Raw genomic sequence first — 55,134 nt, forward strand, 5'->3', positions numbered from 1 at the left:
CGCCCATCTCGCTGAGCACCTTCCGGGCCTCCTCGACGTCGGAGACCGCGATCGTCGCCGCGACCTTGCGCAGCACCTCCAGCTCCGCCGGCGGCCCGCTCATCAGAAGGAAGCACCCGACCGCGGCCACCTGCACGCCGCCGCGCTCGAAGCGCAGGGCGGTGCCGCCGGCGAGGCGTTCGTAGAAGGGGACCGCGGCCTCCAGGTCGTCGACGCACACGCGCAGCGTGGCTCCCAGAATGTCCATGCCGGAAGCCTAGTGGCGTGCCCCCGGCGCCGGTGATCGCTTCACGCGATCCCCTCACTCCCCGTTACCCGACGGTCCGTTCGGGTACCCGCCGGCCATGGACCGCCTGGATCATCTTGAGCATCTGGACAAGCACCTGGTCGACGAACTGGCGCAGGTGGCACGGGAGACCGTGCGCGACGAACTGCGCGAGCAGACGCGCCGGCAGCGCCGCCGCGCCGCGCTCTACGCCGGATCGGGCGCCGCGGCGCTGTACGCCGGAGCGGCCCTCGCGCTGGCCCTGGGCCTCGGCCTCGCCACCGGACTGCCCGACTGGGCCGCCGCGCTGATCACCGCGGCCGTGCTCGGCGCGGTGGCCTGCGCCCTGCGCGCGGCGGCCCGCCCGTCCCGGGGCCACGGTGACGCGACCCCGGCTCACGGCTCCGCCACGGACGGCCGGGGCGTGCCGTACCCGCCGATGCCGTCGGCCCCGCCCGCGACGGGCCAGGCGCCGACCGGCCCGCACGACCAGCGGTAGCCGCCCGGGCCACCGGGCCGCGGTGCCGGGGCCGGGGGACGTTTGGGGGGACGGGCCAGGGGGACGCGGAAGGCTCCCGAGGTACGCGACACGCGATCGACAAGGCCGGAGGCCCACCGTGAGTCGACCCCGCATCGTGATCGTCGGCGCCGGGTTCGCCGGGTATCGTGCCGCCCGCACCCTGTCCCGGCTCACCCGGCATCAGGCCGACATCACCCTGCTCAACCCGACCGACTACTTCCTGTACCTGCCCCTGCTGCCCCAGGTCGCCGCCGGCATCCTGGAGCCCCGCCGGGTCACCGTCGCGCTCTCCGACACCCTGCCGCACGTCCGGCTGGTGCTCGGCGAGGCCGACGGCATCGACCTCGACGGGCGCACCGTGCACTACACCGGGCCGGAGGGAGAGGGCGGCACCCTCTCCTACGACCGGCTCGTGCTCGCCGCGGGCAGCGTCAACAAGCTGCTGCCCATCCCAGGCGTCGCCGAGCACGCCCACGGCTTCCGCAGCCTGCCCGAGGCGCTGTACCTGCGCGACCACGTCACCCGGCAGGTGGAACTGGCCGCCGCGGACGACGACCCCGCACGCTGCCGGGCGCGCTGCACCTTCGTCGTGGTCGGCGCCGGATACACCGGCACCGAGGTCGCCGCGCAGGGCCAGCTGTTCACCGAGGCCCAGGTGCGCAAGCGCCCGCTGCCCGCCGGGATGCGCCCGCACTGGATGCTGCTCGACGTCGCCGACCGCGTCCTGCCGGAACTGGACGAGCGGCTCGCGCGCACCGCGGACGAGGTGCTGCGGCGACGAGGCGTCGACGTGCGGATGGGCACCTCCGTCAAGGAGGCCACCCACGACGGGGTCCTGCTGACCGACGGGGAGTTCGTGCCCACCCGCTCCCTGGTCTGGTGCGTCGGCGTACGGCCCGACCCGCTCGCCGCCTCCCTCGAACTGCCCCTGGAACGCGGCCGGCTGCTCGTCGACCCGCACCTCCAGGTGCCCGGCCGCGCCGAGCTGTTCGCCGCCGGGGACGCGGCCGCCGTACCCGACCTGGAGAAGCCGGGCTCGTACACGCCGATGACGGCCCAGCACGCCTGGCGGCAGGGCAAGACCGTCGCCCACAACGTCGCCGCCTCCCTCGGCATGGGAGAGCGGCGCGCCTACCGCCACCGCGACCTGGGCTTCGTCGTCGACCTGGGCGGCGTCAAGGCGGCCGCCAACCCGCTCGGTGTGCACCTGTCCGGAGCGGTGGCGGGCGCCGTCACCCGCGGCTACCACCTCGCCGCCATGCCCGGCAACCGGGTGCGGGTCGCCGCCGACTGGGTGCTGGACGCCGTACTGCCGCGCCAAGCCGTGCAGTTGGGCCTCGTCCGGTCGTGGTCGGTGCCGCTGGACACCGCCTCGCCGGAGCTGGTCCGCCTGCCGGGCGGCCCGCACGGAGCGGACGCCCCGGACGGCGACGAAACGGCGAAGGCCGGGTCCGGGGCGTCCGACCCCGTGCAGGACCCCGACGCCGTCAAGCACCCCGAACCCCCGGGCCCGGTGAAGGGGCCCGACCACCGTGCGCAGCGCGACGAGAAGGCGCAGCACCGCCAGAAGCCCACCGCCTCGACCTCCCGGAAGGGGACCCATGAACACCGATGAACTCGTCGAGCTCGGCCAGCAGTTGCGCGTGGACAGCGTGCGGGCCTCCGCCGCCGCCGGCTCGGGGCACCCGACGTCGTCGATGTCCGCCGCCGACCTGGTGGCCGTCCTGTTCGCCAACCACCTGCGCTACGACATGGACCGGCCCGAGAACCCCGGAAACGACCGCTTCATCCTCTCCAAGGGCCACGCGTCGCCGCTGCTGTACTCCGCCTACAAGGCCGCCGGGGCCATCGAGGACGGCGAGCTGGTCACCTTCCGCAAACTCGGCAGCCGCCTCGAAGGGCACCCGACGCCCCGGCGCCTGCCGTATGTGGAGACCGCCACCGGTTCGCTCGGGCAGGGCCTGCCGATCGGCGTCGGCATCGCCCTGTCAGGACGGCGCCTGGAGCACACCGGCTACCGGGTCTGGGTGCTGTGCGGCGACAGCGAGCTCGCCGAGGGCTCCGTCTGGGAGGCCGCCGAGCACGCCGCCTTCGAGGGCCTGGACAACCTCACCGCGATCGTCGACGTGAACCGGCTCGGGCAGCGCGGCCCCACCCGGCACGGCCACGACCTCGACGCCTACGCCCGCCGCTTCCAGGGATTCGGCTGGCACACCATCGAGGTCGACGGGCACGACGTGGACGCCGTCGACCGCGCCTTCGGCGAGGCCCGCTCCACCACCGGCCAGCCCACGGTCGTCCTCGCCCGCACCCTCAAGGGCAAGGGCGTGGAATCCGTCCAGGACCGCGAGGGCCTGCACGGCAAGCCGCTGCCGGAGGCCGACGAGGCCATCGCCGAGCTCGGCGGCCGCCGCGACCGCACCTTCCACGTGCACGAACCGCACACGTCGCGCGCGCCGCGCCCCGTGCCCGCCACGGACACCGAACTGCCCCGCTGGGAACAGGGCGAGAAGGTCGCCACCCGTGACGCCTACGGCCAGGCCCTCGCCGCGCTCGGCTCCGGCCGCGGCGACGTCGTCGCCCTCGACGGCGAGGTCAGCGACTCCACCCGCGCCGAGGCCTTCGCCAAGGAACACCCCGACCGGTTCTTCGAGTGCTACATCGCCGAGCAGCAGCTCGTCGCCGCCGCCGTGGGCCTGGCGGCCCGCGGCTGGGTGCCGTACGCCTCGACCTTCGCGGCCTTCCTGGCCCGCGCCTACGACTTCGTGCGCATGGCCTCGGTCAGCGGCGCCTCCATCAACCTGGTCGGCTCCCACGCGGGCGTCGCCATCGGGCAGGACGGCCCGAGCCAGATGGGCCTGGAGGACCTGGCGATGATGCGGGCCGTGTACGACTCGAAGGTGCTGTACCCCTGCGACGCCAACCAGACCGCCAAGCTCGTCGCGACCATGGCGGAACTCGACGGCGTCCGCTACCTGCGCACCTCGCGCGGCGCGGCCCCCGTGCTGTACGGCCCCGACGAGGAGTTCCCGGTCGGCGGCAGCAAGGTGCTGCGCTCCGGCGAGCGGGACCGGCTGACCCTGGTCGCGGCCGGCGTCACCGTCCACGAGGCGCTCGCCGCCGCCGACACGCTGGCCCGCGACGGCATCGACGTCCGGGTCGTCGACCTGTACTCGGTCAAGCCCGTCGACCGCGAGACCCTGCGCCGGGCCGCCGAGGAGACCGGCTGCCTGGTCACCGTGGAGGACCACCACGAGGAGGGCGGCCTCGGCGACGCCGTCGTCGACGCCTTCTCCGACGGGCGCCCCGTGCCCCGGCTGGTGCGCCTGGCCGTGCGGATGATGCCGGGTTCGGCCTCGCCCGACGAGCAGCTGCACGCCGCGGGCATCGACGCCGCGTCCATCGCCTCGGCCGTCAAACTGCTCGTCGAGGAGGCGGTCGTACGGTGACCGACGCCGCCACGACGGTGCGCGCGGGCCGCCGCACCGTCGAGGTCAAACGCCTCGACAAGGTGCTCTTCCCCGGCGGCGGGGGAGCGAAGGAGTACACCAAGGGCGACCTGCTCGACTATCACCGGGCTGTCGCTCCCCACATGCTGCCCCACCTGCGCGGCCGCCCCCTGATGCTGGAGCGGCACCCCGACGGCATCGACGGCCCCACGTTCATGCAGAAGAACACGCCGGAGCACTACCCGGACTGGATCACCCGCGTCGAGGTGCCGAAGGAGGGCGGCACCGTCACGCACACCGTGTGCGACGACGTGGCGACCCTGGTGTTCCTCGTCGACCAGGCGTGTCTGACCCTGCACCGCTGGCTGTCCCGCACCGGCACGGCGGGCGGTCTCGACCACCCGGACCGGCTGGTCTTCGACCTCGACCCGCCGGGGGACGACTTCGAACAGGTCAGAGAGGCCGCGCGCCGGCTGCACGAGCTCCTGGACGAACTGGAACTCCCGTCGGCGCCCATGACGACCGGCTCGCGCGGGCTGCACGTCGTCGTCCCCCTCGACGGCCGGGACGACTTCGACACCGTCCGGGAGTTCGCGCACGAGGTCGCCGAGACGCTGGCGGCGGCCCACCCGGACCGGCTGACCACCGCCGCCCGCAAGAAGGACCGCGGCGACCGCCTCTACCTGGACGTCCAGCGCAACGCCTACGCCCAGACCGCCGTCGCCCCCTACACGGTCCGTGCCCGGCCCGGTGCCCCCGTCGCCACCCCGGTGACGTGGGACGCCGTCGACGACCCGGAGCTGCACGCCCGCCGGTGGAGCATCGCCGACGCCGTCGAGCACGCCCGGACGGACCCCTGGGCGGAACTCGGCCGGGCCCGGGCCCTCGGGCCGGCCCGCCGCCGTCTCGCGACCCTGCGTGACTGACCGGGCGCCCGCCGTCAAAGGAGGCAAGTCGGCGGTTTACGGGGCGCTTTCCGGGCCACACGGCGTAGGAGGCGCCCATGAATGATTCACAGAACACATCCAAGTCATCCAGACAACAGACGGACGGGTCGGGCAAGGGGCCTACCCCCATGGAGGTGCTGCGCGAGGCGCGGGCCCAGCTCGCCGAGCTCACCGGTATGGAAGCGGAGACCGTGACGTCCTTCGATCGCACGGAGGACGGCTGGACCCTCGAAGTGGAGGTCCTGGAGCTGTCCCGCGTCCCCGACACGATGAGCCTGATGGCGAGCTACCAGGTCGAACTGGACTCCGAGGGGCAGCTCACCGGATACCGGCGTCTGGGCCGGTACGAGCGGGGGCGTTCCGACGCCCGGCGCGGCGGCCGCTAGGCCGCGCCCCACACCCAGCACACCGTCCCCGAGACCACAAGGAGGAACGGTCGGCATGACCGTTGTCCCGGCACAGCAGACCGGCGGCGGAGGCGGCAGCAGCGGCCTCTATGACGTACTTGAGCTTGTACTGGACAGGGGACTCGTCATTGACGCGTTCATCCGGGTATCCCTTGTCGGAATCGAGATCCTGAAGATCGACGTACGGGTGGTCGTGGCCAGCGTCGACACCTACCTGCGCTTCGCCGAGGCGTGCAACCGGCTCGACCTGGAGTCCGGGCCCAACAAGAGCCCCGGCCTGCCGGAGATCGTCGGTGAGGTCACCGAGTCCGGCGCGCGGGGCAAGTCCAAGGGCGCCCTCTCCGGAGCGGCCGAGACCATCTCCGACGCCTTCAAGCAGGCACGGGAGGACGGCAGCGAGGAGCGCCCGCGGCGCGCCCGTAAGTCGACGGCCTCGCGCCGGAAGGAGGAGCAGGAGTGAGCACGTACGTGTACGGCATCACCGCGAGTTCGCACCCGGCCCTCCCCGAGGACATGGGCGGTGTAGGTGACCCGGCGCGGCCCGTGCGGGTCCTGAAGGAGGGCCGCCTCGCCGCCCTGGTGAGCGACGCCCCGGAGGGGCTGCGGCCCAAGCGCCGTGAGCTGCTCGCGCACTCCAACGTGCTCGCCGAGGCGGGCGCCGCGGGGTGTGTGCTGCCGATGCGGTTCGGCAGCGTCTCGCCCGACGACGACACGGTCGTCTCCGTGCTCGCCGAACGCGCCGACCACTACACGGAGCGTCTCGCGGCCCTGGAGGGCAAGGACGAGTACAACGTCAAGGCCAACCACGTGGAGGACGCGGTCCTGCACCGCGTCCTGTCGGAGAACCCCGAGCTGCGGGCCATGACGGAGGCCAACCGGTCGGCGGGCGGCGGCAGCTACGACGACCGGCTGCGGCTCGGCGAGATGGTGGCCGCGGCCGTCAAGGCGCAGGAGGCCCAGGACGCCACCGACGTGCGGCACACGCTGGAACCCGCCGCCGCCGACATCAGTGTGGGCCCCGACTCCTCGGGCTGGCTCGCCAACGTGTCCTTCCTGGTCGCCCGGGACGAGGCGGACGCGTTCCTGGCCGCCGTGGAGCAGCTGCGCAAGGGGCACCCGCATCTCGAGGTGCGGCTCAACGGGCCGCTGCCGCCGTACAGCTTCGTCGAGCCGGGGCCGGGCGACTCCGGCCTCGCGGAGGCCACCGGCGGCGGTGCGGCCGGCGAGGTCGCCAGGGAGTGAGTCATGGGACTGCTCGGAGAGATCCTGCTGCTGCCGTTCGCTCCGGCGCGCGGCAGCGGCTGGGTCATCAGGAAAGTGCTGGAGGAGGCCGAGCGCCTCTACTACGACCCCAGTGCCGTGCGCGCCGAACTAGCGCGGCTTGAGGAGCAGTTGACCTCGGGCGAGATCGATGAGGAGGAGTTCGACCGCCGCGAGGACGAACTGCTCGACCGGCTCGACACGGGACTGCGCGCAGGCTACGGGAACGGTGACAGGACGGCATGATGAACCGAGTTGGACTGGGCCTCGCGATAGGGGCCGGATACGTCCTCGGACGGACGAAGAAGGCGAAGATGGCCTTGGCGGTGGGAGGTTTTGTCGCCGGCAAGAAGCTGAACCTCACCCCGAAGGCGCTGGCCGAGCTGGTCACCACGCAGCTGGCGGGCAACCCGCAGTTCAAGGAGATCGGCGACCAGCTGCGGCAGGACCTGCGCGGGGTCGGCAAGGCCGCCTCCGGGGCCCTGGTCGAGCGGCAGATCGAAGCGCTCGCCGACCGGCTGCACGGCCGTACCGCCGAGGTGCGCGAGCAACTGGCGGGCGGCGGCTCCGAAGGCCGTGACGAGGAGCCGCGCGCCGACGAGGACGCCTACGACGAGGACGAGGAGCCGCGCGCCGACGAGGACGCCTACGACGAGGACGAGGAGCCGCGCGCCGACGACGACTCCGAGGACTCCGAGGACTCCGAGGACTCCGACGACGGGGAGCGCGAGGAGCGGGCCCCGGTGAAGAAGGCGGCCAAGAAGGCACCGGCCAAGAAGGCACCCGCCAAGAAGGCGGCGGCCAAGAAGAGCGCCCCCGCGAGGAAGGCGGCGGCGAAGAAGACCGGCTCCGCGCGGTCCGCGGCCCGCAGGACCACGGGCGGCTCGCGTCGGTCCCAGGGTGGTGACGGAGCATGACCGAGACACTCGGCTCCGCAGGCTCCGCGGCCGGCGGAGCGGCGAAGAAGCAGCCTCTGTCCGACCTCGCGCACAGCGAGGCCGCCGACCGGCTCAAGAGCGAGGTGCAGGACTACCTCGCCGCCCAGGCCCAGCGTCTGCTCGTCGGCACCGGCCGCAAGCTCGGCGAGGCCACCGGCAAGCTCAACGACATCGCCGACGGCAACAGTCCCGGCTTCGCCAAGCTGGCCCTGGACGGCGGGAAGAAGCTCGCCGAGGGCAAGGGCCCCGTGCGCAGCGCGCTGGAGGTCGGCGCGGGCCACGCCAAGGACAAGGTGGTCGGGGCGTTCAAGAACCTCGGCGGCAAGGGCGGCAAGGGCAAGGGCAAGAAGGCCGGCAACAAGCCCACCGTCATCATCGAGCACATCGACGTCGGTGTGCCGCTGCGGACCGCGTACGACCAGTGGACGCAGTACCAGGACTTCAGCACCTTCGCCAAGGGTGTGAAGAGCGCGAACCGCGCCGACGACACCACCTCCGACTGGCAGGGGAAGATCTGGTGGTCCAGCCGCAGCTGGAAGGCGCAGACCACCGAGCAGGTGCCGGACCAGAAGATCTCCTGGACCTCCGAGGGCGCGAAGGGCACCACCAAGGGTGTCGTCACCTTCCACCACCTCGACGAGAACCTCACCCGCGTCCTGCTGGTGATCGAGTACTACCCCTCCGGGTTCTTCGAGAAGACCGCCAACATCTGGCGCGCCCAGGGCCGCCGGGTCAGGCTCGACCTCAAGAACTACGTCCGCTTCATCACGTTCAAGGGCGAGGCGGAGGACGGCTGGCGCGGTGAGATCCGCGACGGCGAGGTCGTCCGCAGCCACGAGGACGCCGTCGAGGAGGAGGAGCGGGAGCGCGAGGACGACGAGGCCCGCGACGAGACCGAGGGCGAGGGCGACGAGCCGGACGCGTACGCCGAGGACTCCGAGGACGACGAGGAGCAGGCCGAGGAGGAGGAGCCGGAGGCCGAGTACGAGGACGAGCCCGAGGGCGACGAGTCCGAGGAGGGCGAGCCCGAGGACGCCTACGAGGACGAGGACGAACCGGAGGACGGCTACGAGGAGGAGCCGGAGGCCGAGTACGAGGACGAGCGCGAGGAAGAGCCCGCGGGCGGTAGGAGCCGACGATGACCACGCCGAGCAGGCTCCCGGACCCGTACGGCCAGGGAGGCGGAGCCAACCTCGCGGACATCCTCGAACGGGTGCTCGACAAGGGCGTAGTGATCGCGGGTGACATCCGGATCAACCTGCTCGACATCGAACTGCTCACGATCAAACTGCGGCTGATCGTCGCCTCCGTCGACAAGGCGAAGGAGATGGGCATCGACTGGTGGGAGGACGACCCCGCGCTGTCCTCCCGCGCCCGTCACGACGAACTGGCCCGTGAGAACGCCGAGTTGCGTGAGCGACTGGCCCAGCTGGAGCCGACGAGGCCCCAGCGGGAGGAGGCCCCATGAGCGGTCTGCGCTACGTCTACGCCGTCTGCCACCCCTACGAGTCCCCCCTGCAGCGCCAGCTGTCGGGGGTCTCGGGGGCTCCCCCGAAGCAGCTCACCCATCACGGGCTGGTCGCCGTCGTGAGCACCGTGCCGGAGCAGGAGTTCACGGAGGAGGCGCTGCGGGCCAACCTGGAGGACCTCGACTGGCTCACCGCGACGGCCCGCGCCCACCAGCAGGTGATCGACGCCCTCACGGCCGTCACCACCCCGCTGCCGCTGCGCCTGGCGACCGTCTTCCGCGACGACAGCGGCGTGCGCAGCATGATCGAGGCCCGCGAGGAGGAGCTGCGGCGGGTCCTCGACCGGCTGGCGGGCCGGGTGGAGTGGGGCGTGAAGGTGTACGTCGAGCGGCCGCCGGAGACCTCCGACGCGACCGAGGGGGCCGGCCGGCCCCCGGCGAGGGCGGTCTCGGGCCGCGACTACCTGCGCCGCCGCCGCGACCAGACGCGCGCGCACGACGACGTGTGGCAGCGTGCCTCGGAGTTCTCCGACCGGCTGCACGCGACGCTGTCGGCGTTCGCGGAGGACTCCCGGATGCACGCCCCGCAGAACGCCGCGCTGTCCGGCGCCACCGGCCAGAACGTGCTCAACGCCGCCTATCTGGTGCCGCGCGCGGACTCCGAGGAGTTCGTGGAACTGGTGGACCGGGAGAAGGACGACGTGCCCGGCATCCGGGTCGAACTCACCGGGCCGTGGGCGGCCTACTCCTTCGCCGGGGAGTTCTCGGAGGATCCGGGGGTGGAGTCGTGACCGTCGTCGAACGGCGGGAGATCGCCCTCGTGGACCTGCTCGACCGGCTGCTCGCCGGCGGTGTGGTCGTCAAGGGGGACATCACGCTGCGCATCGCCGACGTCGACCTCGTCCGCATCGACCTGAACGCGCTGATCAGCTCCGTCAACGAGCAGGTCCCGTCGCCTTGGGGGGACTCGCCGTGACCGAACGACGCAACCGGCTCGACCTGGAACCCGACACCGTCGAACGCGACCTGGTCAAACTCGTCCTGACTGTCGTGGAGTTGCTGCGCCAGCTCATGGAGCGCCAGGCGGTGCGCCGCTTCGACGAGGGCGGCCTCAGCGAGGAGCAGGAGGAGCGGATCGGCCTGACGCTGATGCTGCTGGAGGACCGCATGGCCGAGCTGCGGGACCGCTACGGCCTGCGGCCCGAGGACCTGAACCTGGACCTCGGTCCGCTGGGCCCCCTGCTGCCCCGGGAGTGAGCGGGGCCCGGCGCTGAACCGGCTCAGGCGTCCTTGCGGCACAGGATCTCCCCGTGCAGGACGCTGAACCAGCCGTCCTCCTGGCGCCCCCACTCCCGCCAGGCCTCCGCCACCTCCCGCAGCTCCGCCGCCGTCGCGTGCCCGCCCCCGGTGGCCCGGTCCGCGTAGGCGGAGGCCACCGTGCGGTCCGCCCACAGCCCGCTCCACCAGGCCCGCTCCCCGGGTGTGGCGAACGTCCAGGTGCTCGACGTGCAGGCGACGTCCGTGAGCCCGGCCGCCCGCGCCCAGGACTTCAGCCGGCGCCCGGCGTCGGGCTCGCCGCCGTTGGCGCGGGCGACCCGGCGGTACAGGTCCAGCCAGGCGTCCATGCCGGCGGACGCCGGGTACCAGGTCATCGCCGCGTAGTCGGAGTCCCGCACCGCGATGAAGCCGTTCGGCCGGGTGACGCGGCGCATCTCGCGCAGGGCCGCCACCGGGTCGCCGACGTGCTGGAGGACCTGGTGCGCGTGGACCACGCAGAACGTGTCGTCCGGGAAGGCCAGGGCGTGCACGTCCCCGACCGCGAACCCGACGTTCTCCAGGCCGCGTCCGGCGGCGGTGGCGCGCGCCTGCTCCAGGACGCCCGGTTCCCGGTCGACCCCGGTGACGTGCCCGTCCGGGACCAGGGCCGCCAGGTCGGCGGTGATCGTGCCAGGGCCGCAGCCGATGTCCAGGATCCGCATGTGCGGCTTCAGATGCCCGAGCAGATAGGCCGCCGAGTTGGCGGCGGTGCGCCAGGTGTGCGAGCGCAGGACGGACTCGTGATGTCCATGGGTGTAGACGGCGGTCTCCCGCGTCCGCGACGGGCTCTCGGGCATGGCTGGTCCCCTCGTGTCGGCGTACCGGCTCGACGGGACGGCGCACGGCCGCGCGGTCGGTACCCTCACACCGTACGCCGTCGTCCCGCATGGTGATATCCATGTATCACCATGCGGGACGACGGAGGGGTTCAGGAGCCCGGCAGCGGCCGGTACACCGTCAGTGCCTCGGGCAGCTTGTCCAGCGTCACCTCGCCGCCCACCTCGGTCACTTCACCGTCGTACGCCAGCAGGGTCCCCGGCTCGACGCCCGTCAGCCGCAGCCGGGCGACCTGCACGGCCGCGTGGACGGGCGAGCGGCTCAGGGGCCCGGCGACGGCGGCGGCGAGCAGCCGCAGCCCCGGCCGGCGTCCGCCGTGCACGATCCGGACGTCGAGGACGCCGTCCGCGAGGTCCAGCCGGCGCGCGGGCGCGAGCCCCACCCGGTGGTAGGTGCCGTTCCCGGCGAACAGCAGCCACAACGGGTGGACGCGGCCAGCGACCTCCGCCCGCAGCGGGTGCCGGTCCCGGCGCAGCACGCGGACCGCCGCGAGGACCCCGGCGGGCCAGTCGCCGATCTTGGACGCGAACCGGTCCCGTTCCCGCACCAGTTCCGGATACACGCCCAGGCTGCACGTGTTGAGGAACACCCCCTGCCTGCCCGGGCTGCGGAAGCGGGCCACGTCCACGCGCACCGCCTCGCCGCGCAGCACGGCCCGGCTCAGATCGGCCTCGTCCTCCACGCCCAGGTCCAGCGCGAAGTGGTTCAGGGTGCCGCCGGGCAGCACCGCCAGCGGCAGCCCGTGCCGCAGCGCCACCTCGGCCGCCGCGTTCACCGACCCGTCGCCGCCGCACACCCCGAGCACCCGGGCGTGCCCGGCGGCCCGCTCCAACTCGTCGCCCATGTGGTGCGGTTCGCACTCCACGACCTCGGCGCGCGGCAGCAGGTCCAGCAGGGCGCGCATCCGCTCCGGGGTGCCCGAGCCCTTGTTGACGACCATCACCAGGCCGTCCCCCTCCGGCAGCGCGGGCACGTCCGCGCGCGGCCGGGCCGGCGGGACCCGGGGCTCGCGGGTCGGCACCAGCCCCCGTACGGCGAACGCGGCGACCGTCCCGAAGGCCGCGCCCACCAGGACATCGCTCGGGAAGTGCACCCCCGTGTAGACCCGGGACAGCGCCACCGACCAGGCGACCGGCGCCACCACCAGACCCCACTTCGGCGACTCCAGGGCGACCCCGGTCGCGAACGCCGCCGCCGACGCCGCGTGGCCCGACGGGAACGACGTGGTGATCGGCTGCCGCTTCAGCTGCCGCACCCGCGGCACCGCGTCCAGCCCGGGCCGCGGCCGGCGCACCGACCGCTTGCCGAGCGTGTTGATGGTCAGCGACGCCAGGCCCAGCGAGGCCAGACCGCGCGCCGCCGCCCGGCGGCCCCGGGGCGAGCGGGAGGCGGCGATGGCGGCGGCCGCCGCGAACCAGAGCACCCCGTGGTTGGCGCTGCGGCTGAGTCTCGGCAGGACGGGTTCGGCGAACGGCCAGTTCCGCTCGGCCGCGAACTCGAACAGCCGCGAGTCGAGCGCGAGGAACCGGTCGCGCAGCGCGTGCCGGCCGGGCAGGGGGACGGTGAGGTCGACATCAGGACTCATACAGCCCTGGGTACCCTGAACCGGCCCCAAGCTGTCCGGCCCGCGCGGACCGACACACGAAGGAACCCGTCCATGCGCCTGCTGCTCGTCCGCCACGGCCAGACCACCGCCAACGTGGACTACCTGCTCGACACGGCACCCCCCGGAGCACCCCTGACGGCACTCGGCGAACGGCAGGCGGCCGCCCTGCCCGACGCGCTCGCCGGCGAGGACATCGAGGCGGTCTACGCCTCCACCCTGACCCGCACCCAGGCCACCGCCGCGCCGCTGGCCGCCGCCCGGGGCCTGGAGGTCCGGGTGCGCGACGGCATCCGCGAGGTGTCCGCCGGCGACCTGGAACTGCTGCCCGGGCACTCCGAACGGGCCGAGCCCTACATGCGGACCGTGTTCGCGTGGGCCGCAGGGGAGACGTCGCTGCGGATGCCGGGCGGCGAGAGCGGAGACGAGGCGCTCGGACGCTACGACGCGGTGGTCGCCGAGGCCGCGGGCAGCGGCGCCCGGACGGTCGCCATGGTCAGCCACGGCGCCGCCATCCGCATGTGGACCGCGGCCCGCGCCGCCAACGTCGACGTCGGCTTCGCCGCGGCCCACCCGTTGGAGAACACCGGTGTCGTGATCCTGGAGGGCAGCCCCGGCGAGGGCTGGAAGGCGCTGTCCTGGACGGGCGCGGTCGTGGCCCCGGCGGGCGAGGGCGGACCCACGGGCCGGCCTGTCGACGGGCGGCGTTCGTAGGGGCCCGGCACCGGACCATGCGATAAGCGTTTGCCCGGGCTCCCGGCCGCCCCGCAGAATGCGGCCTCATGGGACATCTGGAAGCCGCGCACCTCGAATACCACCTCCCCGACGGGAGGGCGCTGCTCGGCGATGTCTCGTTCCGGGTGGGCGAGGGCGCCGCCGTGGCGCTGGTCGGGCCGAACGGCGCCGGCAAGACCACCCTGCTCCGGCTGATCTCCGGCGAGCTGAAACCGCACGGGGGCACCGTCACCGTCAGTGGCGGGCTCGGCGTGATGCGCCAGTTCGTCGGGTCCGTACGCGACGAGACGACCGTACGCGACCTGCTGGTCTCGGTGGCGCCGCCCCGCATCAGGGAGGCCGCCCGGGCCGTCGACGAGGCCGAGCACGCGATCATGACGGTCGACGACGAGGCCGCCCAGCTGAGGTACGCCCAGGCGCTCGCCGACTGGGCGGAGGCGCGCGGCTACGAGGCCGAGACCCTGTGGGACATGTGCACCACGGCCGCGCTCGGCGTGCCCTACGAGAAGGCGCAGTGGCGGCAGGTGCGGACGCTGTCCGGCGGCGAGCAGAAGCGCCTGGTGCTGGAGGCGCTGCTGCGCGGCACCGACGAGGTCCTGCTGCTGGACGAGCCGGACAACTACCTCGACGTGCCCGGCAAGCGCTGGCTGGAGGAGCGGCTGAAGGAGACCCGCAAGACGGTCCTCTTCGTCTCCCACGACCGCGAACTCCTGTCCCGCGCCGCCGAGAAGATCGTCTCGGTGGAGCCCTCCCCGGCCGGCGCGGACGCCTGGGTGCACGGCGGCGGCTTCGCGACCTACCACGAGGCCCGCCGCCGGCGCTTCGCCCGCTTCGAGGAGCTGCGCAGACGGTGGGACGAGAAGCACGCCCAGCTGAAGAAGCTGGTACTGACCCTCCGTCAGGCCGCCGAGAACAGCACCGACATGGCGTCCCGGTACCGGGCCGCCCAGACCCGGCTGCGCAAGTTCGAGGAGGCCGGGCCGCCGCCCGAGCCGCCCCGCGAACAGGACATCCGGATGCGGCTCAAGGGCGGCCGCACCGGCGTGCGGGCCGTCACCTGCGAGGACCTGGAACTGACCGGCCTGATGAAGCCGTTCTCGCTGGAGGTCTTCTACGGCGAACGCGTCGCCGTCCTCGGCTCCAACGGCTCCGGGAAGTCCCACTTCCTGCGCCTGCTCGCCGGGGAGGACGTCGCCCACACCGGCCACTGGAAGCTCGGCGCGCGGGTGGTGCCCGGGCACTTCGCGCAGACCCACGCGCACCCCGAGCTGACGGGCCACACCCTGCTCGACATCCTGTGGACCGAGCACGCCCAGGACCGGGGCGCCGCCATGTCCCGGCTGCGCCGCTACGAGCTCACCCAGCAGGCCGAGCAGACCTTCGACCGGCTCTCCGGCGGCCAGCAGGCCCGCTTCCAGATCCTGCTGCTGGAGCTGGAGGGCGTGACAGCCCTGCTGCTCGACGAGCCCACCGACAACCTCGACCTGGAGTCCGCCGAGGCGCTCCAGGAGGGGCTGGAGGCGTTCGAGGGCACCGTGCTGGCGGTCACCCACGACCGCTGGTTCGCCCGCTCCTTCGACCGCTATCTGGTCTTCGGCAGCGACGGACGCCTCCGTGAGACACCGGAACCGGTGTGGGACGAGCGCCGGGTGGAGCGGGCGCGCTAGCCGGACACGGGTCAGACCCAGCGGAGCAGGGCGCCCGGCCCGCCGGCCGGGGCCTCGTCCCGCGCGGCGCCGTCGGCCGGCGCGACCGGCACCGCGGCGGCACCCGTGGCGGCCACGGACCGGATCAGCGCGTCGTCGGCGCGGGCCGACCAGGAGTGCTGCTCGCCGAGGATCTTCAGATCCGTACGGCGCACCGCCGACCGGTCGGGGACCTCGCCGATCCACACCTCGCGGTGCGCGTCCGGTCCGCCCGGACGGATCAGCAGCGCTTCGATCCGGTGCTCGCGGGCGGCCTCGACCAGCGCGGGCACCCCTTCCACCGCTCCGGCACGGCCCTCGCCGTCGGGGGCGCGGGCCGCCAGGAAGCGGTCCATCTCGGTCTCCGCCCGGCCGCGCACCCGCTTCTCGCGGATCCGTGCCACGTCCTCGTGCGGCAGCCTGCTGCCGGAGCCGTGCGGGGTCCCGACGACCGCGTCCCGCAGCCGCTGCGGCATCCGCTCGTGCACGGCCCGCCACTCCCGGTCGTCACCGACCAGCATCACCGGATCGGCCTGTGCCGCGTCGGACGGCGTTCGTGCGGCGTGTCCTCCGTATGCCGGGACGTGCCGACGTACACGGAGGCCCGGGGGCCGGGGTGTTCGTACAGTGGATGCAGAAAGGCGAGGTCCATGACTGTCTCCCGTGCGCCTCTCGGAGCCGCGTGCTCGGCGGGCGGGTACCCGGACGGCATGGTTGGACACGACGAGCGGGGCACCACGATGACCGGAGTCGACCCCGGCCGGCTGGACGATCAGCAGCTCATGAAGGAGCTGGAGAACATCCACCGGACGCGCCACGACACGCTGCTGTACGGCTCGAACGACGCGCTGCGGGCCCACAACGAACGCATGGCACAGCTGGAGGGCGAGTACCTGCGGCGCAATCCCGGCCGCCTCGTGGCGGCCGGGCGGACCCGGGACGGTGCCCGGGTCCGCGACGTCTGCGGCACCCCGCCGCACGGGCCCGGCGCCACCGAGGGCGGCTGAGCACACGGACGCGCCGGACCGGGACCCGTGGTCCCGCGCCCGACGCGTCCGCCGCCAGTGCGCCCGCCCGTCAGGCGGCCTGCTCGGACTCGGCGGCGAACACCTCCAGGTACGTCTGGCAGAACGCCTTCAGGTCGTCCGGCTTCCGGCTCGTGACCAGCTTGCTCGGCGCGTGGTCGCAGACCCGCACCTGCTCGTCGACCCAGGTCCCGCCCGCGTTGCGGATGTCCGTCCGCAGACTCGGCCACGACGTCAGCACCCGGCCGCGCACGACGTCCGCCTCCACCAGCGTCCACGGGGCGTGACAGATGGCCGCCACCGGCAGGCCCCGGTCGAAGAAGTCCCGGACGAAGGCGACGGCCTTCTGGTCCATCCGCAGGAGGTCGGGGTTGGCGACCCCACCGGGCAGGACGAGCCCGCCGAAGTCCCCGGCCGAGGTCTCCCCGACGACCTCCTGCACGGGGAACGTGTCCGCCTTGTCGAGATGGTGGAACGCCTGGATCTCCCCGGACTCCGTCGACACGAGCACCGGTTCGTGACCGGCGTCCTCCGCGGCCTGCCAGGGCTCGGTCAGCTCGACCTGCTCGACGCCCTCGGGTGCGGTCAGAAAAGCGATGCGCATGGATGTCTCCCTCTTCCTGTTGGTTCACTCGCTCGGCGCGGCCCTGCCGATGCTGGCCGGCGCCGACTGCGGGTCGCGGCCCCCGGCCGGATCCCGGGGCTCGGCACGCCGACCGGGACAGCGTGGTCCCGACCGTCCGCGACCACCACGTCACAGGTGTCCCGCGCCCGCGTCGGCCGGGCCGCGTCGGTGAGCGGGGCGTCCGGGCGGACGGCGGCGACACCCGCGGTCATGACGTCCTTCACCAGCGCGGTCCTGACCGCCCCTCCCTTGATATGGCCGCACAACGGCAGCGCGGCGGTGTCACACGACCCGCCGCGGTACCCGGCCGCACGTCCGGATCTCAGTGCCGCTCGCCGCGTCAGCCGCCCGTCAGCGCTTCGGCGAGTTGCTGCACGTTGGCGTACCGCTCGGAGCGCGGCAGGCGTCCCACGGGTTCGATCAGGACGTCGGGCGCGTGGAAGCGCCGCAGCTCACCAACCAGCTCCTGCGGGCCGGCCGGGAAGGCATGGCGGCTCAGGAAGCGCGCCAGTTCCAGCCGGACCGTCTCCAGGGACGCCGCCGACGACCCCGGGGCCACCGGGCCACCCGCGACCAGCGGATCGTCCTCGGCGGACGGCTCCGGGTCGTACCACTCCTCGGCCCGGGTGGGGTGCCCGGACCGCAGCAGCCCCTGTAGTACGTGCTTCATCTCGTCGTCACGGTGAACGCTCAGCCGGTCGCTGCCTCGCTGCATGACTCCCTCCAGATCCTCGGGACTGCGCACCGCGTACCCGTCCACCGGAGGTCGACACGGGGGTTTGCGGACCGGAACCGGGGTGAGCCGGACGTCTCACCCCCCGAGACGCCCCCCGCGCGACGGTCTGGAGGACCCCGAGCCGCTCCTGTCGGAGGGCCGGAGCCTGCCCACGGAGCGGGCGGCCACCCCCGGAGGCTGACCGCCCAGGCGATCGGCCGACCGTGCGCGCCCCCGCCCGGCCCCGGCCCCGCCTCAGTCCCCCTTGTGCTCCCGTTCCCGCCCCGGCAGGAACTCCTGCAGCTTGGCCTTGAAGCCCTGCTTGACCATCGAGCCGCGGTCCGCGTCGCCCTTGAGGATCGCCGACGCCGTCGCCTCCATCTGCTCCCACGTGGCGTGCGGGGGGATGGGCGGTACGGCGGGGTCCGTCACGAACTCCACGACCGCGGGCCCGTCGGCGGCCAGCGCGGCACGCCAGGCCGGCTCGACGTCCTCCGGCTTCTCCACGCGGATGCCCGTCAGACCGAGGGAGCGCGCGAAGTCGGCGTACCGGACGTCCGGCAGCTCCTGCGACGGAAGGAAGGACGGGGCGCCTCCCATGGCGCGCATCTCCCAGGTCACCTGGTTCAGGTCCCGGTTGTTGTAGACGGCCACCACCAGCCGCGGGTCCTCCCACAGCTCCCGGTACTTCGCGGCCGTGATCAGCTCCGCCAGCCCATTCATCTGCATCGCCCCGTCCCCGACGAGCGCGATCGCCGGGCGGTCCGGGTGGGCGAACTTGGCGCCGATCGCGTACGGCACACCGCAGCCCATCGTCGCCAGCGTCCCCGACAGCGAACCCCGCATCCCCGGACGGAACGTCAGGTGCCGGGCGTACCAGTTGGACGTCGAGCCCGAGTCCGAGGTGACGATCGCGTCGGGGGGCAGCAGCGGGTCCAGCGCGCGGGTGACGTACTCCGGGTTGACCGGGTCGGCCGACAGCGCGGCCCGCCGCTCCATCACCTCGTGCCAGCGCGACACGTTGTCGCACACCGTCTCGAACCACTCCCGGCCCCGTTCCTCCGACCGGATCAGCGGGATCAGCCGCTCCATCGTGGCCTTGGCGTCGCCGATCAGGTTCGCCTCGTACGGGTAGCGCATCCCGACCATGCGCGGGTCGATGTCGATCTGCACGCCCCGCGCCTTGCCGAAGTCCGGCAGGAACTGCGAGTACGGGAAGGACGAACCGATCGTCAGCAGCGTGTCGCAGTCCCGCATGAGCTCGTACGACGGACGGGTGCCCAGCAGGCCGATCGAGCCGGTGACGTACGGTAGTTCGTCGCTCAGGACGTCCTTGCCGAGCAGCGCCTTCGCGACGCCCGCGCCGAGCAGTTCGGCCACCCGCTCCACCTCGGCCCGGGCGCCCGCCGCGCCCTGGCCGACCAGGATGGCCACCTTGTCGCCGGAGTTGAGGATCTCGGCCGCCTGCCGGACGGAGTCCTCGGACGGGACAGTCGTCCAGGCGCCGGAGTCCAGGCTGGACGGCACCATCTTGAACTCGTGCGTCGGAGCGGAGTATTCGAGCTCCTGGACGTCCCCGGGGATGATGACGGCGGTGGGGGAGCGTCGCGCGTACGCCGTGCGGATCGCCCGGTCCAGGACGTTCGGCAGCTGCTCGGGGACCGTCACCGTCTCCACGAAGTCCGAGGCGACGTCCTTGAACAGCGTGTGCAGGTCGACCTCCTGCTGGTACGACCCGCCCATCGCCGTGCGATGCGTCTGGCCGACGATGGCCACGACCGGCACATGGTCCAGCTTGGCGTCGTACAGGCCGTTCAGGAGATGGATCGCGCCCGGCCCCGAGGTCGCCGCGCACACGCCGACCCGGCCGCTGAACTTGGCGTAGCCGACCGCCTGGAACGCGGACATCTCCTCGTGCCGGGACTGCACGAACCGGGGCCGGTTCTCGGCCCGGCCCCAGGCGGCGAGCAGGCCGTTGATGCCGTCGCCGGGATAGCCGAAGACGTGCTCCACCCCCCAGGCGCGCAGACGCTCCAGGATGTGGTCGGCGACCGTGGTGCTCATGCGGGGACCTCCAGGGGACTCCGGGGACGACGCGGCACCGCTACGGGTGACCCCGGACCCGGGCGGAAAACCTGCGCCGGGTGTTTGGGCACCGCGCGCCCGGGCAGGCGGACGGATAGTGCTTCGGACAGGAGGCACGTCCGCGGGACCAGTGTGTCCCGGACGGGTGTGCCCGGATACCGGAGTGCTCTGTCTCTCCCGCGGTGACCGTCCTACCCGAGCACGTGACCGAGGGAGTTGCCAGGCGTCATGCCTACTCCAGTGAAATCCAGGAAGCATCCGCACGACGACGCGCCCGACACCACGGCGGACTTCCGCACGCTGGCCACGCTGCCCGACGGCCCAGAGCGCGACGCGCTGCGCGGGCGGATCGTCGAGGCGTGGCTGCCCATGGCGGACCGGCTCGCCGGCCGCTTCCGCAACCGCGGCGAGAGCCTGGACGACCTGCGCCAGGTCGCCGCGCTCGGCCTGGTCAAGGCCGTCGACCGGTACGACCCCGAGCTCGGCAACGCCTTCGAGAGCTACGCCGTGCCCACCATCACCGGTGAGATCAAGCGGCACTTCCGCGACCACATGTGGACGCTGCACGTGCCGCGCCGCGTGCAGGACCTGCGCAACCGCGTCCGGTTCGCCGTGCACGACCTGCAGACCGTCTCCGGCCGCGCCCCGAGCGTCGCCGAGATCGCCGCGCACGGCGACCTGAGCGAGGCGGACGTCCGGGCCGGCCTGGAGGCGCTCGAGAGCTTCACCGCGCTCTCCCTGGACGCCGAACTCCCCGGCAGCGAAGACGGTTACTCGCTCAGCGACGCGCTGGGCTCCGTCGACCCCGCGCTGGCCACGGTCGTGGACCGCGAGGCGGTCGCCCCGCGTCTGGCGGCGCTGCCCGAGCGGGAGCGGGCGATCCTCTTCATGCGGTTCTTCGGCGACATGACCCAGAGCCGTATAGCCGAACAGCTCGGCATCTCCCAGATGCACGTGTCCCGTCTGATCAACCGCAGCTGCTCCCGGGTCCGCGACCAGGTCCTGAACGACGGCTCCTGACCTCGCCGGCAGTCGAATCGGGGCGTTCGGCCCGCCCCGGTTCGACCGCCCCTCCGACGACCGCGCCCTGCGGCGGGGCTCACGTACCCCTCCCCGCCCCCCTTCCCCGCCACATCACCCGCTCGGACGCCCGCTGTCCCGCGAATGGCGTCCGGCCGCGCGCGTCTCCATGGGAGCCGGGCTGTCATGGCTGAGGGGCACGAGTGCCCGTACCCGCAGCCGTCGGCCGAAGGAGTCCACCCCATGCGCCGCACCGTCCGCGCCCTGTCCGTCGCCGCACTGGCCGGTGCTGCCCTGGGCACCGGCGCCCAGGCCGCCCTCGCGGACCCGACGGCGGAGGTCGGGCCCGCCTCCGTCACACCCGGCGGGTCCGTCACCGTGTCGGTCACCTGCGATCCGGTCGACGGCGCCGCGCCCGCCACGCTCGACGCCGTGTCGCAGGCGTTCGAGGACGGCACCGTGCAGCTTCAGCGGGTCAGCGGTGGTGAGGGGGCGGACGCCGGTCCCGTCTACCGGGGGGCCGCGCGGATCTCCTCGGCCGAGAACTTCGAGGGCGACCCGGACGCGGCCGGGCCCGAGTCCGCCTGGACCGTCGACGGCACCTGCCCGGCGGCGGCCGGGACCGAGGGGTCGGAGTGGAGCGCGCCCCTCACCGTGGCCCTCGAAGGGGGCTCCGGCGGGAGCGGGTCCGAGGCGGACACCCTGGCGGCGGACAGCGAGGAGGAGGAAGTCGCCGCCTCCACGCTCACCGCGCCGCGCGAGACCGGCGAGGGCGGTACGGGTGACCACGGCGGCGACGACTGCTCCGGGTCCTCCTGGGGCGGCACCGGGCAGTGGGGGGACGGCGGGGGCGGGACGCGCCGGCCGGAGGTCTCCGGGTCCGGTGCGGCCGAGGAGAAGTGGAAGGGCGGCAAGACCCGCCCCGAGCCCTGTGAGACGCCCGCCGTCCCGGTCGACCCGGCCGTCCCGGGCGGTGTGAAGGCCGGGCAGGGCGGCGTCTTCACCGACTCCGTGCCCGCCCTGGTCTGCGGCGGCGCCCTCATCGCCGGTGCGGCCGGCGGCGCGGTGTACCGGCTGCGCCGCGGGACACCGGCCGGACGGCGGCCGTGACCCTGCGGCCACCGGGACCGCCACCGGGACCGCCACCGGTCCGCCGGAGGCGACCGCGCCGGTGTGACGGGCGCGACAACCGCCGGCGGTCGGGAGACGGATGACGATGGGTACGCGGAGCGCGACGGGTACAGGGCACACCGTGCGGCTCGTACGGCGGCCGGCACGGCACGGAGGTACGGATGCGCCGGACGGACCTCGGGGGCCACGGCCCCGTGCGCTTCGGGCCGCCCCTGCCCGACGACGGGCTGCCCGTCCTGCCCGAACTGGCCGGTGTGCTCGCCGCCGCCGCGGGCCGGGCCGCGAGCGAGCCCGTCGGCGGTGGTGCCGCGCTGCTGGAGGCCGCGTGCGGCTACTGGGACCGGCGGGGCCTGCCGACCGCGCCGGAGCGGGCGGTCGCCGCCCCCGGTGCCCCCGCCCTGCTGCTGGCCCTGACCGCCGCGCTCGGCGGTGACGTCCTGGTGCCCCGGCCCTGCGCGGCCTGGTGGGCCCCGTACGCGCGCCTGCTGGGGCGCCGCGTCTTCCACGTACCGACCCCCGCCGAGTCCGGCGGTGTCGCCGACCCCTACGCCCTGCTGGAGACCGTCCGCCGGGTCCGCGCGGAGGGCGGGGACCCCCGGCTGCTGGTGCTGTCGCCCGCCGACGACCCGGCCGCCACCGTGGCCCCGCCCGAGGTGCTGCACGAGAGCCTGGAGGCCGCCGCCGGCGAGGGACTGCACCTGATCAGCGACGAGACCTGGCGCGACACCGTGCACGCCCCGCACGAGACCGTGCTGCTCAGCCCCGCCGAGATGCTCCCCGAGCAGGTCACCGTCGTCACCGACCTGGCCGGCGCCCACCTCCCCACGGGCTGGCCCGCGGCCGTCGCCCGGTTCCCCGCCGGCGACGGTACGCACGCGCGCGTGCTCGACGTGCTCACCGCCCTCGGCGCCCGCGTGGCGGGCCCGGTCGCACTCGCCGCCGGGTACGCCCTCGCCGAGCCCGAGCCGGTCACCACCCGGATCACCGCGACCGTACGGCTGCACGCGCGGCTCGCCGCCGCCGCGCACGCGGCCGCCGCGGACGCCGGTGCCATCGCCCGCCCCCCGCAGGCCGGACGGCACCTGTACGTCGACCTCGGACCGCTGCGCGCCGGGCTGTCCGGCCACGGCGTGGGGGACGCGCAGGACCTGGAGGACTTCCTCGCCGGCCGGCTCGGCATGCCCGCGCCCGGCGGCCACCGCTTCGGCGACGCCCTCGGGGCACTGCGCGTCCGGCTGTCCACCGGAGCGCTCCTCACCGGCACCGACGAGGAGCGCGCGGAATGCCTCACGTCCCCCGCGCCGTTGGAACTGCCGCACGTACGACGCGCGTTGACCCACCTGAAATCGGTCTTCGAAGAACTCCGTCACGACGCCGAGCGATGGGAGACCCCCCGATGACGCAGCAGTCCGACTCGGCCACACCCGCCCCCTCGCGCACGCCCCTGAAGGACGCCCCGGCGCCCCCCGCCGCCTCCCCTTCTCCGCGTCCGGCCGCGCCCCGCCCGCTCGCCGCGCGCCGGGTGTGGCCGCGCACCTTCCACGACCGGCTCACCGCCCCGCTGCCCGGCCTGCGGGCCTTCGCCCGCTTCGCGCGTGAGGGCGCGATCCGGCCCGGCCGGGAGGGCCTCGCCGACGTGCCGCGGCTGCCCTTCGCACCGGCCCCGCTGCCCCGCGTCGACGCCCGCACGGTCGCCGTCTCCTGGGCGGGTCACGCCAGTTGGGTCGTACGGATCGGCGGGCTGACCGTCCTGACCGACCCGGTGTGGTCGCGCCGCATCCTCGGCACCCCGGCCCGTGTCACCCCCGTCGGCATCCCCTGGGACGCGCTGCCGCGCGTGGACGCGGTCGTCATCAGCCACAACCACTACGACCACCTGGACGCCCCCACCCTGCGCCGGCTCCCGCGCGACACCCCCGTGTTCGTACCGGCCGGACTCGGCCCCTGGTTCCGGCGCCGCCGGTTCACCCGGGTCACCGAGCTGGACTGGTGGGAGGCGGCGGAACTGTCCGGCGTCCGCGTCGACTTCGTGCCCGCCCACCACTGGTCCAAGCGGACCCTGTTCGACACCTGCCGCAGCCTGTGGGGCGGCTGGGTGCTCACCGCGCCCGACGGACAGCGCGTGTACTTCGCGGGCGACACCGGCTACGGCCACTGGTTCGCCCGCATCGGCGAGCGCTACCCCGGCATCGACCTCGCCCTGCTCCCGATCGGCGCGTACGAGCCGCGCTGGTGGCTCAGCGACGTGCACTGCGACCCGGAGGAGGCGGTCCGCGCCGCCGGCGACCTGGGCGCCCGCCGGATGGCGCCGATGCACTGGGGCACGTTCGTGCTGTCGGCGGAACCCGTCCTGGAGCCGCTCACGCGCGTGCGTGCCGCGTGGGAGCGGGCCGGCCGGGACCGGGCGGACCTGTGGGACCTGCCGGTGGGAGGCTCGCGGGTGATCGAGCGGCAGCCCGCCGGACGCGGGGCCGAGGCGCGCGAGGAGTCCCGCGGGTGACCGGGACGGCCCGCCGGCGGGCTCTCAGCCGGCCGGCCGCAGCCGCTTCCAGACGCTGGGCGCGGCGCTGATCAGCAGGGTCAGCGCGACCGCCGCGGCCACGCCCTGCCACGGCTCGGGGAACAGGGAACCGCCGAGGATCCCGATGAGCTGGTACGTCACCGCCCAGGCCACGCACGCCGGGAGGTTGCCGCGGGCGAACCGCCGGATCGGCCACTCGGCGAGCAGGCACGCCAGCATCACCGGCAGCCGGCCCGCCGGCACCAGGCGGGACAGCACCAGCACCGCCACGTCGTGCTCGGCGAGCTTGCGCCGGGACTGCTCCAGCCGGTCCTCCGGAGCCCGCGAGCGGATGGCCTCCAGCCAGCGCGAGCCGTTCTTCGAGCCCATGCCGCGCCGCCCCAGCCAGTACAGCGTCGCGTCCCCGAGGAACGCGGCCGTCGACGCCGTCAGGAACACCAGGGCCAGCGACACCGGCGACGCCTGGTGGAACGCCACCACCGCCGCCGAACTGACCAGCGCCCCCGTCGGCACGACCGGCACCAGCGCCCCGACCAGCACGAGCAGGAACAGCGAGGGATAGCCCAGCGCCTGCTGCGCCGAGCCGGGTGCCACGGTCGTCGTGACAGCGCCCAGGAACGTCACCGGGACACCTGCTGGCGCACGCTCTCGCCGTGCGCCAGCAGGTGCACCGACACACCGGGCGCGCGCTCCGCCGCGAGCCGCGCGAACTCGTCACCCGGCGTGTGGAACTCATGGGGGCGCACGGAGTCCATACCGATCGGCCAGTACGTGCCGTAGTGCACCGGGACCGCGCTGCGCGGACCGAGCAGCGCCAGCGCCTCGGCCGCGCGCCCGGCGTCCAGATGCCCGTCCCCCAGGAACGGCCCCCAGCCGCCGACGGGCAGCAGCGCCACGTCGACCGGGCCGACCTCCTTCGCCATCGTCTCGAACAGCCCGGTGTCCCCGGCGAAGTAGGTCCGCGCCTCGCCCTCGACGACATAGCCGAGGGCGGGCGAGCGGTGCGGGCCGACCGGCAGCCGACGCCCGTCGTGCCGCGCGGACACCGCCCGTACGGCCAGGTCACCGACGCGTGTCACGTCGCCGGGCGCCATCTCGGTGAGCCGCAGATGCCGGAGCCTGCGCAGACCGGGCACCGCACGGGGCGCCCCCCGGGGCACGAGCAGCCGGGTGCCGGGCGCCAGCCGGGCCAGCGACGGCAGATGGAGGTGGTCGGCGTGCAGATGGGAGACGAGGGCGACGTCCGCGCGCCAGGCGCCCGGCGGCGGCAGCGCGCCCCGGCGCCGGCGCAGATGCGCGAGCCGGCGTGCGAACAGAGGGTCGGTCAGGACGCGTATGTGCGCATCCTCGACCGTGCAGGTGGCGTGCCCCCACCACGTGATCTCCACCGGCACCTCTTTGCCTCCTTCGTGCGCCTCCCCGAAGCGTACGGGCTGGAGTAGGGTCGGCGGCGAAATCCGGAGGTGAGGGGGGACGCCCATGGGGCCGACCGCGGTGCGGGTCACGGCGATCGCCAGTCTGACGCCGCTCGAGGAGCTGGACGCCGACCCCTTCCTGGTGGACTCCCGCAGCCAGCACGCCATGTGCGCCCACTGGGCCGCCGAACACGGGTACGTCGTCGCGCGCGAGCTCCTGGTCCGCCGGCTGCGCACCGACCACAGCGTGCTGTGGGACGGCGTGCGCCCCGGCCTCGACCTGTTCGTGGCGCCCAGCCGCCGCGTCCTGGAGAGCGCCCTGTCCTCCGTCGAGGAGTTCACCGCCGAGTGCGCCCGGCGCGGGGTCCGGGTGGAGACCGTGGGCGGCGCGGAGCCGTCGTACGACGCGCAGATGAAGGCCCGCGTGCACCGCAGGCTGTCCATGCCGACGGCCGGCTACGACGGGCGCTGAGCCCGCGCACCGGCGCTGACCAGGGAACTCCCGAGGCCGTACGGCCGTTGTGTCAGGCTGGGGCCCAGGGCGGGCCGGACGTGAGGTGGACTGGACGTGCGTGGTGGGCGCTGGCGGCGGATCGCCAGTCAGATCGGGCGGAGCGTCGCCGTGTGGGCGGTGTCCACCGTCACCATCCTCGTGCTCGCCGGCATCCTGCCCGACTTCCAGCTCCAGTCGCCCGACGGCGACAGCGCCACCGACATCGCGGTCACCGCGGCCCTCGGGGCCGGCGCCTTCGGTCTGCTCTCGGCTGTGGTCTGGCCGCTCCTCGTCCGCCTCCTGCTCCTCGTGCCCGCCCTGGTGCTCGGCCTGCTGGTCTTCGTCCTCAACGGCGTCCTGCTGAGCGTCGCCCTGCGCCTGGTGCCCTCCGGCGACAGCGAGGCCGCCCCCGAGACCGCCGTCATCGTCGCCGCCGTCATGTCCGCGGTGGCCTCCGCGACCGGCGCCGCCCTCGCCGTACGCGACGACGACGCGTACCGGCGCCGCCTGTACCGGCTGGCCGACCGGCGCAGACGCAGCCTGCCGCCCGGCCCGTCCAGCCCCGGCACCGTCTTCGTGCAGCTCGACGGCGTCGGCCACGACGTGCTGCGCGCCGCCGTCGACAAGGGCCTGATGCCCACCGTCACCCGCTGGCTGGGCGGCGCCCACACCTCCCACCGGCTCACCCCCTGGCGCACCGACTGGTCCAGCCAGACCGGCGCCAGCCAGCTCGGCATCCTGCACGGCAGCACCTACGACATCCCCGCCTTCCGCTGGTACGAGAAGGCCGGCCGCGAGGTCATGGTCTGCAACCGACCCACCAGCGCCGCCGAACTGCAGCGCCGCGCCGTCGACCGCACCGGCGACCCCGGCCTGCTCGCCGCCGACGGAGCCAGCCGGGGCAACCTGTTCAGCGGCGGCGCCGACGAACAGGCCCTCGTGCTGTCCATCGCCGCCCGGCGCCGCAGCCGCGAGAACCGCTCCCGCTCCGGCTACTTCGCCTACTTCTCCGACCCGGCCAACGCCGTGCGCACCGCCCTGTCGTTCGTCGCCGAGGTCGCCCGCGAGATCGGGCAGTCCACCCGGTCCCGCGCCCGCAGGACCCGCCCGCGCGTCGGCCGCGGCGGCCTCTACCCGCTCATCCGCGCCTTCGCGACCGTCGTCGAACGGGACGTCGTCGTCGCCGCCGTGATGGGCGACATGCTCGCCGGCCGCACCGCCGTCTTCGCCGACCTCGTCGCCTACGACGAGGTGGCCCACCACTCCGGTCCGCACAGCGGCGACGCCGAGAAGGTCCTCTCCCGCCTCGACCGGTCCCTCGCCCTCATCGAGAACGTCGCCGAGCACGCCCCGCGCCCGTACCGGATCGTCGTGCTCTCCGACCACGGGCAGAGCCCCGGCGAGACCTTCCGCTCCCGCTACGGACTGGGCCTCGGTGACCTGGTGCGGGCCGGCTGCGGGCTGCCCGTGCCGCGCCGGGCCCGGCGCACCCACAGCGGCGCGGAGGCCCGCGCCGCCGTGCGCGCCGCGCTGCGCCGCCCCGTCGAGGAGGGCGCCGGGCAGCACCGCCCGCCGCGCCACTCCGAACCGATCGTGCTGGCCTCCGGCAACCTCGGCCTGGTCTCCTTCCCTGACGTGCCGCACCGCATGACCAAGGAGGAGATCGACGCCCGCCACCCGGCGCTGCTGACCACGCTCGCCAACCACCCGGGCATCGGCTTCCTGCTGGTGCGCAGCGAGCGGTACGGCGGGGTCGTGCTCGGCGCGTACGGCGCCGAGATCCCGCTGGACCGGCTGGACGAGGACCCCGGCCCGCTGGCGGTCTTCGGCCCGCACGCCGCCGACGCCGTCCGCCGCACCCACTCCTTCCCCAACACCGCCGACATCATGGTCAACTCCGCCTACGACCCGGCCGACGGCGAGGTCCTCGCCTTCGAGGAGCAGATCGGCTCGCACGGCGGGCTCGGCGGCGCACAGGGCGAGCCGTTCCTGCTGTCGCCGCTCGCCTTCTCCGCGCCCGCGGACGACGGCACGGACCTGGTCGGCGCCGAGTCCGTGCACCGGGTGCTGCGCCGCTGGCTGCGCGAGGCGGACGGACCGCAGGTGCCGGTCGCGACCCGGCCGCAGGAGCGGGCCGCCTGAAAAACCGGCTGCGTGCGGCGGCGCACGGCCACACACTGTTCGAGTCGCATCCCTCGAACACCCCCAAGGAGCCCCTGCCTTGCAGGCAGCCGTCACCGTCACGCCCTCCCGCATCCCGGACCTCCTCCTCGGCCTCGCCACCGTGCGGCCCGTCTTCCTCTGGGGCGCCCCCGGCATCGGAAAGTCCTCCCTGGTCAGGGAGTTCGCCGAGTCCCTGGGCCTGGAGTGCGTGAGCCTGCTGGGCACCCAGCTCGCGCCGGAGGACCTGATCGGAGTGCCGCAGATCCGTGACGGGCGCTCGGTGTTCTGCCCGCCCGAGGCGATCGCCCGCGACGAGCCGTACTGCCTGTTCCTGGACGAGCTGAACGCGGCCACCCCGGATGTGCAGAAGGCGTTCTACTCGCTGATCCTGGACCGCCGGATCGGCGACTACGAGCTGCCCGCGGGGTCCATCGTGATCGGCGCCGGCAACCGGGCCACGGACAACGCGCTCGCCCGGCCCATCGCGTCCGCCCTGGTCAACCGCCTCACCCATGTGCACCTGGAGGCGTCCGCGAAGGACTGGCTCACCTGGGCCGCGGGGAACGGCATCCACCCGTGGATCCTCGACCACCTCACCGACCGCCCCGACCACCTGTGGTCGAAGCCGCCGAAGACCGAGGAGCCCTTCTCCACGCCGCGCTCCTGGCACATGCTCTCCGACGCCCTGCACTCCTTCGGCCGGGACCTCGACGAGGAGACCCTGAAGGTCCTGGCGCACGGCACCCTGACACCGGCGCACGCCACCGCGTTCTGCGGCTACGTCAAGATCGTGCGCAGCCAGTACGGCATCGAGGCCATCATCAAGGGCGACGCCCGCTGGCCGCACCGGACGCAGGACCGCGACCTGCTCTACTACCTCGCCGAGTCGTTCCGCGGCCGGCTGATCAAGGAACTGCCGGCCGGCAAGGACCACATGTCGGCTGCCGGGCGCCAGACCGCCTACCGCGCCAAGGCGCTGCTGGTGCAGCTCGCGGAGATCTCCGTCGAGGTCGCCCAGAGCGTCATCGCCTCCGACGCGGACGGCAACCCCGTCCTGCCGTCCTGGTTCCTCGTGGAGGCGGCCCGGGACATGCCCCGGCTGGTGGAGGCGCGGCGATGAGCCGCCCCCAGGACAAGCGGAAGGGGAACAAGAAGCGGGACCTCGCCGCCGAGGCGTTCGCCGAGGGCCTGCGGCTGGTGCGGGCCAACCCGGCCCTCGCCACCGTCGAGTTCACCGTCTGCCGCCAGGAGACATGCGACCTGGCACCCCGGGACGGGCTCGTCCGCGTCGACTCCGACGGCGACCTGCACGCCCATCCGCACCGGCTCGCCGAACCCGCGGCCTGGGCCTGGGCGATCGCGCACGCCGTCCTGCACCTCGGCTTCGGGCACGTGCCGGCGAGGAAGGGCCCACCGGCGCAGCCCGACCGCGCCGACCTGGCCGCCCGCTGCGTCGTCGTCAACCGGTTCCTGCTCACCTTCCCCGTCGGCGTCGCGCCCGACCACCTGCCGGTGGCGTACCCCGACGGCGACGAGGAGCAGTTGGCCGCCCGCTGGCGCCGCGACGGCGTCCCGCCCGGCTACGAGCGCTGCGGTACGGCGGGCCCCGAACCCGACCTGCTGCTCGTGGAGTGGAAGGGCTGGTTCGGCTCGCCCCCGGACCACCAGCTCGCCTTCGCGACCGCTCTGACCCGGACCGTCTCCACCGCGATGGACGTGGCGGGCGGCCGCCGCGACTCCATGGCCGGCGAGCCCGTGAAGAAGCGGCCCTGGCAGTGGGCCCTGGAGTGGTTCATCAGCTCCTACCCGCTGCTCGGCGGCCTCGCGGCCGGCATCAAGCTGGTCGCCGACGCCGAACTGGCCCGCGCGCACGGCATCTCCGTCGCCGCCGTCAACGCCGAGGCCGGCGAGATCTACCTCAACCCGCTGCGGACGTTCGAGGACGAGGAGTGGCGGTTCGTCCTCGCCCACGAGATGCTGCACGCCGCCCTGCGCCACGGCGACCGCTGCGGCCCCCGCGACCCGTACCTGTTCAACGTCGCCTGCGACTACGTCGTGAACGGCTGGCTGCGGGACATGCAGGTCGGGCAGATGCCCGAAGGGCTGCTGTACGACGCCCGGTTCGGCGGCCTGTCCGCCGAGGAGGTGTACGACCGGATCGCCGGCGACCTGCGCCGGATGCGCCGGCTGGCCACCCTGCGCGGCAAGGGCGCCGGTGACGTGCTCGGCACCCCGCTCGGCCCGCCCGGGGCGTACTGCGACCTCGACGAGTTCTACCGCCGGGGCCTCGCGCAGGGCCTCGACCTGCACCAGCGGCAGCAGCGCGGCTTCCTGCCCGGCGGCCTGGTCCAGGAGATCCGCGCCCTCAGCCACCCGCCGCTGCCCTGGGACGCGCGGCTCGCCCGCTGGTTCGACGAGTTCGTGCCCCGCCCGGAGCCGCTGCGCAGCTACGCCCGCCCCGCCCGCCGGCAGGCGTCCACGCCGGACATCCCGCGGGCCGGACGCCGGTACCCGCCCGAGGAGATCGCCCGCTGCACCTTCGGTGTCGTCCTGGACACCTCCGGCTCCATGAGCGCCGGCCTGCTCGGCAAGGCGCTGGGCGCGATCGCCTCGTACGCCGAGGCGCGGGACGTCCCGGCGGCACGGGTCGTCTTCTGCGACGCCGGTCCCTACGACGCCGGCTACCTGGCGGTGAGTGACATCGCGGGACGGGTCCGGGTGCGGGGCCGGGGCGGCACGGTCCTGCAGCCCGGGATCGACCTCCTGGAGCGCGCCGACGACTTCCCGCCCGGCGCGCCCGTGCTCGTCATCACCGACGGCGACTGCGACGTGCTGCGGGTGCGGCGCGAGCACGCGTACCTGATCCCGCCGGGGCGGCGGCTGCCGTTCACCCCACGTGGGCCGGTCTTCCGGGTGAGTTGAGCCGGAGTGTGATCGGATGGGGGACACGGGCCCTGCGAGAACGGGCCCACACGCGAAAGGAAGAACCGTGGCTACCACGCGCTCCGCACACACCGTCTGGGAAGGCAACCTGACCGAGGGCAGCGGTGTCGTCAACTTCGACTCCTCCGGTGCCATCGCGGCGCAGCCGGTCACGTGGGCCTCCCGCTCCCAGGACGCGAACGGCAAGACCAGCCCGGAGGAGCTGATCGCCGCCGCTCACTCCAGCTGCTTCTCCATGGCCCTCTCGCACGCCCTGAACGGTGCGGGCACCCCGCCCACCAAGCTCGTCACCTCGGCGGACGTCAGCTTCCAGCCGGGTGAGGGCATCACCGGCATCCACCTCAACGTCGAGGGCACCGTGCCGGGCATCGACAACGACGCCTTCGTCGCCGCCGCCGAGGACGCCAAGGCCAACTGCCCGGTGAGCCAGGCGCTGAGCGGCACGACGATCACGCTGTCCGCGAAGCTCGCCTGACGCCGCGCTGAGCGCCCGCTCAGTGCCGTGCGGCGCCCTCCCGCCCGGGTCCCGGTCCCATTGACAAGGACCCGCTCGCGTCTTGTGCTGGAGTTCAAGGGGCTCCCGGGTGGAAGGGGACAGCGATGGCACGCGCGGTCGGGATCGATCTCGGGACCACGAACTCGGTGGTCGCCGTCCTGGAGGGCGGCGAGCCGACGGTCGTCGCCAACGCCGAGGGGGCCCGGACGACTCCCTCGGTCGTGGCCTTCGCCAAGAACGGCGAGGTGCTCGTCGGCGAGGTGGCCAAACGGCAGGCGGTGACCAACGTCGACCGCACCGCCCGCTCCGTGAAGCGGCACATGGGCGACACGACCTGGCGCTTCCCCGAGAAGGGCGACGTGGACGGCACCCGGTACCGGGCGCAGGAGCTGTCCGCCCGCGTCCTGCAGAAACTGAAGCGGGACGCCGAGTCCTACCTCGGCGAGGACGTCACCGACGCGGTGATCACCGTGCCCGCCTACTTCGACGACTCCCAGCGGCAGGCCACCAAGGAGGCCGGGGAGATCGCCGGCCTGAAGGTCCTCAGGATCATCAACGAGCCCACGGCCGCCGCCCTCGCCTACGGCCTCGACCGGGGCGAGGAGCAGACGGTCCTGGTCTTCGACCTCGGCGGCGGCACCTTCGACGTCTCCCTGCTGGAGATCGGCGACGGCGTCATCGAGGTCAAGGCCACCAACGGCGACACCCACCTCGGCGGCGACGACTGGGACCAGCGGGTCGTCGAGTACCTGGTGAAGAAGTTCAAGGGCGAGAACGGCATCGACCTCGGCGGCGACAAGATGGCCCTGCAGCGGCTGCGCGAGGGCGCCGAGAAAGCCAAGATCGAACTGTCCAGCTCCACCGAGACGACGATCAACCTGCCGTACGTCACCGCCTCCGCCGAAGGCCCCCTGCACCTGGACGAGAAGCTGACCCGGGCCCAGTTCCAGGAGCTCACCGCGGATCTCCTCGACCGCTGCAAGACCCCCTTCCACCAGGCGGTCAAGGACGCGGGCATCAAGCTGTCCGCCGTCGACCACGTCATTCTCGTCGGCGGCTCCACCCGGATGCCGGCCGTCACCGACCTGGTCAGGGAGCTCACCGGGAAGGACCCGCACAAGGGCGTCAACCCCGACGAGGTCGTCGCCGTCGGCGCGGCCCTCCAGGCCGGCGTCATCCGCGGCGACGTCAAGGACGTCCTGCTGCTCGACGTCACCCCGCTGTCCCTGGGCATCGAGACCAAGGGCGGCATCATGACGAAGCTCATCGAGCGCAACACGACGATCCCGACCCGGCGTTCGGAGATCTTCACCACCGCCGCCGACAACCAGCCGTCGGTCGGCATCCAGGTCTACCAGGGCGAACGCGAGATCGCCGCCTACAACAAGAAGCTCGGCGTCTTCGACCTCACCGGGCTGCCCCCGGCCCCGCGCGGGGTGCCGCAGATCGAGGTCGCCTTCGACATCGACGCCAACGGGATCATGCACGTCTCCGCCAAGGACCTGGCGACGGGCCGCGAGCAGAAGATGACCGTGACCGGCGGCTCGGCCCTGCCCAAGGACGACATCGACCGGATGATGCGGGAGGCCGAGCAGTACGCGGAGGAGGACCGCAAACGCCGGGAGGCGGCGGAGACCAGGAACCAGGCCGAGCAACTCGTCTACCAGACCGAGAACTTCCTCCGCGACAACGAGGACCGGATCCCCGCCGAGATCCGCGCGGAGGTCGAACCGGCGATCAGGGAGGTCAAGGAACTGCTGGAGGGGAACGCCGAGACGAACGCGCTGCGCACCGGGGTCGAGAAACTCGCCACGGTCAGCCAGAAGATGGGCCAGGCGATGTACGCCCAGACCGGGCAGACGTCCGCCGACGGCGCCTCGGGACCCGGCGGGGACCAGAGCCGGCCGCGGGAGGACGACGGCGTGGTGGACGCGGAGATCGTCGACGACGACAAGGACACGAAGGACACGAAGGATGCGACCTAGAGGCGGCCTGCCGCGGGCGCGGCCGGCAGTGTGGCGCAGACCGCGTCCAAGACGGCCGCGTACGGCGTGCAGGCCGCCGTGAGACGGCCGCGCAGCCGCTCCAGGCAGTCCCGATGCTCCCGCAGGAGGTCGTCGGTGCCGGTGCGGGACGAGAACTCCAGTACGGCGGGCAGGAAGTCGGGCAGCTCCTCGCCGGTGAACTCCAGGCCGTTCGCGTGGTAGAGCTCCTTCAGCCGCTCCAGCGAGATGCCGCGCCGCCGGGCGTCCCCGTCGCGCCACCACGTCAGGTAGAGGCTGTGCCCGTGCTCCAGGTCGAACACCTCGACGTAGTGCGCGGCCAGTGCACGCGGCGGGGTGACCGCCGCGTGGTCGGTGAACGCGCGCAGCTGCGGGGCGGCTTCACGCAACAGGGGCAGCCGTGCCCGGAAGTCGTCGTCCGGGTAGGTCAGGCAGAGCGCGGCCGCCTGGTACAGCACCTCGTAGGAGGACATCAGATCTCCTCGGCCTCGGGTGTGCGGGTCGTACGGATCACGGCGGGGGACTCCGCCGCCGGTACCACGGTCCGTTCCTCGTCCGGAGCGGTCGCCGGCAGCCGGTACAGCTCCTCCAGCGCCTGGGCCCGGCGTACGGCTCCGGCTCGGCCGCCGGCGTCGAAGTGGGGGAGGAGGACCTCGACCCCGGCCGTGACCTCACGGCCGTACAGGCTCAGCGCCGGGGACATGACCCCCGGTCCGGTGCTGCCGTCGGGGACGGCCGCGCGGCCGGTGGCCTCGTCCAGTACGACCGCCCGGCCCTCGGCGTTCCCGCCCCGGCGCCCCAGGTCGGACGCGCGCAGGGAGGTGCCGGGCGCGTACGTGCCGTCGGCGCGCTCCTCCAGCGTGATCAGGAACGGCAGATCCGTGCACCGGCGCGCGTGGTCCACGAAGAACGGCGGCGCGCGGTCGGCGAAGAACTCCTTGAGGGCGACGTGCCCCATCGCCAGGGTCGGCGCGCCGTCCGTGCCGGGGTGCGGATGCAGCACCTCGTCGGCGAGCCGGGTACCGCCCGCCCGCTCGTCGGGGGCGATCGCGACGACCTTCTGGCCCCGGTAGCGGGCCCGCGCCGGCCGCCGCGCGTCCGGGAGGTCCCCGCCCCACACCAGCAGATACGCCGCGTCCGCCCAGTCGTGCCCGGGCGGGGACGCCGCGGACACCAGCACCGGCGCGCCGATCAGCGTGTGGAAGCGGGCGCCGGGCGCGTCGGCCGGGAACAGCCCGGCGATCCGGTCGGGGCCGTACGCCGCGAGGGTGTGGACGTACGCCGCCGCGACCAGTTCGACGGCCTCGTCCCAGCCCGCCCACTCCAGCGGGCCCCCGCCGCGCGCCCGCTGGTACCGGCGGTGGCGCTCCGGGTCGCCCTGGACATCCGCCCAGGCCGGCACCGGGTCCCGCAGCCGCCGTCTGGCCTCCCGGTACGGCTCCAGGAGCGCGCCGCGCACACGCGGGTCCCGGAGCGGGCCGGCCGGCGGTGCCGGTCCCGGCGCCTCCGGCGGCGCGGGCGCTATCGCGGTGTCGGTCACAGGCGCTCCCTTGCTCGGCCCTGGTGTGACGAACCTAGGGCGGGGCGGGGGAGCGCACCCGTTCACGGCGCCCGTACGGGTCAGGGCTTGCGGGCGACCCCCGCGTACACCGGCACGATGCCCTCCGCCTGCGCGGCCACGTCCTGCGGCTCGGGACGCCGGCCGTGGAACCGGCTGGTGTCGACCCGGGTGGGCGCCGACTCGGAAGCGGACACGCGGTGCTCTCCTCGGACGCTCGACGAACGGGGACGACGGCCTCTGTCTCAGTACTCCTCGCGGAACTCCCGCAGGAGCTTCTCGGTGCGCTCGGCCGACGCGGCGGCCGTGGACATGTGGTCCAGCACCTCCAGGTGCGCGGCGACCTCTTCCCGCGAGTCCAGGTACAGCGCGCCGGACAGGTACTCCGTGGTGACCATGTCCGGCAGCTCCGGCTCGGCGAAGCGGAACAGCGAGAACGGCGCGTACGTCCCGGGGTGCGGGCCCGACGCGAACTCGGCGATCTGCAGGGTGACCCGGTCGCGCTCGGCGAACTCCAGCAGCTTGTCCACCTGGTCGCGCATCACCTCGGAGGTGTCGCCGACCGGCCGCCGCAGCACCGTCTCGTCCATGATCACCCACAGGTGGGGTGGGTCGGGGCGCTCCAGCAGCCGCTGCCGTTCCATCCGCAGCGACACGTGCCGCTCGATCGCCTCGGGGCCCTTCTGCGCGATCGTCCCGTTCGTCATCACGTCGCGCGCGTACGCCTCGGTCTGGAGCAGGCCCGGCACGAAGTGCGGCTCGTAGGAGCGGATGATCCGGGCGGCGCCCTCCAGGCTCACGTACAGGCTGAACCAGTCCGGCAGCACGTCGTGGAACCGCTGCCACCAGCCCGGCTCGTTGGCCTCCTCGGCAAGCGCGAGGAACGCGGCGGTCTCGTCCTCCGGCACGCCGTACGTCTCCAGCAGCACCTGCACGTACGGGATCTTCAGCGCGACCTCGGCCGTCTCCATCCGCCGGACGGTCGCCGCCGCCACCCGCAGGGCCCGCGCGGCCTCGTCGCGGCCCAGTCCGACCGCCTCCCGCAACTCCTGAAGGCGTTTGCCGAGCACCACCTGGCCCACGGTCGGCGCCGGACGCCGCTCACTCACGCCACGCCTCCCCACGCGCCGGAAGTAACGGGTGCAGTCTGCCACGACCCGGCGGCCACGGGGGTACGGCCGTCCCGAGGTCATGACCCGGCAGGTAATCGACGGGCCCGCCGTCGCGCGGGACCGTGGGGCCACCGGGTTCCGGGCCGGCGCACTCCGGCCCGGGACCCGGCCCCCGCACCGCCATTCGACCCGACGGAGGGTGATTCGTCATGTCCGCCACCTCGCTCACCGCGCTCGCCCGGACCTCCCACCCGCAGACCGCGCTGCGCCGCTTCCTGGCCCTGGACGCCGTGGTGACCGGGGCCAACGGTCTCGCCTACCTCGTGGCCTCCGGCCCGCTCGGCCGTCTCCTCGGCGTCGGCCAGGGGTTGCTGCTCGGCCTCGGCGCCCTCCTCGCGGCGTACGCGGGCGGGGTGGCGCTGCTCGCCTCGCGGGCCCGCCCGGCCCGCCTCGGGGTGCGGGCCGTCGTCGAGACCAACCTCGCCTGGGCGGTGCTCAGTGTCGTCGCCCTCGCGCTGTGGCTGACGCCGACCACCGCGGGCGCCGTGTGGATCGTCCTGCAGGCGGCCGTCGTCGCCGGGTTCGCCGCGCTGCAGTACGCGGCGCTGAGGCTCCGTCAGGAGGACAGCGACTGAAGGTACTTGACCGTCGCCGGGTCGGCCGGGAGCAGCGTCTCGATGGCCAGCTCGGCCACGGTCACGTCCATCGGGGTGTTGAACGTGGAGATGGAGGACGTGAACGACAGCACCCGGCCCTCGTGCTCGATCCGCATCGGCAGCGCGAAGTACGCGACCGGGTCCGCCGGAGTCCCGTCCCGCGGCGCCCCCTCGGGCAGGGGATAGGCGGCGACCTCCTCGTGGAGCCGGCGCAGCGGCTCGGAGCGGCGCAGCGCGATCTGCCGCTCCATCTGCGCGAGGAGATGCCCCCGCCACTCCCGCAGATTGACGATGCGCGGCGCCAGCCCCTCCGGATGCAGGGTCAGACGCATCGCGTTGAGCGGCGGCTCCAGCAGATGCCCGGGGATGCCGTCGAGGAGCATCAGGACCCCCCGGTTGGCCGCGTGCACGTCGTACAGCGCGTCCACCACGAGCGCCGGGTAGGGCTCGTAGCCCTGGATCAGGCGCTCCATGCCGGCGCGCAGCGCGTCCAGCGCCGGGTCGTCCAGCGGGGTCTCCGGGTAGCGGGGCGCGTACCCCGCGGCCAGCAGCAGCGCGTTGCGCTCGCGCACCGGCACGTCCAGGTGCTCGGCGAGCCGCAGCACCATCTCCTCGCTGGGCCGGGAGCGGCCCGTCTCGACGAAGCTGATGTGCCGTGCCGAGGAGCCGGCGCGCAGCGCCAACTCCAGCTGGCTGACCCGGCGCTGCTCGCGCCAGGCCCGCAGCAGGGGGCCCACGCCCCGGTCGGCGGGGGCGGCCGGGGCGGACGGGAGGGCGGTCATGGGACGACCGTAGCCGACGGGCGCGCACCGGTGACCAGGACCGGGCCCCTCGCGCTGTGGCAGGCTGAGGACGAACCCTCCCGTCTGCTGGAAGGAGCGAGGCCATGGCTGTCGAACCGCTGTCGCAGAAGGAGATCGAGGACCGGCTCCCCGAGCTGCCCGGCTGGTCCAGGGACGGCGACCGTATCGCCCGCTCCTACCGGCTGGCCTCGCACTTCGCCGCCACCGCGATGGTCGTGCACATCGCCCAGGTGCAGGAGGAGCTCGACCACCACTCCGACCTCACCCTCGGCTACCACACGGTGTCGCTCACCGTGAACACCCACACCGTCGGCGGCGTGACCGAGAAGGACTTCGCGCTCGCCCGCCGGATCGAGGCCCTGGCCCCCGTCCACGGCGCGCAGTGACGGCCGTGCTGGACTACGACAAGGAAGCGGAGCGCTACGACGCCTCGCGCGGCGGGGAGGCCAGGGCGCGGGCCGCCGCCGGGGCCGTACGGGGCTTCCTCCCCGAGGGCACCCGGCGGCTGCTCGACGTGGCCTGCGGCACCGGCATCGTCACCCGCCTGCTCGCGGCCGAGGACGGCCTCTCGGTGACCGGGGTCGACCTGACCCCCGCCATGGCCCGGCTGGCCGCGGCGCGGCTGCCCGGCTCGATACTCCTCGCCGACGCCCGCAGGCTGCCGTTCCGGGACGGAAGCTTCGACGCCGTCAGCAGTGTGTGGCTCTTACACCTGGCGGCGACCTCCGGGGACGTCCGCACCCTGGTCGGCGAGTGCGCCCGCGTCCTGCGGCCGGGCGGGGTGTACGTCACCACCGTCGGCAAGGCCGCCGCGCACAACGTGGGCAGCGACATCGACGCCGTCCTCGCCGCCCGTCCCCGCAGCCCGGCCATGGACGAGGCCGCCCGTGTGCGGTCCTACGCCCGCGACCACGGCCTCCTCCCCGCCGGACAGGCCCGCTTCACCGGCCACGGCCAGGGCCGCAGCCCCCGGCGCACGGTGGCCGACCTGCGCCGCGGCTGGTTCGGCACCCTCCCACCCGGCGACCCCCTCTCCGAGACCTTCGCCACCCGCCTGTCCGCCCTCCCCGACCAGGACCGCCCCCGCCCGGACCCGGTCTTCACGATCGTGGCCTTCCGCAAACCGGAGTGACGCTCCCGTCGGCACCGCGTGGGCGGTCGCCGTGGGGCGGTGCGTCTTCGCACGCCGGTGGGGATGGAGAGGGGAGGCTGAGGGGCATGGCGCATCATCACGAGCACACCGACATCGACTGGGGCGAGATGGGCCCGCGGCTGGAGGCCCAGGCCGAGCTGTTCACGCCCCTGTACGAGCACGCCATGGCGTGGCTCGCCAAGCGGCAGACCGAGCCGGGGCTGGTCGTGGACGCGGGCAGCGGGCCGGGGGTCGTGGCCTGTCTGCTGGCCGACACCTTCCCGGGGGCCCGGGTCGTCGCGGTCGACGCCTCGCGGCCCCTGCTGGACCGGGCCCGGGAGAGGGCCGAGCGGCTCGGGGTCGCGGACCGCTTCGACACGCTCGCCGGTGAACTGCCCGGCGTCCTGGGCGATCTGGACTATCCCGCCGACCTGTTGTGGGCGGGCCGCAGCCTGCACCATCTGGGCGACCAGCGGGCCGCGCTGGCCGCTTTCGCCGAGCGGCTCGCCTTCGGCGGCACCCTGGCCCTGCAGGAGGGTGGTCTGCCCACCCGGTTCCTGCCGCGCGACATCGGGTTCGGGCGCCCGGGGCTCCAGGCGCGGCTCGACGTGGTGGAGGGGGAGTGGTTCGCGCGGATGCGGGCCGACCTGCCCGGTTCCGTCGCCGAGGCGGAGGACTGGACCGCCCTGCTGGCCGCCGCCGGACTGCGCCCCAGCGGCACCCGGACCTTCCTGCTGGACCTGCCGGCCCCGACCACGGACCGCGCCCGCGCGTACGCCGTCGACACCCTCACCCGCACCCGCGCGGTCCTGGGCGACCGGCTGGACGCCGACGACCGCGCCACCCTCGACCGGCTCCTCGACCCGGGTGACGAGGCGAGCGTCCACCACCGCCCGGACGTGTTCGTCCTGGCGGCGCAGTCGGTGTTCACGGCCGTCCGTGCGCGATGAAGTCCCCTGGAAAAAAGGCGACTTGACTTCGAGAGCGCTCCAAGTGATGGACTCCCCCTCAAGCACGCACCGACATGCAGGGGGACCACCATGACCGATTCTCCGGCCGCGCTGATCACCGGCGGCGGCAGCGGCATCGGCGCCGCCGTCGCACGGGGCCTGCTGGACGCCGGCCACCGGGTCGCCGTCACCGGCCGCGGCGAGGAGCGCCTGCGGCGCTTCGCCGACGAAGTGGGGCGGCCCGGGCAGCTGCTCACCCTCGTGGGCGACTCCGCCCGGTACGAGGACGTCCAGGCCGCGGTGGACACCACGCTCAAGGCGTTCGGCCGGCTGGACACGGTCGTCGCCAACGCCGGTTTCGCCACGCACGACTCCGTCGCCCAGGGAGACCCGGCCGGCTGGCCGGAGATGGTGCTGACCAACGTCCTCGGCCCGGCCCTGCTGATCCGCGCCTCGATCGACGCCCTCAAGGAGAGCCGCGGCCGGATCGTGCTGGTCGGCAGCGTCGCCGGCTTCGTGCCGACGGCCGGCAACCTCTACGGCGCGACGAAGTGGGCGGTGACCGGGCTCGCCGAGAACACCCGGCGCGAGGTCACCGCATGGGGGGTCGGGGTCACGCTCGTCGCACCGGGGCGCGTCGAGACGCCGTTCTGGGACGGGCTCGGCAGCCTGCCTCCGGGTGATCTGCTGACCGCCGACCAGATCGCGGACTCGGTGGTGTGGGCCGTCCGGCAGCCCGAGGGAGTGGACGTCAACACCGTCGTCGTACGGCCGCTCGGGCAGCCCAACTGACCCGGCGGAAGCCCCGGGAACAGTACGGCCGCCGCTCGCGACAGGCGAGCGGCGGCCGGACCGTTCACACGGTGGACGCCTCAGGCGGCGTTGAACTCGGCCGGGTCGGGGCCGAGCCGCCGGTCCTCGTTCAGCGCACTGATCGCGGCGAGGTCCTCGTCGTCGAGGCTGAAGTCGAACACGTCGATGTTCTCCTTGATCCGCGACGGCGTCACGGACTTGGGGATCACCACGTTGCCGAGCTGCAGATGCCAGCGCAGCACGATCTGGGCCGGGGTCCGGCCGTGCTTCCGCGCGATCGCGACGATCGCCGGAACCTCCAGCAGCCCCTTGCCCGAGCCGAGCGGCGACCACGCCTCGGTGGCGATGCCCTTCTCGGCGTGGAACGCCCGCGCGGCGTGCTGCTGCAGATGCGGGTGCAGTTCGATCTGGTTGACCGCCGGCACGACCGAGGTCTCCTCGATCAGCCGCTCCAGGTGCTCCGGGAGGAAGTTGGACACGCCGATCGCGCGGACCCGCCCGTCGGCGAGCAGCTTCTCGAACGCCTTGTAGGTGTCCACGTACAACCCGCGCGCCGGCGTGGGCCAGTGGATGAGGTAGAGGTCGACGTACTCCATGCCCAGCTTCTCCAGCGACGTGTCGAAGGCGCGCAGCGTGGAGTCGTAGCCGTGGTCGCTGTTCCAGACCTTGGTGGTGACGAAGACGTCCTCGCGGGGGACGCCGGAGGTGGCGACGGCCTTGCCGGTGCCCGTCTCGTTGCCGTAGATCGCCGCTGTGTCGATGCTGCGGTACCCGGCCTCCAGCGCGGCCGCGACCGCCCGCTCGGCCTCGTCGTCCGGCACCTGCCAGACGCCGAAACCCAGCTGGGGCATCTCGACGCCGTTGTTGAGGATGATCGGGGGGACCTTGCTGCTCACGAGCTCTTGATCCTTACGGTTGCCGACAGGTTGGACTCCCATCGTCAACGATCACGGGCCGTCACGCATTCCTGACCGGAGAAAAACCCGGGCTCAGGCCCGGTACAGCGCCTCCACCTCGTTGGCGTACGCGCTCTCGATCGCCTTGCGCTTCAGCTTCAGCGACGGGGTGAGCAGCCCGTGCTCCTCGGTGAACGGCTGGGCCAGGATCCGGAAGGTGCGGATGGACTCGGCCTGCGAGACCAGTGTGTTCGCGGCGACGACCGCGCGCCGCACCTCGGTCTCCAGATCCGGGTCACGGACCAGCTCCGCCGGTGACATCGGGCGCTTGGCGCGCATCGCCAGCCAGTGCTCGACGGCCTCCTGGTCGAGGGTGACCAGGGCGGCGATGTACGGGCGGTCGTTGCCGACGACGATGCACTGCGCGACCAGCGGGTGGTCGCGCACCCGCTCCTCCAGGACGCCGGGCGAGACGCTCTTGCCGCCGGAGGTCACGAGGATCTCCTTCTTGCGGCCGGTGATGGTGAGGTAGCCGTCCTCGTCGAGGCTGCCCAGGTCGCCGGTGGCGAGCCAGCCGTCGTGCAGCGTCTGGTCGGTGGCCTTCTGGTTGTTCAGATAGCCGAGGAAGACGTTGCTGCCGTTGAGCCAGATCTCGCCGTCGTCGGCGATGTGGACGGTGACGCCCGGGACGGGCTGGCCGACCGTGCCGTACCGGGTGCGTCCGGGCGGGTTGGCCGTCGCGGCCGCCGTGGACTCGGTGAGGCCGTAGCCCTCGTAGATCTGGATGCCCGCGCCCGCGAAGAACAGCCCGAGCCGCCGGTCCATCGCCGAGCCGCCCGACATCGCGTGCCGGATCCGGCCGCCCATGGCGGCGCGCATCTTGGAGTACACGAGCTTGTCGAAGAGCTGGTGCTGCATGCGCAGCCCCGCCGAGGGGCCCGGCCCGGTGCCCCACGCCTTGGCCTCGACGGCGTCGGCGTACCTCACGGCCACGTCGACGGCCTTCTCGAAGGCGCCGGACCTGCCCTCCTTCTCGGCCTTGCGCCGGGCGGCGTTGAAGACCTTCTCGAAGATGTACGGCACGGCCAGGAAGAACGTGGGCCGGAACGCGGCGAGGTCGGGCAGCAGCGCCGCCGCGTGCATCTGCGGCTGGTGGCCGAACCGCACCCTGCCGCGGATCGCGGCGACCTCCACCATCCGCCCGAAGACGTGCGCGAGCGGCAGGAACAGCAGGGTCGCCGCCTCGTCGCCCTTCTTCGAGTGGAACACCGGCTCCCAGCGCTCGATGACCGTGTCGGCCTCGTACATCAGGTTGCCGTGCGAGATGACACAGCCCTTGGGGCGGCCCGTCGTGCCGGAGGTGTAGATCACCGTGGCGATGGACTCGGGGGTGACCGCCTGCCGGTGCCGGTGGACGACCTCGTCGTCGAGGTGCGCGCCCGCGTCGTACAGCTCCTGCACGGCGCCCGCGTCGAGCTGCCACATCTCGTGCAGCCGGGGCAGCCGGTCGATGACGGTGGCGATGGTCATCGCGTGGTCCTCGTGCTCCACGATCGCCGCCGAGCACTCGGCGTCGTACAGCATCCAGAAGCACTGCTCGGCCGAGGAGGTCGGGTAGATCGGGACGACCTGGGCGCCGATGGTCCACAGCGCGAAGTCGAACAGGGTCCACTCGTAACGGGTGCGGGACATGAGCGCGACCCGGTCGCCGAAGCGGATGCCGCGGGCGAGCATCCCCTTGGCCAGGGCCAGCACCTCGTCGCGGAACTCGGCGGCGGTGACGTCCTGCCACTGGCCGTCCCCGTCCTTGCGGCCGAGGACCACGTACCGGGGTTCCTCCTGGGCATGCTCGAAGACGACGTCGGCCAGGCCGCCCACCGGCGGTGCCAACGCCAACGGAGGGTTGGTGAACTCGCGCAAACCCCGCTCCCCGCTCCGATCGCATCGGCTGACGCTCAGCACAGGGCGTGAAAGCTACCCCACCCGTCCTGCGGGCGGGAGGGGGCCGAAAATCGACGGGTGCTCAGGTTTGCACAGGTCAGGGAAGGAAAATGCGCCCACACCGGGCACCGCCGGACACAATACTGACGGTTGAGTAAGTTCCGGGCCCGTAATCTCCACCAAATCCGACCGACTCACTTACCGGGCGAAGGCCCAGTCGATCTTGGGGTGGCGCCCGGGCGGACCGTCCTCTGCTCCCTCAGCGCCCACCGCCCCGAATCTGTCACTCCCGCCGCGCGCTCAGCGCCGGTGCAGCCGGTCCCCGCCCGCCAGGATCGCGCCGGCCAGGGCGTCGGCCGCCGACTGGGCCGCCGTCCGCCGCGGCCCGTGCATCAGGACGAAGTCGACCCGGCCCAGCTCAGGCAGACCCGCCCGCTCGGGCACCCGCACCAGACCCGGCGGGATCAGGCCACGGGAGTGCGCCATCACCCCGAGCCCGGCCCGGGCCGCGGCGATCAGGCCGTTGAGGCTGCCGCTCGTGCAGACGATCCGCCACTGCCGTCCCTGCCGCTCCAGGGCCTCCAGCGCCAGCGCCCGGCTGATCCCGGGCGGCGGGTACACGATCAGCGGCACCGGCCGGTCCGGATCCAGCCGCAGCCGCTCCGCGCCGATCCACACCAGCCGGTCGTGCCAGACGGGCTCGCCCCGCGGGCCCTCCGGCCGCCGCTTGGCCAGTACCAGGTCCAGCTTCCCCGCGGCCAGCTGCTCGTGCAGCGTGCCGGAGAGTTCGACCGTCAGCTCGAGATCGACCTCGGGGTGCTCGTAGCGAAAGCCCTCCAGGATCTCCGGCAGCCGGGTCAGGACGAAGTCCTCGGACGCGCCGAAGCGCAGCCGCCCGCGCAGCCGGGTCCCGGTGAAGAACGCCGTCGCCTGCTCGTGGACCGCGAGGATGCGCCGCGCGAAGCCGAGCATCGCCTCGCCGTCCTCGGTCAGCTCCACCGAGTGCGTGTCCCGGGCGAACAGCGGACGCCCCGTCGCGTCCTCCAGCCGCCGGACGTGCTGGCTGACGGTCGACTGGCGCAGGCCGAGCCGGCGGGCCGCCCGCGTGAAACTGAGCGTCTGGGCCACCGTCAGGAAGGTGCGCAGCTGGGAGGGGTCGTACACACCGCCAGCGTAACCCCGCTCATCGCGAAACGTGATGACAGTCAGAGTGGTATGCCGGATTCCCGATCAAAGGACGGCGGGGGACGATGGAGAGGGCACGTCCGTGCCGGGAACCCGACGTACAGCGAAGCGACGAGCGAAGTAGTGGAGCACAGTGAAACGCCTGCACTGGCCGCGGTGGATGCCGATCGACCCGTACATCCTGATGCTGCTCGGGACGGTCGGCATCGCCGCCCTGCTCCCGGCGCGCGGGACGGCCTCCGACGTGGCCTCGGGCGCCTCCACGGCCGCCATCGCCTTCCTGTTCTTCCTCTACGGCGCCCGGCTGTCCACCCGTGAGGCCCTCGACGGACTCAAGCACTGGCGGCTCCACGTCACCGTCCTCGCCTGCACCTTCGTGATCTTCCCGCTGCTGGGCCTCGCGGCCCGCGGACTCGTCCCGGTGATCCTCACCGACCCGCTCTACCAGGGGCTGCTCTTCCTCACCCTGGTCCCGTCCACCATCCAGTCCTCCATCGCCTTCACCTCGATGGCCCGCGGCAACGTCCCGGCGGCGATCTGCGCGGGCTCCTTCTCCTCACTGGTGGGCATCGTCCTCACCCCGCTCCTCGCGGCGGCCGTGCTCGGCGGCGACGGCGGCGGCTTCTCCGCCGACTCGGTCGTGAAGATCGTGTTGCAGCTGCTCGTGCCGTTCGTCGCCGGGCAGCTGCTGCGCCGCTGGATCGGCGGTTTCGTCGCCCGGCACCGCAAGGTCCTCGGACTCGTCGACCGCGGCTCGATCCTGCTCGTCGTCTACACCGCGTTCAGCGCGGGCATGGTCCAGGGCATCTGGCACCAGGTCAGCCCCGTCCGGCTGGCCGGCCTGCTCGCCGTCGAGGCCGTGCTGCTGGCCGTGATGCTCGCCCTGACCTGGTACGGCGCCAAGGCGCTGGGGTTCGGCCGCGCGGACCGTATCGCCATCCAGTTCGCCGGCTCCAAGAAGTCCCTGGCCTCCGGGCTGCCCATGGCCAGCGTCCTGTTCGGCGCGCACGCCTCGCTGGCCGTGCTGCCGCTGATGCTCTTCCACCAGATGCAGCTGATGGTGTGCGCGGTCATCGCCAAACGGCGCTCCCACGACCCCGAGGCCGAGGCCGACTCCGACGGCGACGACCCGGTCAGCGGGCGGGGGTCAGCCGCAGCGTCACGAACCGCGGTCGGTACCGGGACACGTCACGGCTGAGCTGGGCGGCGGCGTCGGCCGGCTCCAGCCAGTTGACGTCGTAGCTCAGCACGAGGCGTTCGCCGCCGCCCAGCTCGGGATGGACCTGCGGGTTGTACGCCGCGAGGCCCCCGCCGCGCGGCAGCGCGGGGGCGAAGGGCCGGCCGGGACCGTGCCAGGGGCCGGCGGGTGAACACGCCCAGTACGACGTCACCGTCCTCAGACCCGCCGTGCCCGCCGCCATCGTGAACAGCACGTACGTCCCGTCCACCCGGGCCACCGAGAACGCGCTGCCCACCCCGGTGCGCCGTCCGTCCCCCAGCACCGGCCGGGGCCGCGCGGGCGGCCCGCCCCACCCCGAGCCGTCCCAGTACCGCCAGGCGTCCGGCTCGCCCAGCCGGCCCGCCGGTACCCGCGCGAGGTACGCCCGGGAGACCGGGCGGGCGGCGGCCCGGCCGTCGTCGCCCCCGAAGACGTACGTCCAGCCGTCCTCCTCGACCAGCGTCGTGCCGTACAGCACCCGCCGGGACGGGTCCGGCACCCCCTGCTGGTCGGCGACCCGCACGGCCGACTCCACCCGCAGGTCCGGCAGGGAGAGCGTGGCGACCTCGGTGGCGACCGGCACCCCGTAGATCCAGGGCGACGGCCCGGTCGCGCGGACCCACAGCAGCACCCGCAGGACCCGCTCCGGCGCGCCGGGGGAGCGGGGTTCGACGCGGGCCGCGACCGGCCAGCGCCACTGGCCCGGCGCCGGGTCGGGGAAGAGCGGCGCGGGCAGCGTGCGCTCCAGGCGGCCGTCGCGCATCACGACCGCGGAGTTGCGGACCAGCGGAGCGGCGCCCTCCCGCCACGCGGCGGACTCGCCGAACGGGTTGGGCGGCGGGTGCACCCGGCCGAGATAGGTGTCCGAGAACAGCCACAGCAGACGGCCGTCCGGCAGCCGCACCGAGTGGGTGCCGTCGCCGCCGGTCCAGTCGTCGGTGCGGGCGGGGTCGTCGCCGTAGCGGGCGAACTCGGCCGTCAGGGCGCGCTGCGCCGACCAGGATCCGACCGCCCGCGGCCCGCACGCGGCGCCGCCCTCCCGTGCGCCGTCGTCCGGGAGGGCGGTGAGCAGCACGGCCCCGAGCACCAGGGCCAGCAGGAGACCGAGGCCGGTTCCCGCGCGCCGCCGTGCTCGGATGTCGTCGGGCACCCTCGGGACGGTAGTGGCCGGGGGCGCCCCGGTCCATGGGTGGTGGAGCGAACAGTGGGGCCCCGGGGACGGCGCAGGGGGCGCTCCCCGCCGGCCGGGGCCCCTCCGCCGTGTAGCGGGGGCCCGGTCAGCCTCGGGCGGCCGCGGTCCGCAGAGCGAGCCGGTGGTCCCCCGCGTACACGTTCATCGAGCTGCCCCGCAGGAAGCCCACCAGGGTCAGCCCGGTCTCCGCGGCCAGGTCGACCGCGAGCGACGAGGGCGCGGAGACCGCCGCGAGGACGGGGAGGCCCGCCATCACGGCCTTCTGCGCCAGCTCGAAGCTGGCCCGCCCGGACACCAGCAGGATCGCCCGGGACAGCGGCAGGTCCCCGTTCTGCAGGGCCCGGCCGACGAGTTTGTCGACCGCGTTGTGCCGGCCCACGTCCTCGCGGATGTCGATCAGTTCGCCCTCCTCGGAGAAGAGGGCGGCCGCGTGCAGGCCCCCGGTCCGGTCGAAGACCCGCTGGGCCGCGCGGAGCCGGTCGGGGAGGCTCGCGAGCAGGTCGGGGTCGACCCGGACCGGGGGAGTGTCGGCGATCGGCCAGCGGGCCGTCGTCCGCACCGCGTCCAGGCTCGCCTTGCCGCACAGCCCGCAGGACGAGGTGGTGTAGACGTTCCGTTCGAGGGTGATGTCGGGGACGGTCACGCCCGGCGCGGTCTTCACGTCCACCACGTTGTACGTGTTGGACCCGTCGGCGGTCGCGCCCGCGCAGTAGACGATGTTCTGCAGGTCCGCCTGCTCGGCGAGGACGCCCTCGCTCACCAGGAACCCGGCGGCGAGCGCGAAGTCGTCGCCCGGGGTGCGCATGGTGATGGCGAGCGGCTTGCCGTTCAGCCGGATCTCCAGAGGTTCCTCCGCGACGAGGGTGTCCGGCCGGGTGGAGACCGCCCCGTCCCTGATCCGGATCACCTTGCGTCGTTCCGTGACTCGTCCCATGTCTCGATCAGTCCCGTCAATCCCGGTTCTGGACGTGCTGGTAGCCGAAGCGGCCCTTGATGCACAGATTGCCGTGGGTCACCGGGTTGTCGTGCGGCGAGGTGACCTTCACGATCTCATTGTCCTGCACATGGAGCGTGAGGTTGCAGCCCACACCGCAGTACGCGCACACGGTGGTCGTCTCGGTCTGAGCCGACTCGTCCCAGGTACCCGCCGCACGCATGTCGAACTCCGACTTGAACGACAGGGCTCCCGTCGGGCACACCTCGATGCAGTTGCCGCAGTACACGCACGCCGAGTCGGTGAGCGGGGCGTCGTGCTCGACGGCGATCCGCGCGTCGAAGCCGCGTCCGGCGACGGAGATCGCGAAGGTGTTCTGCCACTGGTCGCCGCAGGCGTCCACACACTTGTAGCAGAGGATGCATTTGTCGTAGTCGCGCACATAGAGCTCGTTGTCGACCTTCGGCTCCTCGTTGAGACGGGCGGCGTCCGGGCCGAACCGGTCCGGTTTCGCCTCGTACTCCTTGAGCCATCCGGTGACGCGGGGCGTGGTCGACAGGTCCACGGACGAGGCGAGCAGCTCCAGGACGACCTTGCGGCTGTGCCGGGCGCGTTCGGTGCCGGTGCGCACCTCCATGCCCGCCTCGGCCCTGCGGGAGCAGGCGGGCACCAGGGTCCTGGACCCCTCGACCTCCACGACGCACACCCGGCAGGCGTTCTTGGGCCGCAGCGTGTCGCCCTCGCACAGGGTGGGGATGTCCTTCCCGGCGGCCCGGCAGGCGTCGAGGATCGTCGAGCCCTCCGGGACCCGGGTCTCCTGCCCGTCGAGGGTGAACTCCACCAGCCGGCGCGGCACTCCCAGCGGTATCGCGGTCATGTGTAGGCCCCCAGACGGTCGATCGCGGATTCCACGGCGTTCCACGCGGTCTGCCCGAGACCGCAGATGGAGGCGTCCCGCATGGCGCGGCCGACCTCCCGGAGCAGGGCGATGTCGTCGGCGGCCGCCGCGCCCGTGCGCTCGGCGATCCGGTGCAGGGCCTCCTCCTGCCGTACCGTGCCGACCCGGCAGGGCACGCACTGCCCGCACGACTCGTCGCGGAAGAACTCGGCGATGCGCAGCAGCAGCCGGGGCAGCGGCACGGTGTTGTCGAAGGCCATGACCACCCCCGAGCCGAGGGTGGTGCCGGCCGCGCGGGTGCCCTCGAACGTCAGCGGAATGTCCCTCTCGTCGGCCCGGACGAAGCCGCCCGCCGCGCCGCCCAGCAGCACCGCCCGCAGCCCGTCCCGGACGCCCGCCAGGTCCAGCAGCTCGCCGAGGGTCGCGCCGAAGGGGAGTTCGTAGACGCCGGGGCGGTCCACGCTGCCGGACACGCAGTACAGCTTGGGGCCGGTGGACTGCGCCGTGCCGACGGCCGCGTACGCCGGGGCCCCCATGGTCAGGATCGGCAGGACGTTGACCAGCGTCTCGACGTTGTTCTCCACCGTCGGCTTGCCGAACAGCCCCTTCTCCACCGGGAACGGCGGCTTGGAGCGCGGCTCGCCCCGGTAGCCCTCGATGGAGTTGAACAGGGCGGTCTCCTCGCCGCAGATGTAGGCGCCCGCGCCCCGGCGGATCTCGATGTCGAAGGCGTACCCCTGACCGAGGACGTCGTCCCCGAGGAAGCCGCGCGCCCGGGCCTGCGTGATCGCGTGCTCCAGGCGGCGCAGGGCGCGCGGGTACTCGCCGCGCAGGTACAGATAGCCCCGGTGGGCGCCCGTCGCGTACCCGGCGATCGTCATGGCCTCGACCAGCGCGTACGGGTCGCCCTCCATGAGCACCCGGTCCTTGAAGGTGCCCGGCTCGGATTCGTCGGCGTTGCAGACGAGGTAGTGCGGATGGTCGGGCTGCGACGCCGTGGCCTGCCACTTGCGGCCGGTGGGGAAGGCGGCGCCGCCGCGCCCGACCAGGCCCGAGTCGGTGACCTCCCGGATCACCCCGGCGGGACCGAGTTCGAAGGCCCGGCGCAGCGCGGTGTACCCGCCGTGGGCCCGGTAGTCGTCCAGCGAGGCAGGGTCGACGACGCCGACGCGCCGCAGCAGCGTCAGCGCCCGGTCCCCGGCCTGCGGCACCGCCATCACCGCGGGCGGCTCCCCGGGCGCGGAGTCCGGCGCGCTCGCGGCGAGCACGGCCTCCTCCACGGTCGCCGGTGCCGACACCGCCGTACGCACCGGGTCGCCGGCCTTCACCGCGAGGGCGGCGGGGGCTCGTTCGCACAGGCCGAGGCAGGGGCTTTGCTGCACGCTCACGCCGCTGCCCGGCCCGAGACGCGCCTCGATCCCGGCGCACAGGTCGCTCGCGCCGGCCGCCGCGCACGCCAGGTCCGTGCACACGTGCAGCACGGTCGCGGGGCGTGGCCGCACCGAGAACAGGGCGTAGAAGGTGGCGACGCCGTACGCCTCCGCCGGCGGCACCGTCAACCGCCGGCACAGGTAGTCCAGGGCGCCCTCGCTGATCCAGCCGATCCGGTCGTTGAGGGCGTGCAGCCCCGGCAACAGCAGGTCGCGGCGGTCCCGGGCGGCCCGGCCGCCGCGCGCCCACCTCAGGTCGGCGGCCCGCGTCTCGTCGCGGGTGGCGCCCTCCCACGAGGACTCCGGGGGTCCTAGCAGGGCGTCGACGGCCGCCCGCTCGTCGTCCGTCGGTTTGCTGTCGCCGAAGTGCAGGTCCACTTGCGTCACCTCACGATGGTCGCGACGGGGAGCTTGTCGATCCGGATCGCCGACGCCTTGAACTCCGCCGTCCCCGCGATCGGGCAGTTCGCCTCGATCGTCAGCTGGTTGGTGTCCACCTCGTCGGGGAAGTGCATGGTCATGAAGGCCAGGCCGGGCCGCAGCGCGGTGTCCACCCACACCGGCGCGACGACGCTGCCGCGCCGCGAGGTCACCTGGACCTTCTCGCCGACGACGACCCCGTACCGCTCGGCGTCCTCGGGGCTGATCTCCACGAACTCGCCGCGCCGCAGCGGGGAGGCGAAACTGCCGCTCTGCACCCCGGTGTTGTACGAGTCGAGCCGGCGCCCGGTGGTGAGCCTGATCGGGTACCGCTCGTCGGTGAGATCGACCGGCGGATCGTGCTGGACGATCCCGAACGGCGCCGCCGTCCCGCGCCGCGCCGGGTCGGCCTCCCACAACCGGCCGTGCAGATAGCTCGGTTCGAGCCCGTCGGTGCTGGGGCAGGGCCACTGGATGCCCTGGTGCTCCTCCAGCCGCCGGTACGTCATCCCGTGGTGGTCCGGCGACACCGACCGCAGCTCGTTCCACACGGCCTCGGCGTCGGCGTACTTCCAGTCGTGGCCGAGCCGGCCCGCGAGGTCGCAGATGATGTCGATGTCCTCGCGGGCCTCACCGGGCGGGGTGACGGCCCGGCGCACCCGCTGGACCCGGCGCTCGCTGTTGGTGGTGGTGCCCTCGGTCTCGGCCCACCCGGCGGTGGCGGGGAGGACGACGTCCGCCAGCTCGGCCGTCCTCGTCAGGAAGATGTCCTGGACGACGAGGAAGTCCAGCTGCCCGAGCCGCCGTACGGCCTGCTCGCTGTCGGCCTCGGACTGGGCGGGGTTCTCGCCGATGCAGTAGACGGCCCGCAGGTCGCCGTCCTCCATCGCCTCGAACATCTCGGTGAGGTTCAGGCCGTAGTGGGGCTGGATCACCGTGTCCCAGGCGGACTCGAACTTCACGCGGGTGCCCGGGTCGAGGATGTCCTGGAAGCCGGGGAGCCGGTTCGGGATGGCGCCCATGTCCCCGCCGCCCTGGACGTTGTTCTGCCCGCGCAGCGGCTGGAGCCCGCTGCCGTAGCGGCCGACGTGGCCCGTCAGCAGGGAGAGGTTGATCAGGGCGCGGACGTTGTCGGTGCCGTTGTGGTGCTCGGTGATGCCGAGGGTCCAGCACAGCTGGGCGCGTTCGGCGCGGGCGTAGGCGTGCGCGACCTGCCGGATGGCGGCGGCCGGGACGCCCGTCACCTTCTCGGCGAGGGAGAGCGTCCACGGTTCGACGAGTGCCTTGTACTCCTCGAAGCCGGTCGTCGCCCGCTCGATGAACGCCTCGTTGGCGAGGCCCGCGTGGATGATCTCGCGGCCGATCGCGTGGGCCATCGGGATGTCGGTGCCGACGTTCAGGCCGAGCCAGCTCTCCGCCCACTCGGCGGTGGAGGTGCGGCGCGGGTCGAGCGCGTACATCCGGGCGCCGTTGCGGATGCCCTTCAGCACGTGCTGGAAGAAGATCGGGTGCGCGAAACGGGCGTTGGAGCCCCACATCACGATGACGTCGGTGTGCTCGATCTCCTCGTAGGAGGAGGTGCCGCCGCCTGACCCGAAGGCCGCCGACAGGCCCGCCACGCTGGGCGCGTGGCAGGTGCGGTTGCAGGAGTCGACGTTGTTGGTGCCCATCACGACCCGGGCGAACTTCTGCGCCACGTAGTTCATCTCGTTCGTGGCGCGGGCGCAGGAGAACATGCCGAACGCGCCCCGGTTGCGCTCGATGCCGCGGGCCGCCCGGTCCAGGGCCTCGTCCCAGGTCGCCCGCCGGAACGGCTCGTCCCGGGAATCGCGCACCAGGGGGTGGGTCAGCCGGGTGTAGTTCCTTCGTCCACGGTCCTTGCGTCGTTCCTTCATGCGGCGCTCCTCAGCGCGAGCAGGTCCGAGATGGCGTGCACGGTGCGCAGGGTGGGCACCTGGACGCCGGTGATCTCCGCCAGTTCGACGACGGCCGCGAGCAGGACGTCGAGTTCGAGCGGTTTGCCGCGCTCCAGGTCCTGGAGCGTGGAGGTGCGGTGGTCGCCGACCTTCTCGGCGCCCGCGAGCCGGCGTTCGATGGAGACGCCGACCTCGCAGCCCAGGGCCGTGGCGACGGCCAGGGTCTCGGTCATCATGATCTCGATGACCTTGCGCGTGCCGCCGTGCCGGCACATCTGCCGCATGGTGGCGCGGGCGAGCGCGCTGATCGGGTTGAAGGAGATGTTGCCGAGCAGCTTGAGCCAGATGTCGTTGCGCAGGCCGGGTTCGACCGGGCACTTCAGGCCGCCGGCGACCATGGCCTCGCTGAACGCGAGACAGCGCCGGGACACACTGCGGTCGGGCTCCCCGACGGAGAACCGGGTGCCCTCCAAGTGCCGTACGACGCCGGGTCCTTCGAGTTCGGTGGCGGCGTACACGACGCAGCCGACGGCCCGTTCGGGCGCGAGCACCGCACTGACCGCGCCGTCCGGGTCCACGCTCTCGAGGCGGTGCCCGTCGTAGGGGCCGCCGTGCCGGTGGAAGTACCACCAGGGGATGCCGTTCTGGGCGGCCACGACCGCCGTGCGCTCGTGGAGCAGCGGCTCGATCAGCGGCCCGCACGCCGCGTACGCGTTGGCCTTCAGGCCCAGGAAGACGTAGTCGACCGGGCCGACGTCGGCCGGGTCGTCGGTGGCGTGGGCGCGGGCGGTGAAGTCGCCGCGCGGGCTGAGCACCCGCACCCCGTGCCGCCTCATGGCCGCGAGGTGCGGTCCACGGGCGATCAGGTGCACGTCGGCACCCGCGCGATGCAGCGCGGCTCCGACGTAGGCGCCGATGGCACCGGCGCCGAGGACTGCAACTTTCACTTCGGAACGCTCCGTTCGGTCGAGGGAGTACCGCGGAGGTGGCTGCGCTGGAGAAGCGGGAGATGACGAGTCAGGACTCGTCGACTGAATATTGTCTACAGTATGGATAAGGGGTCAGCAAGAGTGCGCGCACGCCCTTCCCTGCGACGGGCGGGTGGTCGGGCGACCGTTCGTCGCGCCCCGGATACCGTTCACCGCATACGGTCGACCCGTTCACTTCTCAACGACCCCGTCGCTGCCTACCGTGCGGGATCATGAGTCCCCCCATGGCACCCGCCGGATGGAGCCGCTGGCTGGTTCCCCCCGCCGCGCTCTCGGTCCATCTGTCCATCGGTCAGGCCTACGCCTGGAGCGTGTTCAAACCCCCGCTGGAGTCGGCCCTCGGCCTCAGCGGCACCCAGAGCGCCCTGCCCTTCCAGCTCGGCATCGTCATGCTCGGCCTGTCCGCCGCGTTCGGCGGCACGCTGGTGGAGCGCAAGGGGCCCCGCTGGGCGATGACGGTGGCCCTGGTCTGCTTCTCCTCGGGCTTCCTGCTCGCCGCGCTCGGCGCGGCCGTCGAGCAGTACTGGCTGATCGTCTTCGGCTACGGCTTCGTCGGCGGGATCGGCCTCGGCATCGGTTACATCTCGCCGGTGTCCACGCTGATCAAATGGTTCCCCGACCGGCCCGGCATGGCCACCGGCATCGCCATCATGGGCTTCGGCGGCGGCGCCCTCATCGCCTCCCCGTGGTCGGCGCAGATGCTGGAGTCCTTCGGCACCGACAGCTCCGGGATCGCGCTGGCGTTCCTGGTGCACGGCCTGACGTACGCCGTCTTCATGCTGCTCGGCGTCCTGCTGGTGCGGGTGCCGCGCCCCGCGAAGCCCTCCGGCGACAGGCCCGGCGCCGCCCTCGACGGGCCGCAGGTCTCCGCCCGCAGCGCCGTGCGCACCCCGCAGTTCTGGTGCCTGTGGGTCGTGCTCTGCATGAACGTCACCGCCGGCATCGGCATCCTGGAGAAGGCCGCGCCGATGATCACGGACTTCTTCGCGGACTCCTCCACCCCGGTGTCGGTGTCGGCCGCGGC

55 protein-coding genes and 2 pseudogenes (2 of these 57 cut by a window edge) are annotated in these 55,134 nt (G+C 73.5%); 34 read left to right on the forward strand and 23 right to left on the reverse strand.

What is annotated here, in order from left to right; genetic code table 11:
• Positions 1–247: the 5' portion of a VOC family protein gene (locus tag ACFRAC_RS07160; RefSeq protein WP_382921960.1), read on the reverse strand. Its footprint begins 101 nt before the window's first position; only the first 247 of its 348 coding nucleotides appear in the window; the start codon lies at positions 245–247; the stop codon falls past the left edge of the window.
• A 97-nt stretch (positions 248–344) separates the two neighbouring features.
• On the opposite strand from ACFRAC_RS07160, the gene ACFRAC_RS07165 reads away from it, so the two are divergent.
• From ACFRAC_RS07165 to ACFRAC_RS07230, 14 genes are all read left to right on the forward strand, one after another.
• Positions 345–764 carry a phage holin family protein gene (locus tag ACFRAC_RS07165; protein WP_382921962.1) on the forward strand — a complete coding sequence of 140 codons (420 nt, stop codon included), beginning with the start codon at positions 345–347 and terminating at the stop codon, positions 762–764.
• A 118-nt stretch (positions 765–882) separates the two neighbouring features.
• Positions 883–2,400 (forward strand): NAD(P)/FAD-dependent oxidoreductase, encoded by a 1,518-nt coding sequence (locus tag ACFRAC_RS07170; RefSeq protein ID WP_382921964.1) that lies wholly within the window; start codon positions 883–885, stop codon positions 2,398–2,400.
• A complete protein-coding gene (locus ACFRAC_RS07175) occupies positions 2,387–4,234 on the forward strand; it encodes a transketolase (protein WP_382921966.1) in 1,848 nt (615 codons plus the stop codon). The genes ACFRAC_RS07170 and ACFRAC_RS07175 overlap by 14 nt, the downstream gene beginning before the upstream one ends.
• The gene (ligD, locus tag ACFRAC_RS07180; protein ID WP_382921968.1) at positions 4,231–5,160 is read left to right on the forward strand and encodes a non-homologous end-joining DNA ligase; all 930 of its coding nucleotides are present in this window, start codon (positions 4,231–4,233) and stop codon (positions 5,158–5,160) included. The genes ACFRAC_RS07175 and ligD overlap by 4 nt, the downstream gene beginning before the upstream one ends.
• A 77-nt stretch (positions 5,161–5,237) precedes the next feature.
• Complete coding sequence (locus ACFRAC_RS07185) at positions 5,238–5,567, forward strand: gas vesicle protein (RefSeq protein ID WP_382921970.1); 330 nt, start codon at positions 5,238–5,240, stop codon at positions 5,565–5,567.
• Between the two features lie 55 nt (positions 5,568–5,622).
• Positions 5,623–6,048: a gas vesicle structural protein GvpA gene (locus ACFRAC_RS07190; protein ID WP_382921972.1), complete on the forward strand. Its 426-nt coding sequence runs from the start codon at positions 5,623–5,625 to the stop codon at positions 6,046–6,048.
• On the forward strand, positions 6,045–6,830 hold the full coding sequence (locus ACFRAC_RS07195) for a GvpL/GvpF family gas vesicle protein (RefSeq protein ID WP_382921974.1): 786 nt from the start codon (positions 6,045–6,047) through the stop codon (positions 6,828–6,830). The genes ACFRAC_RS07190 and ACFRAC_RS07195 overlap by 4 nt, the downstream gene beginning before the upstream one ends.
• Positions 6,831–6,833: 3 nt before the next feature.
• Positions 6,834–7,094 carry a gas vesicle protein GvpG gene (locus tag ACFRAC_RS07200; protein ID WP_382921976.1) on the forward strand — a complete coding sequence of 87 codons (261 nt, stop codon included), beginning with the start codon at positions 6,834–6,836 and terminating at the stop codon, positions 7,092–7,094.
• Complete coding sequence (locus ACFRAC_RS07205; protein WP_382922131.1) at positions 7,094–7,765, forward strand: DNA primase; 672 nt, start codon at positions 7,094–7,096, stop codon at positions 7,763–7,765. The genes ACFRAC_RS07200 and ACFRAC_RS07205 overlap by 1 nt, the downstream gene beginning before the upstream one ends.
• Positions 7,762–8,928, forward strand: coding sequence for an SRPBCC family protein (locus ACFRAC_RS07210; RefSeq protein WP_382921978.1), 1,167 nt, complete (start codon positions 7,762–7,764; stop codon positions 8,926–8,928). Before ACFRAC_RS07205 ends, ACFRAC_RS07210 begins: the two co-directional genes overlap by 4 nt.
• Positions 8,925–9,254 (forward strand): gas vesicle protein, encoded by a 330-nt coding sequence (locus ACFRAC_RS07215; RefSeq protein WP_382921980.1) that lies wholly within the window; start codon positions 8,925–8,927, stop codon positions 9,252–9,254. Before ACFRAC_RS07210 ends, ACFRAC_RS07215 begins: the two co-directional genes overlap by 4 nt.
• Positions 9,251–10,045, forward strand: coding sequence for a GvpL/GvpF family gas vesicle protein (locus tag ACFRAC_RS07220; protein ID WP_382921982.1), 795 nt, complete (start codon positions 9,251–9,253; stop codon positions 10,043–10,045). The genes ACFRAC_RS07215 and ACFRAC_RS07220 overlap by 4 nt, the downstream gene beginning before the upstream one ends.
• Positions 10,042–10,230 carry a gas vesicle protein gene (locus ACFRAC_RS07225; RefSeq protein ID WP_062667128.1) on the forward strand — a complete coding sequence of 63 codons (189 nt, stop codon included), beginning with the start codon at positions 10,042–10,044 and terminating at the stop codon, positions 10,228–10,230. The genes ACFRAC_RS07220 and ACFRAC_RS07225 overlap by 4 nt, the downstream gene beginning before the upstream one ends.
• On the forward strand, positions 10,227–10,511 hold the full coding sequence (locus ACFRAC_RS07230; RefSeq protein ID WP_062667130.1) for a gas vesicle protein K: 285 nt from the start codon (positions 10,227–10,229) through the stop codon (positions 10,509–10,511). The genes ACFRAC_RS07225 and ACFRAC_RS07230 overlap by 4 nt, the downstream gene beginning before the upstream one ends.
• 23 nt (positions 10,512–10,534) lie before the next feature.
• Here ACFRAC_RS07230 and ACFRAC_RS07235 read toward each other — a convergent pair whose 3' ends face one another.
• Positions 10,535–11,368 (reverse strand): methyltransferase domain-containing protein, encoded by an 834-nt coding sequence (locus ACFRAC_RS07235; protein ID WP_382921985.1) that lies wholly within the window; start codon positions 11,366–11,368, stop codon positions 10,535–10,537.
• A 131-nt stretch (positions 11,369–11,499) separates the two neighbouring features.
• The gene (locus tag ACFRAC_RS07240) at positions 11,500–12,993 is read right to left on the reverse strand and encodes a bifunctional phosphatase PAP2/diacylglycerol kinase family protein (RefSeq protein WP_382921987.1); all 1,494 of its coding nucleotides are present in this window, start codon (positions 12,991–12,993) and stop codon (positions 11,500–11,502) included.
• Positions 12,994–13,065: 72 nt separating this feature from the next.
• Between ACFRAC_RS07240 and ACFRAC_RS07245 the strand changes: the two genes are divergently transcribed.
• Positions 13,066–13,725, forward strand: a complete 660-nt coding sequence (locus ACFRAC_RS07245; RefSeq protein ID WP_382921990.1) for a histidine phosphatase family protein — start codon at positions 13,066–13,068, stop codon at positions 13,723–13,725.
• Positions 13,726–13,793: 68 nt separating this feature from the next.
• On the forward strand, positions 13,794–15,413 hold the full coding sequence (locus tag ACFRAC_RS07250) for an ABC-F family ATP-binding cassette domain-containing protein (protein WP_382921992.1): 1,620 nt from the start codon (positions 13,794–13,796) through the stop codon (positions 15,411–15,413).
• Positions 15,414–15,424: 11 nt separating this feature from the next.
• Here ACFRAC_RS07250 and ACFRAC_RS07255 read toward each other — a convergent pair.
• Positions 15,425–15,964, reverse strand: a pseudogene (locus tag ACFRAC_RS07255) (hypothetical protein); the annotation flags it as partial.
• A 177-nt stretch (positions 15,965–16,141) separates the two neighbouring features.
• Between ACFRAC_RS07255 and ACFRAC_RS07260 the strand changes: the two are divergent.
• Positions 16,142–16,438 (forward strand): DUF6158 family protein, encoded by a 297-nt coding sequence (locus ACFRAC_RS07260; RefSeq protein ID WP_382921994.1) that lies wholly within the window; start codon positions 16,142–16,144, stop codon positions 16,436–16,438.
• A 70-nt stretch (positions 16,439–16,508) separates the two neighbouring features.
• Here the strand turns inward: ACFRAC_RS07260 and ACFRAC_RS07265 are convergent, their stop codons facing one another.
• The 3 genes from ACFRAC_RS07265 to ACFRAC_RS07275 all read right to left on the reverse strand — a co-directional run bounded on the left by ACFRAC_RS07265 (position 16,509) and on the right by ACFRAC_RS07275 (position 19,860).
• Positions 16,509–17,060, reverse strand: a complete 552-nt coding sequence (locus ACFRAC_RS07265; RefSeq protein ID WP_382921996.1) for a type 1 glutamine amidotransferase domain-containing protein — start codon at positions 17,058–17,060, stop codon at positions 16,509–16,511.
• 361 nt (positions 17,061–17,421) lie between these two features.
• The gene (locus tag ACFRAC_RS07270; protein WP_382921998.1) at positions 17,422–17,796 is read right to left on the reverse strand and encodes a DUF2795 domain-containing protein; all 375 of its coding nucleotides are present in this window, start codon (positions 17,794–17,796) and stop codon (positions 17,422–17,424) included.
• Positions 17,797–18,051: 255 nt separating this feature from the next.
• Positions 18,052–19,860 (reverse strand): thiamine pyrophosphate-requiring protein, encoded by a 1,809-nt coding sequence (locus ACFRAC_RS07275; protein ID WP_382922001.1) that lies wholly within the window; start codon positions 19,858–19,860, stop codon positions 18,052–18,054.
• A gap of 249 nt (positions 19,861–20,109) precedes the next feature.
• Here ACFRAC_RS07275 and ACFRAC_RS07280 point away from each other — a divergent pair, with 249 nt between their 5' ends.
• The 4 genes from ACFRAC_RS07280 to ACFRAC_RS07295 all read left to right on the forward strand — a co-directional run bounded on the left by ACFRAC_RS07280 (position 20,110) and on the right by ACFRAC_RS07295 (position 24,532).
• On the forward strand, positions 20,110–20,901 hold the full coding sequence (locus ACFRAC_RS07280) for an RNA polymerase sigma factor SigF (RefSeq protein WP_382922003.1): 792 nt from the start codon (positions 20,110–20,112) through the stop codon (positions 20,899–20,901).
• Between the two features lie 243 nt (positions 20,902–21,144).
• Positions 21,145–22,011 (forward strand): hypothetical protein, encoded by an 867-nt coding sequence (locus tag ACFRAC_RS07285; RefSeq protein ID WP_382922005.1) that lies wholly within the window; start codon positions 21,145–21,147, stop codon positions 22,009–22,011.
• A 182-nt stretch (positions 22,012–22,193) separates the two neighbouring features.
• Positions 22,194–23,432: an aminotransferase class I/II-fold pyridoxal phosphate-dependent enzyme gene (locus ACFRAC_RS07290; RefSeq protein ID WP_382922007.1), complete on the forward strand. Its 1,239-nt coding sequence runs from the start codon at positions 22,194–22,196 to the stop codon at positions 23,430–23,432.
• Positions 23,429–24,532 (forward strand): MBL fold metallo-hydrolase, encoded by a 1,104-nt coding sequence (locus tag ACFRAC_RS07295; protein ID WP_382922009.1) that lies wholly within the window; start codon positions 23,429–23,431, stop codon positions 24,530–24,532. The genes ACFRAC_RS07290 and ACFRAC_RS07295 overlap by 4 nt, the downstream gene beginning before the upstream one ends.
• A gap of 24 nt (positions 24,533–24,556) precedes the next feature.
• Here ACFRAC_RS07295 and ACFRAC_RS07300 read toward each other — a convergent pair whose 3' ends face one another.
• Positions 24,557–25,177 (reverse strand): DedA family protein, encoded by a 621-nt coding sequence (locus ACFRAC_RS07300; RefSeq protein WP_382922011.1) that lies wholly within the window; start codon positions 25,175–25,177, stop codon positions 24,557–24,559.
• Positions 25,174–25,947 carry an MBL fold metallo-hydrolase gene (locus ACFRAC_RS07305; protein WP_382922013.1) on the reverse strand — a complete coding sequence of 258 codons (774 nt, stop codon included), beginning with the start codon at positions 25,945–25,947 and terminating at the stop codon, positions 25,174–25,176. The genes ACFRAC_RS07300 and ACFRAC_RS07305 overlap by 4 nt, the downstream gene beginning before the upstream one ends.
• Positions 25,948–26,032: 85 nt before the next feature.
• Here ACFRAC_RS07305 and ACFRAC_RS07310 point away from each other — a divergent pair, with 85 nt between their 5' ends.
• The 6 genes from ACFRAC_RS07310 to dnaK all read left to right on the forward strand — a co-directional run bounded on the left by ACFRAC_RS07310 (position 26,033) and on the right by dnaK (position 34,048).
• Positions 26,033–26,440 carry a hypothetical protein gene (locus ACFRAC_RS07310; RefSeq protein ID WP_382922015.1) on the forward strand — a complete coding sequence of 136 codons (408 nt, stop codon included), beginning with the start codon at positions 26,033–26,035 and terminating at the stop codon, positions 26,438–26,440.
• Positions 26,441–26,536: 96 nt separating this feature from the next.
• The gene (locus tag ACFRAC_RS07315; protein ID WP_382922017.1) at positions 26,537–28,603 is read left to right on the forward strand and encodes a phage holin family protein; all 2,067 of its coding nucleotides are present in this window, start codon (positions 26,537–26,539) and stop codon (positions 28,601–28,603) included.
• 79 nt (positions 28,604–28,682) lie between these two features.
• On the forward strand, positions 28,683–29,744 hold the full coding sequence (locus tag ACFRAC_RS07320) for an ATP-binding protein (RefSeq protein ID WP_382922019.1): 1,062 nt from the start codon (positions 28,683–28,685) through the stop codon (positions 29,742–29,744).
• Complete coding sequence (locus ACFRAC_RS07325; protein ID WP_382922021.1) at positions 29,741–31,546, forward strand: hypothetical protein; 1,806 nt, start codon at positions 29,741–29,743, stop codon at positions 31,544–31,546. Before ACFRAC_RS07320 ends, ACFRAC_RS07325 begins: the two co-directional genes overlap by 4 nt.
• A 67-nt stretch (positions 31,547–31,613) precedes the next feature.
• On the forward strand, positions 31,614–32,042 hold the full coding sequence (locus ACFRAC_RS07330; protein ID WP_361342009.1) for an OsmC family protein: 429 nt from the start codon (positions 31,614–31,616) through the stop codon (positions 32,040–32,042).
• A gap of 125 nt (positions 32,043–32,167) precedes the next feature.
• Positions 32,168–34,048: a molecular chaperone DnaK gene (gene dnaK / locus ACFRAC_RS07335; RefSeq protein ID WP_382922024.1), complete on the forward strand. Its 1,881-nt coding sequence runs from the start codon at positions 32,168–32,170 to the stop codon at positions 34,046–34,048.
• Here dnaK and narJ read toward each other — a convergent pair.
• From narJ to ACFRAC_RS07355, 4 genes and pseudogenes are all read right to left on the reverse strand, one after another.
• A complete protein-coding gene (gene narJ, locus ACFRAC_RS07340) occupies positions 34,045–34,539 on the reverse strand; it encodes a nitrate reductase molybdenum cofactor assembly chaperone (RefSeq protein ID WP_382922026.1) in 495 nt (164 codons plus the stop codon). The two genes, dnaK and narJ, sit on opposite strands and share 4 nt — an antisense overlap.
• Positions 34,539–35,606, reverse strand: a complete 1,068-nt coding sequence (locus tag ACFRAC_RS07345) for a molybdopterin-dependent oxidoreductase (protein WP_382922028.1) — start codon at positions 35,604–35,606, stop codon at positions 34,539–34,541. The genes narJ and ACFRAC_RS07345 overlap by 1 nt, the downstream gene beginning before the upstream one ends.
• An 80-nt stretch (positions 35,607–35,686) precedes the next feature.
• A pseudogene (locus tag ACFRAC_RS07350) lies at positions 35,687–35,770 on the reverse strand (SAM-dependent methyltransferase); the annotation flags it as partial.
• Positions 35,771–35,869: 99 nt separating this feature from the next.
• A complete protein-coding gene (locus tag ACFRAC_RS07355) occupies positions 35,870–36,733 on the reverse strand; it encodes a DUF5753 domain-containing protein (RefSeq protein WP_382922030.1) in 864 nt (287 codons plus the stop codon).
• A gap of 212 nt (positions 36,734–36,945) precedes the next feature.
• Between ACFRAC_RS07355 and ACFRAC_RS07360 the strand changes: the two genes are divergently transcribed.
• Complete coding sequence (locus tag ACFRAC_RS07360; RefSeq protein WP_382922032.1) at positions 36,946–37,371, forward strand: hypothetical protein; 426 nt, start codon at positions 36,946–36,948, stop codon at positions 37,369–37,371.
• On the opposite strand, the gene ACFRAC_RS07365 is transcribed toward ACFRAC_RS07360, so the two are convergent.
• Positions 37,353–38,174, reverse strand: a complete 822-nt coding sequence (locus tag ACFRAC_RS07365; RefSeq protein ID WP_382922034.1) for a helix-turn-helix domain-containing protein — start codon at positions 38,172–38,174, stop codon at positions 37,353–37,355. The genes ACFRAC_RS07360 and ACFRAC_RS07365 overlap by 19 nt on opposite strands.
• A gap of 104 nt (positions 38,175–38,278) precedes the next feature.
• On the opposite strand from ACFRAC_RS07365, the gene ACFRAC_RS07370 reads away from it, so the two are divergent.
• From ACFRAC_RS07370 to ACFRAC_RS07385, 4 genes are all read left to right on the forward strand, one after another.
• On the forward strand, positions 38,279–38,581 hold the full coding sequence (locus ACFRAC_RS07370) for a 4a-hydroxytetrahydrobiopterin dehydratase (RefSeq protein WP_382922036.1): 303 nt from the start codon (positions 38,279–38,281) through the stop codon (positions 38,579–38,581).
• Positions 38,582–38,586: 5 nt separating this feature from the next.
• Positions 38,587–39,327, forward strand: coding sequence for a class I SAM-dependent methyltransferase (locus ACFRAC_RS07375; RefSeq protein WP_382922039.1), 741 nt, complete (start codon positions 38,587–38,589; stop codon positions 39,325–39,327).
• 86 nt (positions 39,328–39,413) lie between these two features.
• Positions 39,414–40,277 carry a class I SAM-dependent methyltransferase gene (locus tag ACFRAC_RS07380; RefSeq protein ID WP_382922041.1) on the forward strand — a complete coding sequence of 288 codons (864 nt, stop codon included), beginning with the start codon at positions 39,414–39,416 and terminating at the stop codon, positions 40,275–40,277.
• Between the two features lie 90 nt (positions 40,278–40,367).
• A complete protein-coding gene (locus ACFRAC_RS07385; protein WP_382922044.1) occupies positions 40,368–41,069 on the forward strand; it encodes an SDR family oxidoreductase in 702 nt (233 codons plus the stop codon).
• Between the two features lie 80 nt (positions 41,070–41,149).
• Here ACFRAC_RS07385 and ACFRAC_RS07390 read toward each other — a convergent pair whose 3' ends face one another.
• The 3 genes from ACFRAC_RS07390 to ACFRAC_RS07400 all read right to left on the reverse strand — a co-directional run bounded on the left by ACFRAC_RS07390 (position 41,150) and on the right by ACFRAC_RS07400 (position 45,091).
• A complete protein-coding gene (locus ACFRAC_RS07390; protein WP_382922046.1) occupies positions 41,150–41,986 on the reverse strand; it encodes an aldo/keto reductase in 837 nt (278 codons plus the stop codon).
• Positions 41,987–42,079: 93 nt separating this feature from the next.
• A complete protein-coding gene (locus tag ACFRAC_RS07395) occupies positions 42,080–43,906 on the reverse strand; it encodes an AMP-dependent synthetase/ligase (protein WP_382922048.1) in 1,827 nt (608 codons plus the stop codon).
• Positions 43,907–44,227: 321 nt separating this feature from the next.
• Positions 44,228–45,091, reverse strand: a complete 864-nt coding sequence (locus ACFRAC_RS07400) for a LysR substrate-binding domain-containing protein (RefSeq protein ID WP_382922049.1) — start codon at positions 45,089–45,091, stop codon at positions 44,228–44,230.
• A 154-nt stretch (positions 45,092–45,245) separates the two neighbouring features.
• On the opposite strand from ACFRAC_RS07400, the gene ACFRAC_RS07405 reads away from it, so the two are divergent.
• Complete coding sequence (locus tag ACFRAC_RS07405) at positions 45,246–46,310, forward strand: bile acid:sodium symporter family protein (protein ID WP_382922051.1); 1,065 nt, start codon at positions 45,246–45,248, stop codon at positions 46,308–46,310.
• On the opposite strand, the gene ACFRAC_RS07410 is transcribed toward ACFRAC_RS07405, so the two are convergent.
• The 6 genes from ACFRAC_RS07410 to ACFRAC_RS07435 all read right to left on the reverse strand — a co-directional run bounded on the left by ACFRAC_RS07410 (position 46,246) and on the right by ACFRAC_RS07435 (position 54,068).
• Positions 46,246–47,481: a DUF4185 domain-containing protein gene (locus tag ACFRAC_RS07410; RefSeq protein WP_382922054.1), complete on the reverse strand. Its 1,236-nt coding sequence runs from the start codon at positions 47,479–47,481 to the stop codon at positions 46,246–46,248. The two genes, ACFRAC_RS07405 and ACFRAC_RS07410, sit on opposite strands and share 65 nt — an antisense overlap.
• A gap of 127 nt (positions 47,482–47,608) precedes the next feature.
• Positions 47,609–48,457, reverse strand: a complete 849-nt coding sequence (gene fdhD, locus ACFRAC_RS07415; RefSeq protein ID WP_382922056.1) for a formate dehydrogenase accessory sulfurtransferase FdhD — start codon at positions 48,455–48,457, stop codon at positions 47,609–47,611.
• A 16-nt stretch (positions 48,458–48,473) separates the two neighbouring features.
• On the reverse strand, positions 48,474–49,334 hold the full coding sequence (locus ACFRAC_RS07420; RefSeq protein WP_382922058.1) for a 2Fe-2S iron-sulfur cluster-binding protein: 861 nt from the start codon (positions 49,332–49,334) through the stop codon (positions 48,474–48,476).
• Entirely contained in the window at positions 49,331–51,163 is a 1,833-nt protein-coding gene (locus ACFRAC_RS07425; RefSeq protein ID WP_382922133.1) for an NADH-ubiquinone oxidoreductase-F iron-sulfur binding region domain-containing protein, read from the reverse strand. Before ACFRAC_RS07425 ends, ACFRAC_RS07420 begins: the two co-directional genes overlap by 4 nt.
• 5 nt (positions 51,164–51,168) lie before the next feature.
• Positions 51,169–53,100 carry a molybdopterin oxidoreductase family protein gene (locus ACFRAC_RS07430; RefSeq protein ID WP_382922060.1) on the reverse strand — a complete coding sequence of 644 codons (1,932 nt, stop codon included), beginning with the start codon at positions 53,098–53,100 and terminating at the stop codon, positions 51,169–51,171.
• Positions 53,097–54,068: a 2-dehydropantoate 2-reductase gene (locus tag ACFRAC_RS07435; RefSeq protein WP_382922062.1), complete on the reverse strand. Its 972-nt coding sequence runs from the start codon at positions 54,066–54,068 to the stop codon at positions 53,097–53,099. The genes ACFRAC_RS07430 and ACFRAC_RS07435 overlap by 4 nt, the downstream gene beginning before the upstream one ends.
• 254 nt (positions 54,069–54,322) lie before the next feature.
• Between ACFRAC_RS07435 and ACFRAC_RS07440 the strand changes: the two genes are divergently transcribed.
• A protein-coding gene (locus ACFRAC_RS07440; protein ID WP_382922064.1) for an OFA family MFS transporter crosses the window boundary here: on the forward strand, positions 54,323–55,134 show its 5' portion. It continues 514 nt past the right edge of the window; only the first 812 of its 1,326 coding nucleotides appear in the window; the start codon lies at positions 54,323–54,325; the stop codon falls past the right edge of the window.

It is taken from the genome of Streptomyces sp. NPDC056628 (assembly GCF_042792555.1).
Classification (GTDB): Bacteria; Actinomycetota; Actinomycetes; order Streptomycetales; family Streptomycetaceae; genus Streptomyces.

Coding starts and splice junctions, on each gene's coding strand:
- ACFRAC_RS07220 (WP_382921982.1), top strand. CDS start 9,251: ATGAGCGGTCTGCGCTACGTCTACGCCGTCTGCCACCCCTACGAGTCC.
- ACFRAC_RS07430 (WP_382922060.1), bottom strand. CDS start 53,100: ATGAAGGAACGACGCAAGGACCGTGGACGAAGGAACTACACCCGGCTG.
- ACFRAC_RS07385 (WP_382922044.1), top strand. CDS start 40,368: ATGACCGATTCTCCGGCCGCGCTGATCACCGGCGGCGGCAGCGGCATC.
- ACFRAC_RS07275 (WP_382922001.1), bottom strand. CDS start 19,860: ATGAGCACCACGGTCGCCGACCACATCCTGGAGCGTCTGCGCGCCTGG.
- ACFRAC_RS07175 (WP_382921966.1), top strand. CDS start 2,387: ATGAACACCGATGAACTCGTCGAGCTCGGCCAGCAGTTGCGCGTGGAC.
- ACFRAC_RS07295 (WP_382922009.1), top strand. CDS start 23,429: ATGACGCAGCAGTCCGACTCGGCCACACCCGCCCCCTCGCGCACGCCC.
- ACFRAC_RS07420 (WP_382922058.1), bottom strand. CDS start 49,334: ATGACCGCGATACCGCTGGGAGTGCCGCGCCGGCTGGTGGAGTTCACC.
- ACFRAC_RS07310 (WP_382922015.1), top strand. CDS start 26,033: ATGGGGCCGACCGCGGTGCGGGTCACGGCGATCGCCAGTCTGACGCCG.
- ACFRAC_RS07165 (WP_382921962.1), top strand. CDS start 345: ATGGACCGCCTGGATCATCTTGAGCATCTGGACAAGCACCTGGTCGAC.
- narJ (WP_382922026.1), bottom strand. CDS start 34,539: ATGTCCTCCTACGAGGTGCTGTACCAGGCGGCCGCGCTCTGCCTGACC.
- ACFRAC_RS07360 (WP_382922032.1), top strand. CDS start 36,946: ATGTCCGCCACCTCGCTCACCGCGCTCGCCCGGACCTCCCACCCGCAG.
- ACFRAC_RS07260 (WP_382921994.1), top strand. CDS start 16,142: ATGGTTGGACACGACGAGCGGGGCACCACGATGACCGGAGTCGACCCC.
- ACFRAC_RS07245 (WP_382921990.1), top strand. CDS start 13,066: ATGCGCCTGCTGCTCGTCCGCCACGGCCAGACCACCGCCAACGTGGAC.
- ACFRAC_RS07265 (WP_382921996.1), bottom strand. CDS start 17,060: ATGCGCATCGCTTTTCTGACCGCACCCGAGGGCGTCGAGCAGGTCGAG.
- ACFRAC_RS07210 (WP_382921978.1), top strand. CDS start 7,762: ATGACCGAGACACTCGGCTCCGCAGGCTCCGCGGCCGGCGGAGCGGCG.
- ACFRAC_RS07240 (WP_382921987.1), bottom strand. CDS start 12,993: ATGAGTCCTGATGTCGACCTCACCGTCCCCCTGCCCGGCCGGCACGCG.
- ACFRAC_RS07370 (WP_382922036.1), top strand. CDS start 38,279: ATGGCTGTCGAACCGCTGTCGCAGAAGGAGATCGAGGACCGGCTCCCC.
- ACFRAC_RS07185 (WP_382921970.1), top strand. CDS start 5,238: ATGAATGATTCACAGAACACATCCAAGTCATCCAGACAACAGACGGAC.
- ACFRAC_RS07200 (WP_382921976.1), top strand. CDS start 6,834: ATGGGACTGCTCGGAGAGATCCTGCTGCTGCCGTTCGCTCCGGCGCGC.
- ACFRAC_RS07205 (WP_382922131.1), top strand. CDS start 7,094: ATGAACCGAGTTGGACTGGGCCTCGCGATAGGGGCCGGATACGTCCTC.
- dnaK (WP_382922024.1), top strand. CDS start 32,168: ATGGCACGCGCGGTCGGGATCGATCTCGGGACCACGAACTCGGTGGTC.
- ACFRAC_RS07325 (WP_382922021.1), top strand. CDS start 29,741: ATGAGCCGCCCCCAGGACAAGCGGAAGGGGAACAAGAAGCGGGACCTC.
- ACFRAC_RS07285 (WP_382922005.1), top strand. CDS start 21,145: ATGCGCCGCACCGTCCGCGCCCTGTCCGTCGCCGCACTGGCCGGTGCT.
- ACFRAC_RS07380 (WP_382922041.1), top strand. CDS start 39,414: ATGGCGCATCATCACGAGCACACCGACATCGACTGGGGCGAGATGGGC.
- ACFRAC_RS07250 (WP_382921992.1), top strand. CDS start 13,794: ATGGGACATCTGGAAGCCGCGCACCTCGAATACCACCTCCCCGACGGG.
- ACFRAC_RS07365 (WP_382922034.1), bottom strand. CDS start 38,174: ATGACCGCCCTCCCGTCCGCCCCGGCCGCCCCCGCCGACCGGGGCGTG.
- ACFRAC_RS07215 (WP_382921980.1), top strand. CDS start 8,925: ATGACCACGCCGAGCAGGCTCCCGGACCCGTACGGCCAGGGAGGCGGA.
- fdhD (WP_382922056.1), bottom strand. CDS start 48,457: ATGGGACGAGTCACGGAACGACGCAAGGTGATCCGGATCAGGGACGGG.
- ACFRAC_RS07190 (WP_382921972.1), top strand. CDS start 5,623: ATGACCGTTGTCCCGGCACAGCAGACCGGCGGCGGAGGCGGCAGCAGC.
- ACFRAC_RS07280 (WP_382922003.1), top strand. CDS start 20,110: ATGCCTACTCCAGTGAAATCCAGGAAGCATCCGCACGACGACGCGCCC.
- ACFRAC_RS07270 (WP_382921998.1), bottom strand. CDS start 17,796: ATGCAGCGAGGCAGCGACCGGCTGAGCGTTCACCGTGACGACGAGATG.
- ACFRAC_RS07235 (WP_382921985.1), bottom strand. CDS start 11,368: ATGCCCGAGAGCCCGTCGCGGACGCGGGAGACCGCCGTCTACACCCAT.
- ACFRAC_RS07290 (WP_382922007.1), top strand. CDS start 22,194: ATGCGCCGGACGGACCTCGGGGGCCACGGCCCCGTGCGCTTCGGGCCG.